This window comes from Mesorhizobium sp. P2_B11, assembly GCF_056404855.1.
Map to the genome: position 1 here is coordinate 619,834 of NZ_JBFUDF010000003.1, position 54,813 is coordinate 674,646.

Consider the following 54,813-nt stretch of genomic DNA (forward strand, 5'->3'; position numbering starts at 1 on the left):
TTGCGCGCGGGGGCGTCGAGAATTGCCAAGGTGATTCCGGAAAAATACACAAGCGCCTGGTTTTCAAGACTTTTTGCCAGGGCGAGCGGGTCCGAGGCAAGCCGCCTGGCCGCCGCATCGCTGCGCCAATAGGTGAAAGCGCGTTCGGCGCCGGTCAAGGTAATGGCGTAAAGGCCGGGCCGCGCGCCGGGAATGACCGGGCTGGCGCCGATGCCGATGCCGCTTTCGGCGAAAAAGGAAATCTGGTTCTGCGAGAACGGATCGTCGCCGAAGGCCGAGACGTATGTGGCGGGCCTCTCGCCGCTCAGTGCGTGCAGTGCCCACAGCGTGTTGAACGTGTCGCCGGCAAAGCCCATGCGCCAGTTCGGCCCGGCCTGGCCGGACAGTTCGAGCATGCATTCACCGATCGAAGCGACGCCGTCTGCTGCCATAACTCTCCCTCGGGGTTTGGTTTCGGTCCTGTAGCTTTTTGCGGCCGGCAGCGCCATGCTTGGCGCGAGCCGTTTTTTGCGCCAGAAGCGTTTTCCCACAGAAGCGGCGGGACGCGAATTGCCCGCTGGGACGTTAGCGAAGGTAGAGGAACCGGTTTGGCATCACTATGGCGTTATCTTCTTGCGGGCCTTGGTCTGGCCGCCTTGCTGGCCGGCATATTGGCGATCGTCTATCTGACCGCGCCGCAGTCGGGGCAACCGCTCGGCCCGGACGTCTCGCAGACGAAGAAAACCGACAATGGGCTGTATGTGGCAAGCTTCGTGCCGGAACGGGGCGTGGTTCGGCAGGGCGAACTGGAATCCTGGCTGCTGACGCTGAAGACAAAGACCGGAGCTTCGGTGGAGCGGGCCGCGATCGCCATCTCGGGCGGCATGCCGCAACACAGTCATGGCCTGCCGACCAGCCCGCAGGTGACCGACTATCTGGGCGAGGGCCGTTACCGCATCGAGGGGCTGAAATTCACCATGAGTGGCTGGTGGCAATTTCGTTTCGCCATCTCGTCCGGCGCCGGTTCAGACACGGTTCTTTTCAACGTGGTGCTGTGAGCGGCCGATGAGACGGGTTGTGCGCTTTCTGGCACTGGCGGCCATTCTGCTCATCGCCGGTTGCGGCAAGCCGCAATTCTCCGACGCCGAGAAGAAAACCATCGCGTCGCTGGCGCTGAACGCCTTGCCGGCGCTGAAGCCCGATACCACCAACCGCTTTGCTGACGTGCCGGCCGCCGCGGCCTTGGGCTCCACTTTGTTCTTCGACCAGGGCATGAGCCATGACGGCAACGTGTCCTGTTCGACCTGCCACAAGATCGACCGGCAATTCCAGGACGACCTGCCGCAAGCGGTCGGCGTCGGCCGCACCAACCGGCGCTCGATGCCGCTGGCTGGCGTCGCGCGCAATCCGTGGTTCTTCTGGGATGGACGGCGCGACAGCCTGTGGGCGCAGGCGCTTACGCCGCTGGAAAACCCGCTCGAGCAGGCGGGAAACCGCGCCGCTTTCGCGCATTACATCCAAAAGCGTTTCGGCGCCCGCTACGAGCGCATCTTCGGACCGCTGCCAGACCTTTCCACTGTACCGGCCAATGCCAGCCCGCTTGGCAACGAGGCCGAGCAGGCGGCGTGGAAGGCGATAACTGCGGCCCAGATGGATGACGTCAACCGCGTCTTTGCCAACATCGGCAAGGCGATCGCCGCCTTCGAACGGTCGATCGAACCGGCGCAGACGCGCTTCGACCGGTTTGCCATCGACCTCGCGTCCGGCGCCAAGCCGAAAGCCGACGATGCCTTTTCGCCGGAGGAAATGCTCGGGCTGAAACTGTTCATCGGCAAGGCCAATTGCGTGACCTGCCATAACGGTCCGCGCTTCACCGACAACTCTTTTCACAACACCGGCGTGCCGCCGGTGAAGGATTTGCCGCTGGATCGCGGCCGTTTCGATGCGGTGGCCCAGGTTCAGGCCGATCCGTTCAACTGCTTCGGCGCCTTTCGCGATGGCGATACCAGCGCCTGCGGCGAACTGCGCTTCATGGTCAAGGACGCGCCCGAACTGATGCGCGCCTACAAGACGCCGTCGCTGCGCGGCGCGGCGACCCGGCCGCCCTACATGCACGCCGGCCAGTTCTCCTCGCTGGAGGAGGTGGTGGCGCACTACGCGAAGGCGGAAGCGGCCGTCGAGGGCACCTCCGAGGTCCACCCGCTGCAACTGTCCGATCGCGAACGCGCTGCGCTGGTGGCGTTTTTGAAGACGCTGTCGGACTGAGCTACCGGTCCTTCACCGTCTCCATCGCCACGAAGGTGGAGGTCTGGGCGACGTGGGGCAGGGCCGAGATGCGTTCGCCGAGCACGCGGCGGTAGGCGGCGATGTCGGTGGTGCGGACCTTCAGCAGATAGTCGAAGCTCGATGCCATCATGTGGCACTGCTCGATCTCCGGCACCGCCTGCACCGCGCGGTTGAACGCGTCGAGCGCGGCCGAGCGCGTGTCCGACAGCTTGACCTGGACGAAGGCGACATGGCCTTCGCCCATGCGCTCGCGGTCGATGATGGCCTGATAGCCCCTGATATAGCCGTCTTTCTCCAGGCGCTTCACCCGCGCCTGCACCGGCGTCTTCGACAGGCCGACCTTGCCGGCCAGTTCCGACATGGACAACCGCCCGTCGCGCGCCAGTGCCGACAGGATGTTTTTGTCGATGCGGTCCAATTGGTCTTCGGTCACGGATACTGCAGTCCATTCGATACGAAATTAACCGCAATCATAGATCAATTGGCCTGCCATGTCGATTTCTTTGGACCGGCTGAAAATACGGCTCTGTGCTAGCTTGCGCCATTCGGTTCGGCGACCGCCGGACCGCCCCCTGATGCTCGCTTCGCAGGACCGCCATGCCGCTCGACACCATCCGCCAGCAGATCCGCGCCAACTACTTGCCCGACGAAGACGCGGCGGTGAAGAGGCTTGCCGAAGCAACCGGACTTTCCACCGAAGACCGCGATGCGATCTCGGCTCGTGCCGCCGATCTGGTGCGGGCGGTGCGCGGCTCGTCCGACCCCAGGCTGATGGAGGTGTTTCTCTCGGCCTACGGCCTTTCCACCAAGGAAGGCGTGGCGCTGATGTGCCTGGCCGAGGCGCTGCTGCGCGTGCCCGACACCGAGACCATGGACGACCTGATCGCCGACAAGATCGCGCCGCATGACTGGTCTGCGCATTCGGGCGGTTCGAGCTCGATCTTCGTCAATGCCTCGACCTGGGCGCTGATGCTGACCGGCCGCGTGCTCGACGAGGGCGAGGGCGGCATCGAAGGCACGCTGCGCTCGATGGTGCGCCGTCTCGGCGAACCGGTCATCCGCAAGGCGGTCGCGGCCGCCATGCGCGAAATGGGCGAGCAGTTCGTGCTCGGCCGAACCATTGCCGAGGCGGTCAAGCGCGGCAAGGCGATGATCCAGAAAGGCTATCTCTATTCCTTCGACATGCTGGGCGAGGCGGCCCGCACCGAGGCTGATGCGCTGCGCTATCTCAAAGCCTATGCCGACGCGATTTCCTCGCTCGATTCCGGCTCCAACGGTCCCGATATCCGCCAGAACCACGGCATCTCGGTCAAGCTGTCGGCGCTGCATCCGCGCTACGAAGAGGCGCAGAAGGAAAAGATGCTGCCGGTCATGGCCGAGCGGCTGCTGTCGCTGGCGCTGGCCGCGCGGCATTCGCGCATGGGCCTCAACATCGACGCCGAGGAAGCCGACCGGCTCGACCTGTCGCTGGATGTCATCGAGCGCGTGCTGTCGGAGCCGGAGCTTGCCGGCTGGAACGGCTTTGGCGTTGTGGTGCAAGCGTATGGGCCACGCGCGGCCTTCACCATCGACTGGCTCTATGCGCTGGCGAAAAAGTACAACCGCAACATCATGGTGCGGCTGGTCAAGGGCGCCTATTGGGACACCGAGATCAAGCGGGCGCAGACGCTCGGGCTTTCCGGCTATCCCGTCTTCACCCGCAAGGCCAACACCGACGTTTCCTATATGGCCTGCGCGAAAAAGCTGCTGTCGATGACCGACCGCATCTATCCGCAATTCGCCACCCACAACGCCCATACCGTCGCCGCCATCCTGTCGATGGCCGATAATCGCGACGCCTTCGAGTTCCAGCGCCTGCATGGTATGGGCGAGGCGCTGCATGAGACAGTGCGCCAGAGCGAAGGCACACGCTGCCGCATCTATGCGCCAGTCGGCGCGCATTCCGATCTTTTGGCCTATCTGGTCCGCCGCTTGCTGGAGAACGGTGCCAACTCCTCCTTCGTCCATCAGCTGACCGACGAGGACGTCGAGCCGGAGGATATTGCGCGGGATCCGTTGGAGACGGTCGAGAGCCAGGGGCCGGCGGCCAATCCGGCAATCGCGCGTCCGGCGACAATTTTCGGCGCCGGCCGCCGTAACTCGAAGGGGTTCGACATCACCGATCCGGTGACGCTGGCGGCGATCGACAAAGCCAAGGCAGCCTTTGCCGGGCCCGAGCGCTGGCACGCCAAGCCGATCACGCGTGCGGCCGGCTACGGCAAGCAGCGGCCGGTGGTCAATCCGGCGAAGCCTGCCGAGATCGTCGGCACGGTCAGCGAAGCCGCCGCCAAGCAGGTCGCGACGGCCGTGCGCTTTGCGGTGGAGGCGCAGCCGGCCTGGGCGAAGCGCCCCGTCGCCGAGCGCGCCGCCATCCTCAACCGCGCCGCCGACCTCTATGAGGCCAATGCTGTCGAGTTCTTTGCGCTGGCCACCCGTGAGGCCGGCAAGTCGCTGGCCGACGGCGTCGCCGAAGTGCGCGAAGCTGTCGACTTCCTGCGCTATTACGCGGCCGAAGCTGCCAACAACGAAGCGGGCACCGAGGCGCGCGGCGCCATTGTCTGCATCTCGCCGTGGAATTTCCCTCTCGCCATCTTCACCGGCCAGATCGCGGCAGCGCTCGTCACCGGCAATTCGGTCATCGCCAAACCGGCCGAGCAGACGCCGCTGATCGCTTTCCGCGCCGTCGAACTGCTGCGTGAGGCCGGCGTGCCGGAAGATGTCATCCAGCTTCTGCCCGGCGACGGCCCTTCAGTCGGAGGGCCGCTTACCGCCGACCCGCGCATCGCCGGCGTCTGCTTCACCGGCTCGACCGAGGTCGCCAAGCTGATCGAGAAGCAGTTGGCCGAGACAGCCGCGCCCGATGCCATGCTGATCGCCGAGACCGGCGGCCTCAACGCCATGATCGTCGATTCCACGGCACTGCCCGAACAGGCGGTGCGCGATATCCTGGCGTCCGCCTTCCAGAGTGCCGGCCAGCGCTGCTCGGCGCTGCGTGTGCTCTACGTGCAGAAGGACGTCGAGAAGAAGATGCTGGAGATGCTGAAGGGCGCTATGGAAGCGCTCAACATCGGCGATCCCTGGGCTATCTCGACCGATGTCGGTCCGGTCATCGACGACGAGGCGCAAAGCTCGATCCGTGACTACTGCACGACGATGGGTCTGCAGGGCCGGCTGATCGCCAAGCTCGAGGCGCCTGGGGATGGCCGCTTCGTCGCACCGCATGTGTTCCGGGTCAAAGGCATCGAGGAGATGGAGCGCGAGGTGTTCGGCCCGGTGCTGCATGTCGCCAGCTTCGATGCCGACGGCATCGACGCGGTCATCGCTGCCATCAACCGCAAGGGCTATGGCCTGACCTTCGGCTTGCACACCCGCATCGAGGGCCGCGTCCAGCATTTCGTCGACGGCATCCATGCCGGCAACATCTACGTCAACCGCAACCAGATCGGCGCCGTCGTCGGTTCGCAGCCCTTTGGCGGCGAGGGGCTTTCGGGCACCGGGCCAAAGGCCGGCGGTCCGCACTATCTCAGGCGCTTCCGCAAGGGGGCGGAAGCCGGCACGGAAGTCGGCGAAGGCCACAAGGTGACGGCGACCGAACTCGCCGACAATCTGCCCGATCCAACTCTGGGGGGCTGGTCGACGCGGCCGGACCGCATCGCCATTTTGAGAAAACATCTGCGTGGCAAGGGTGCGGCGGCGATCGGCGCCGCTGCCGGTATCGATTTCGGCCAGGTCGACCTGCCGGGACCGACCGGCGAGGCCAACACGCTGTCGCTGTCGCCGCGCGGCCGGGTGCTGTGCCTCGGGCCGGACGCCGAGACGCTGCTCGCCCAGACGATCCAGGCGCTGGCCGCCGGCAATGCAGTGCTGGCGGTGGCGCCGGGCGCGCCGGCAGCCCTGTCGGCGCTGACCGGCAAGGGGCTGCCGCTGGCCGCCATTGATGGCCGGCCCGACCCGGTCGAGGCGCGTTCGCTGCGCGTCGACGTCGTCGCCTTCTCAGGCAAGCCCGAAGCAGCCCGCATCGTGCGCAAGGTGATCGCCAACCGGACCGGCCCGATCGTGCCGCTGGTCAGCGAAGTGCTCAACCCGGCCGCCTATGCGCATGAGCGCGCCGTCTGCGTCGACACCACGGCTGCCGGCGGCAATGCCAGCCTGCTGGCCGCGGCGTAGGGGACTTTTCGCGGCTCGCTTGCCTGCGTCGGATTGTGGGGGTATGCGCTAGTGCTGCAGGCAGCAACTTGAGCAGGCGCAGCCGAACAGATGGAAGACATTTTCCGACCGTTTGAGCTGCCGCGCGTGTCGGTGGTTATCACCAGCTATAATTACCGCCCCTATGTCGAGGACGCCATCCGTTCGGTCCTGGCGCAAACCTATCGGAAATGGGACTGCGTCATCGTCGACGATGGTTCGACCGATGGCTCGGCCGAACATATCCGGCACCTGCTCCAGACAATAGACGATCCGCGCTTTCGTCTGCTGGCGCGCGCGGAGAATGGCGGGCAAATCGCGGGATTTCGCGACGGCTTCGCCGCGACCGATGCGCCGTTCGTGGCGTTTCTCGATTCCGACGATGTATGGCTGCCGGACTTTCTCAAGGCGCATCTGTCGGCCCATTTGAACGCGACACGCACGGCGGCCTTGTCGAGTTGCGATCTTTTTCTGATCGACCGCGATCGCCAGCTTTTGAGCGGCACCCATCCTCTGCTGCGCAAGCCGCGTTTCAACCCTGACGCACGAGGCTTCGCCGTCACGCCCGGCAAGCAGCTTGGCGAGCTTGCGCCTGACATCGCCTATTCGTCGGAGTGTCCGATCACCTATTTTGGCCCCGATGCCTATGGCTGGATATGGGCGCCGACGTCATCGATGGTTTTCCGGCGTGGCGCGCTGGAACCGGTTCTGGGCTTTCCATTCAAGGCCGAGATGGGGACTGATTATCTCGCAGCGACATGTGCGCATCTGGCGGCAGGCAGCCTGATCCTGTCCGAATGCCTCGGCCTCTATCGCCTGCATGGGGCCAATGAATCAACCAGTGCTTCTTTTGCCGGCGGCCACGTGCAACTGTCGCCGGGTTATCAGGCGCGCGAGATCGTCAGGGCTTCGGGTGTCCTTGACTACGTCCTGGCCAACGCGGCTTCGCTGAGCGCCGCCAATGGCAAGGCATTCCTGCCTGAATTCCTGTCGCAGCATGTCAGACGTTTTGGCGTTTTGGCAGATGATCCGCGCCTGTTGCCTTTCCTGGATCGGCGCGGCCGGATCCGGCTGCGGCGCAAGCGCTTCGTCCGGTCGCTGCGGCGGCTGTTCGGCATGGAAACCGCTTGAGGATCGGCAGGCCGCAAAGGCATTTCCTTTGGGGCGAGGCTAGAATCGGGATGGTGCGGACCCGGACCGTCATCAGGCGAAGCCGTCTCAGGCGCCTTCGACGACAGAAAAGCCTTCGAACTGCGGATGGCCGAGATAGTGCACTTTGGAGGTGCCGGCGTTGCGGTGGGCGGCGCGGAAATTCTCGGATTTGGTCCAGGCGACAAAATCCTCGTGGCTTGCCCACACCGTGTGCGAGGCAAACAGCGTGTAGCCCTCGGTCTCGTTGACCGGGCCGCGCAGCAAGTGGAATTCCCTGAAACCTTTCATCTCCGAGAGGCTGGAATCACGGTTCTTCCAGACATCCTCGAAGGCGGTCTCCGAGCCGTTCTGGACCTTGAAGCGGTTCATGGCGATGTACATTGGCGGTTCCTTTCCAGTGGAATGTAACGTTTGGCGATGGTTTTTAAACGCAAAAGCGAGGGCGCTAAAACAGACCGATCCGCGCCCTGAACACCCATCTTGACCTGCCTGTCTCGGGTGGAATGGGCGGGAACGGCGCCTGCTGGCGCACCAGATTCAGCGCGAACTGGTCAAGCTCGGCCGATCCTGAACTTTCGGCGAGCTGCAAGTCGCCGATGCTGCCATCGGCCAAGACGACGAAAAAGACCCTGGCATTGTTGCGAGCCTTGGCCTGAATCTCTTTCGAAACACGGCCGTTGGCACGGGTAAGCTTGTCCTGAACTTCAGCGCTGTAGCCGGATTCCATCGCATTGCCGGCCGCGTCCTGTTTTTCACCCTTGCTGGCCGCCGTTGGCGCGTCACGTTCCTCGCCATCTGTCGCGCCAGCGTCTACCGATTCTGATGGGCTAGGCCTCGGGCTTGGGACCGGGGCCTTGGCATCAGGCGAGTCAACAGGAGGCTCGTCGGCGGGCGGCGCCTCTGAACTTTGGGGTTGAACCGCTGACGGTGTCGGCGTCTCAGCCGCAGGGGCGACAGTTTGATCATTCGGAATGGCGGCCGTCGGTGTGTCCGGAGTAGCCTCTTCGGTGACTTCCGAGGGAGGCTCGGGCGTTGCCTCCTGCCTTGCGGGTTGGGCCGCCTCGGTTGACGGCGCGGGTTGAGGGGCCTCGGGCTTGGCCGGCTGCGGATCGGCCACCAAGGTAACATCGATCGCGTCAGGCACATTTTTCAAAGCGGTGCCGACGACGTCGGCGCCCGATTGTTGGGAGCCTTCGGCTTGTATCGCATCCCCGGTCTCAAATGTCCCGGCGGGCGCGATCAGGAACGCCGCCGCGGCGGCCGCGTGCAGCAGGCAGGAGGCAACGATCGCCACCGTCCATTTGCGATCGACCGCCGGCCGCGCAAGCGGCTCGGGCGGCGCAATCGCCGGTTCGTTGACGGCGTCGTCGGGGAGGGGGCTGATGTCCTGCATGTGTCGCGGCGAGACCTGCCGCGAGCGCGGCGGGATTGTCAAATCAAGATCGGTTGCCGGCGATGACGGCGGACCGGAGACGGGCCAAGCCGCGCTGTCTTGCTTGAAGGCGGGATGCAGGCCCACCTCAGACGCCGAAGGCGATACCGGTCTTGGTCTCGGTCTTCAGGCCGCGCATGCAGGCACCCGGCTCGACACCGGCGCCGACGCATTCGGTGGCGCTGTTGATCAGCACGCGGCTGAGTTTGGTGCAGTCGGTGCCGGCGAGATCGAAGCGGGTCACCTTGGTCTTGCCGGCCGGCAGATCCTTGAAGTCGAGCACGCTCAGACGGTCGACGACACCGGCCTCGTTGAACAGCGCGATCTCGAAGGCTGCCTTGGACAGATCGGCGCCGAGGCCATTGTTGACGACGAAGGTCAGGCGGCAGCCCTTGTCGGATGGCTGCGCGGCATTGAGCTCGAGGCTGAGTTGTGGCGCCGGCGCGGACTGAGCCCACGCCGGCACCAGGCCAAGCGACATCGCCAGCATCGAGGTCAACAGACGAAGCGATGTCGTCAAGCTTGTCATTGATATCAGCCTCCAAAGCGCATGGTTGCGGCCAGCTTCAGCGTGATGCCGGGTTCATAGATGACGGCGGTGGTGCCGCCGTTCAGCGGGTTGGTGTAGTTGACATCGAACAAATTGTCGGCGCGGAAGTCCACCTTCAAATTGTCGGTCGCCTGGTAGCTGGCGAAGGCGTTGACCAGCGTATAGTCCTTGGCCACGGGATTGCCCTTCGGCTTGCCGTTGTACTGCACCTCGCCGCCGACGGTCAGCTTGTCCTCAAGGAAGCGGAAGCCGAGTTGCCCGGTGACCTGCGAGGACGGGATGGTGGCGAGATCGGCCCGCACGCCCTTGTAGGAGATGGTGTGGCCGTTGATGATCGAGGCCGATAGCCCGGCATAGCCCCAGGCGGCATCGTAGACGCTTTCCAGTTCAAAGCCGTTGATCTTGGCCTGGGCGAAGTTCTGGTACTGGAAGCAGATCGGAATGCCGGGGCCGAACGGACAGCCGCTGGTCGGGTCGAACGGCGACAGCGTCACGCCCTCGATGTAGTCGTCGACATCGTTGTGGAAGTAGGCGGCCTTCAGCCGGAACGCGTCGCCGGCCTCGATGATATCGTTCAGCTTGTAGTTGACGCCGAATTCGGTGGTCTTGCCGGTCTCAGGCCGCAGATTGGGGTTGGGCAGGAACGGGAAGGTGACGCCGGCCGGATGGTTGCCGCTGATCAGCGTTTCGGTGAGCGAAGGCGAGCGGTAGCCTTCCGCGTAGGTGCCATAGAATTGCAGGCCAGCCAGGCTGGCGCTTTCGAAGGGCGAGACGCCAACGGTGATGCGCGGCGACAGCCTGTCGCCTGAGGTTTCGTTCTCCGAATCCTTCAGGCTGTAATTGTCGTAGCGCAGGCCGGTGATGACTTCGAGCCAGTTCCAGCTCAGCTTGTCCTGGATGTAGGCGCCCGAGACGTTGCGTTTGCCGGACGGCGTATAAAAACTGTCGCCGCCCGACGTGCCGCCGGTCTCGACATCGTCGCCGACCCAGTCACCGCCATAGGTCAGCTCGTGCGCGATGCCTGATGTCTCGAAGCGCGACGTGTTCCAGATGTCGATGCCGGTGGTGCCGACATCGAAGGTCGATGTCGAGCCCGCCGGCAGCACGACGGGGAGGCCGGTGACCGGATCGAACCGGTTTTGCGGCACGAGCGTGGTCAGGTCGAGATTGGTCTTGTTGTAGGAGGCGTTGATGTGGAGATCGAGCCAGCTCCTGGCGTCATCGGTGATGTTGTAACGAGCGGTAAAAGTGTTCGACTTCAGGTCTACGTCGTTGGCCGGCACGCCACCGCTGGTTTCCGTCCAGCCATCGCTCGAACCGACCCAGCCGAGCTTCAATTCGCTGTTTTCGCTCGGGCGGATGGTGGTCTTGAGCAGGCCGCTCAGCACGTCGAAGCCGGTGCCGGCGACGGTGTCGCCGCTGCCATTCTTGTAGTCGTCGTAGTCGCGGTAGACGATGTTGCCCAGGACGTCCCAGTTCTCGTTGAATTTGTAGGCGCCGCTGGCGCTGGTGGTCCAGCCCTTGCCGTTGCTTTCATAGCGCCCGGTGACGGAGCCGGCCCAGGTCTCTCCGGGCTTCAAGAAGTCCTCGGCATCCTTGGTGTCGAAGAAGACGACGCCGCCAATGGCGCCGGAGCCATAGGTGTTGGCTGTGGGACCGCGAATGACGTCGATGGATTTGATGAGCTCCGGGTCGACGTAGAACGTCGACTGCGTGCCGTGGTCGGAGCGCTGGAAATTCTGCCTGGCACCGTCGACGATCACCGCGACGCGGCCGAAATCCTGCAGGCCGCGGATGTTGATGCTGGAACTGACGCGCCGTGCGTCGGCCTGCACGGTGACGCCCGGCACGCCGAGCAGCATTTCGTTGGGTGTCGTCGCCATGCGGCGGTCGAGCTGTTCCTGGTCGACATGGCTGGCAGAGGCCAGCGACTCGATTGCCGTTTCGCCGGTGCGGCTGATGACGAGGATCTTGTCGAGCAGCGTCACGCCGACGGGCGCAGGCTTGGTGTCGTCGGTTTTCTTGCTCGGATCAGTCTGCTGTTGGTCGGTAGTTTGTTGCGCGCTGGCCGGCTGCGCCAACAATGCGATCGCTGCTGCCCCCGCAAGCAAGGCTGCCATTGTCTTTGCCATAGGCCGATGCGCCGGATCGGCGTTTGCCAGATCCAGTCGTCCACGAATTGCCAACCCCATTGCCCCAACTCCAAATCCAGGTTCGATGCTGGCTGGCGGCGGCGCTCGCTGGCATTTTTCATTTCGTCCGGCGTCTTAAATGTTGACTCATTTGGTCCGGTAATGCACTGACTAATAAACATGACTATTCGAGTCAAGAAATGAATCGGCATTTTTGCAACGTCTAGCCAGACGCCCGGCACAGGAAAGGGATAGACAGAAATGAACACCCACAATCCCAACGACTTCCGTTACCGCGTCCGCCGCACCGAGGAGACGCCGACCCGCTTCGACCGTGTGCCGTTGGCGGTGAGGACCTTGTCGTCCAACACGCTGTTCCAGGGCGAGCACGAGATCGGCATCGAGCACCATGGCGCGCTCTACCGGCTCAAGATCACCCGCCAGGGCAAGCTCATCCTCAACAAGTAAATAACCGGACAGGGCAGACAGGTAAGCAGGACATGGACCAGCGCGTAAAACCCGCCCCGCATGAAATCCGGCGGGCGCGGGCAGACAATCCGAAAGCGCGCGAGCGCGATCTCGCGGCCGAACTCGGCATTTCGGAGGCCGAACTGGTCGCCGCGCATTGCGGTGACGGCGTCGTGCGCGTCGAGCCGCGGGTCAACGATCTGCTGACCGGCCTCGACGCCGTCGGCGAAGTGATGGCGCTGACCCGCAACGAAAGCGCGGTGCACGAGAAGATCGGTGTCTACGACAAGGTCGTGCCCGGCGCGCACAACGCCATGGTTCTGGGCGAAAACATCGACCTGCGCATCTTCCCGAAAGTCTGGGCGCATGGCTTTGCCGTGGAAAAGCGCCACGGCGGCGACATCCGCCACAGCCTGCAATTCTTCGACGCGGCGGGCGATGCCGTGCACAAGGTGCATCTGCGTCCGGCGTCCAATCTCTACGCCTACCAGAAGCTGGTGGCGGCACTCGAATCATCGAACCAGGAGCCGACCGTGTCTATCGCAGGCCTTGCCGACGATGACGCGGAGACGCCCGGTGCTAACGCCAACATCGACGATCTGCGCGACCGCTGGAGTCGGCTGACCGACGTGCATCAGTTCTTCGGCATGCTGAAGGCGCTGAAACTCAGCCGCCGCCAGGCCGTGCGCATGGTCGGCCAGGACTATGCCTGGCTGCTCGACAATGACGCCGTTAGCGCCATGTTCCACCTTGCCGCAGCCGATGGCATGCCGATCATGTGCTTCGTGGGAAATCGCGGCTGCATCCAGATCCATTCCGGCCCGGTCAAGTCGATCAAACCGATGGGGCCTTGGATCAACGTCATGGACGAGACCTTCCACCTGCATTTGCGCACCGATCACATCCAGGAGGTCTGGGCCGTGCGCAAGCCGACCAAGGACGGTCACGTCACCTCGCTCGAGGCCTATGGCGCCGACGGCAAGATGATCATCCAGTTCTTCGGCAAGCGCTATGAAGGCGAGGGCGAGCGCGACGACTGGCGGTTCCTGGCCGAGAATCTGCCGCGTATTCCAAGCCCGACCGCAGCCTGAAAGCCACGACGATGATTTCACTGTTTCCGCGCCCAACGCTTGCCGTGGCGATGGGCCTATCACTGCTTCTTGCGGCACCCGCTCCGGCCACCGAAAACCTCGCCGTATTTGCCGACGCGTCGCGGGTCGCCGCGATCGGCGGCTCGATCACCGAGATCGTCTATGCGCTTGGCGAAGAGGGCCATCTTGTCGCCCGCGATTCGACCAGCCGCTATCCCGCCGCCGCCATGGCGCTGCCCGACGTCGGCTATATGCGCCAGCTGTCAGCGGAAGGTGTCTTGTCGGTCAATCCGTCCGGCATTCTGGCGCTGCATGGCAGCGGCCCGAAGGAAGCGGTCGATGTGCTGAAAAAGTCGAGCGTTCCGTTTATCGACGTGCCCGAGCACTACAGCCATGACGGCATTCTGGAAAAGATCCGCATTGTCGGCAAGGCGCTCGGCGTCGACGCCAAGGCAGAGGCGCTGGTGGCCGAGACCGACGCCAAGCTGAAGTCGGCCGAAAAACAGACGGCGTCGATCAAGGATCGCAAGCGCATCCTGTTCGTGCTGTCGATCCAGGGCGGCAAGATCCTCGCCGCCGGCAGCGACACCGCCGGCGACGGGATCATCAAGCTCGCCGGCGCGGTCAACGCGGTCGAAGGCTTTTCCGGCTACAAGCCGATGTCCGACGAGGCCATCGTGACTGCCAGGCCGGACGTGATCCTGGCCATGAAGAATGCCGGACCGCCGGTTAATGAAGACGAGCTGTTCGCCATCCCGTCGGTCACCTCGACGCCGGCCGGCGAAGGCCGCAAACTGATCTTGATGGATGGCAGTTATCTGCTTGGCTTCGGGCCGCGCACGGCGGCCGCCATCCACGATCTCGCCGTCTCGCTCTATGGCAGTCAGGTCACGGACTGAGCGAATGGTGGATCAGTCGATCGCCGGCGCAGCGGGCAAGGTGGCGGCAGAGGGCGATCGTTCGGGGCGGGCGCGCCTTGTCATCGTGCTTTTGTGCCTGGTGCTTGCGCTTTCCATGTTCCTGTCGCTGACATCGGGCGCCTCCGATGCGTCGGCCGTCGGCGTCATCCGCGACTGGCTGACCGGCACCGTGCCGGCCGATGCCGCGCTCGGCGCCCGCGACCGGCTGATCGTCTACGACATTCGCATGCCGCGCGTGCTGCTCGGCGTGCTGATCGGCGCGGCACTCGCCGTATCGGGCGCGGTCATGCAGGGCCTGTTTCGCAATCCGCTCGCCGATCCCGGCCTGATCGGGGTGTCCGCCGGATCGAGCCTCGGCGCGGTCGCCGTCATTGTGCTCGGCACGAGCTGGCTGGCGCCGCTCACTTTGGCACTCGGTAGTTTGGCCTTGCCGCTCGCCGCCTTTTGCGGCGGCCTCGCGGTGACGCTGGTGCTCTACCGTGTCGCCACGCGGCAGGGGCGCACCTCGGTCGCCACCATGCTGCTTGCCGGCATTGCGCTGGCCGCCCTTGCCATGGCGCTGACCGGCATCCTGATCTTCATGGCCGACGACCGGCAATTGCGCGACCTGACCTTCTGGCAGCTGGGTTCGCTCGGCGGCGCCACCTGGCCGAAGATCGCTTCCGTCGGCCCGATCATCGTTCTGGCGCTGGCGGCGATGCCGTTCATGGCCCGCGGCCTCAATGCGCTGGCGCTCGGCGAGGCGACGGCCGGGCATCTCGGCATTCCGGTGCAGCGGCTGAAATACACCGCGATTGTCAGCGTCTCGGCGGCGGTCGGCGCTTCGGTCGCGGTCAGCGGTGGCATCGGCTTCGTCGGCATCGTCGTGCCGCATCTGCTGCGGCTGCTGATCGGCCCTGACAATCGCTATCTCTTGCCGGCATCGGCACTGCTCGGCGCCTCGATGCTGCTTCTGGCCGATGCCGTCGCGCGCGTCATCGTGGCGCCGGCCGAACTGCCGATCGGCATCGTCACGGCGATCGCCGGCGCGCCGTTCTTCCTCTGGATCCTGCTGCGCAAGCGCGGCGTAATCGACTTGTGAGACTTGAAACCTGTGAGGCCAGCATGATCGAAGCACGCGATGTCTCGGTGGCGATCGGCGGCAAGCGCATCGTCGCCAATGTCGATTTTGCCGCGCGGCCGGGTGAGATCGCGGCAATCGTCGGGCCCAACGGCTCGGGCAAGACGACTTTTCTGAAGGCCTTGTCGGGCGATCTGGCGTTTACGGGCACAGTGACCGTCAACGGTCGCGACCTCGCGGCGATGAAGCCGGTGGAGGCCGCGACAGCGCGCGCTGTGCTGCCGCAAGCGACCACGCTGTCCTTTCCGTTCACGGTGCGCGAAGTGGTCAGGCTCGGTCTTGTCGGCGGCCGCTCTGGCGTGCTGCCGGGCGAAAATGAAAGGCTGCCGGAGCGGGCGCTGGCGCGGGTCGACCTCGACGGGTTTGCCGGCCGGTTCTACCAGGAGCTTTCAGGCGGCGAACAGCAGCGCGTGCAGCTGGCGCGCGTGCTGTGCCAGGTCTGGGCGCCGGTGCTCGACGGCAAGCCGCGCTATCTCTATCTCGACGAGCCGGTGTCCAGCCTCGACATCAAGCACCAGCTGATCATCATGAACATCGCCCGCGACTTTGCCCGGCGCGGCGGCGGCGTGATCGCCATCCTGCACGACCTCAATCTGACGGCTATGTATGCGGACCGGATCTTCGTCATGCATCGCGGCCGGCTCGCGGCCAATGGCTCGCCGCAAGAGGTGCTGAGCGACGATCTGATCGAAAAAGTGTTCGATTGCCGGCTCAAGGTCGGCGTACTGCCAACCGGAAACGTGCCGTTCGTATTGCCGCAGTCGGCCGCCTAGAAACTCAGGCGGCCGGGGCTCGCTGAACGAGCATGTCGATGCCGAGCAAATGGCGCACATTCGGACGCGCTGCCACCATATCGGCGATCGTGTAGCGCGAGAGTACGGCAAAGAAGGCGTTGAGCGCCTCACGCAGCGCGGAGTTCAGCGCACAGCTGTCGACCAGCGGGCATTCGGCCGCGTCGTTCTCGAAGCACTCGGCCATGGCGAAGCTCTCTTCGGTCACCCGCACGACGTCGAACAGGTTGATCTGCTCGGCGGGACGGCCAAGCCTGACACCGCCATTCCTGCCGCGCACCGTCTCGACCAGACCATGCTCGACCAGCGGCTGCAGGATCTTGAACAGGAAAAGCTCCGACACCGAATAAGCGGCCGCGATTTCCGGAATGCGGCTCAGCCGTTCTGTGTTTGCGGCGCAATACATCAGGATGCGCATGGCGTAATTGGTCTGGCGCGTTAACCGCATTTCATTCCTCACCCACGTGCTGGCGCTTTGGAACTGCACCAGATTTGAGATTTTTGCTGGTGCGGCTTTCTCACCCGGAGTTTCGGATTCGCCCACACTGGCCTCGTCGGAATATGGCCTATACCTTGGAACAATTCCAGACTGGGATTGCACGATAGATGAATATTCGTGTCAACTTTGTGTGCTTAATCGGCATGTCTTGAGGCGAATCGGCCCGTCCGGTCATGTCGCCGGCCGAAACAGTCCCTAAATACCCCTGAGATCGACGAGGAGCGGCCCACCATGTCTCAATCGGCTCCGTCCCTGGCGTCCGGCGGTTTCGACACCGAGGCGGGCGCCAAGCTTTCCGCGCTGCGGTGGACAAAGTTCCTCGCGACAGCTGCGCTGGCGCTTTGCGTCGTGGTCTTTGCCGTGGCCAAATCGTTCGAGGGCACCTATCCGTGGCTCGGCTTCGTGGCGGCCTTCGCCGAGGCGGCGACCATTGGCGGCCTGGCCGACTGGTATGCGGTGGTGGCGCTGTTCAAGCGGCCGCTTGGCCTGCCGATCCCGCACACCGCCATCATCCCGGAGAACCAGAGCCGCATCGCCGACAATCTCGGCCGCTTCATCGAGGTCAATTTCCTGGCGCCGGACCCGGTGCGCGAAAAGCTCGCCGAAGTCGATTTTGCAGCACTCGTCGCCGACTGGCTGACCGACGCCGAACGCTCTGCCGGCCTGTCGCGCTTTGTCGTGCGGCTGGTGCCGCAGACGCTTGCGGCAATTGAGCAATCCGGCCTGCGCGGCTTCGTCACCAGCCGCATGCTGGAGCAGATCGACAAGGTGCCGCTGGCGCCTCTGGCCGCCGACCTTCTGTCGGCGCTGACCGACGACCGCCGCCACCAGAAACTGTTCGACGAGTTCACCCGGGTGATCGGCCGGTTCCTGAACGACGAAGAGGCGCTGGCGACCATGCGCGAAAAAATCCGCGAGGAACTGCCGTCGCTGTTCAACCTGTTCCGCGCCGACGCGTATCTGTTGAAGAAGATCGTCGCGTCCGCCGGTTCGCTGCTCGACGAGGTACGGGCCGATCCTGATCACCCGATGCGCGCTGAATTCGACCGTTTCGCACATAGCTTCATCGAGCGGCTCAGGACCTCGAAGCAATATGCCAAGCGGGCCGAGAAACTGAAGCGCGATTTCCTGGCACGGCCCGAGGTCAAGGCGCTGGCCGGTGACATGTGGGAAAGTCTGCGCCTGTTCATCGAACAGGACGCCAAGGCGGAGAATTCGATTGTTCGCGCACATCTCGCCAACATGTTCGTCGAGGTCGGCCGCCATCTCGCCGGCGATCCGCAGATCAGAGCCGACATGAACCAGGGCTTTGTCGTGGCGCTGGCCTCGTTCGTGGAGAGCCAGAAGAGCGGTGTGTCGACATTCATCGCCGACCAGGTCAAGCGTTGGGACCTTGCCCAACTGACCCGGCTGATCGAGATGAACATCGGCAGGGACCTGCAATATATCCGCTTCAACGGCATGATCATCGGGGGCCTTGCCGGCGTCGCGCTCTATCTAGGCGAACGGCTGTTGCTTGCCGGCTGACGTGCTCTTTGTTGGAGCATGATCTCTGGACAAAACGGTTTCCGTTTTGTCCGAGAAAACCGGTTCCCACTTTTCGGGATCATGCTCGCCGCCAAATTGCATTGCGCGGGCGAATGGACACGCGGCGCGCGAGTGCTATTGTTTGGGTTAGGGTTCAGCATTTGCGCAAACTGGGGAGCAAACGAGCAATGGCCAAACAACCCGACTCCGATTCGTTCCTGGACATGTTCAGTCGCTTCGGCCGCGACCTGAAGGTGCCGAATGTCGAGGCGATCCTCGAGCACCACCGCAAGAACCTCGAGGCGCTGGAGAAATCGGCGCGGGCGGGCGCTGCCGGCGCGACGTCGCTTCTGTCCAGGCAGCGCGAGATGCTGCAGGACACGCTGCGCGAAGTCAGCGACATGGCGCATAACTACAAGGCGCCAGGCAATCCGCAGGAGCTGATGTCCAAGCAGGCGGAGTTCGCCAAGAAATCCTTCGAAGCGGCGCTTAAAAATGCCAGCGAAGTGGCCGAACTGGTCAAGAAATCCGGCACCGAATCCGTCGAGATCCTGCGCGAGCGCATCAAGGAAGCGATGGAGGAGATCCGCTCCGGCTACGAGAAGAGGAAGTGATGTCAGGCACGGCATGACCGCTGCCTGCCGCCTCTGTACAGACCGGCCGTGTGCGGCGCATGGCCATGGACGAGCCCTGCCGTTTGGCGGAAAATGACGGAACGGAATCGCAACAGGCGAATTGACAGGGGCTGTCGGTTCGTGGTCCGAGGCAGTTGGAGCCATCGGGAAAGCAGGAATGACGGAACTACGGCCGAAAACGCCGCCGACCTTTGAGCAGCTAAGGGCGATGGCCGGGCAGGAGCTCGGCGTGTCGGAATGGACGACGATCGACCAGAGCCGCATCAACCAGTTCGCCGAATGTACCGGCGACCATCAGTGGATTCACGTCGATCCGGAGCGGGCGAAGCGGCAAAGCCCGTTTCGCACCACGATCGCGCATGGCTATCTGACGCTGTCGATCATCGGCGCATTGGCGCTCGATATGGGCATCGTGCCCGAAAACACGCAAGCCGCCTTCAATTACGGCTTCGACAAGGTGCGTTTCCTGGCGCCGGTCAGGGTTGGCGCACGAATCAGACTGCGCGCCACGCTGTTGTCTGTGGAGGACAGGGGGCCGGGCCAGTATCTGATGAAGGCCGCCAACACGGTCGAGATCGAAGGTGAGCACAGGCCGGCACTGACCGCCGAAACGCTTGTCATGCTGTATGAGCGCCGCAAGCGGGCCGGAGCCTAGGCCGACCTGCCGGCGGCGCGGGCAGAAAACAGCGCCAGCAACAGTGCAGCCACTGCCAGCGCCGTCGCCGTCTGAAAGGTGACCTGCATGCCGTGGGCGGCTGCCGCTGAGGTCAACGGACTTTCTCCGGCCGAGGCGACCGCAAAGATGGCGCCCATCAGCGATGCGCCGGTGATCAGGCCGAGATTGCGTGACAGATTGAGCAGGCCGGACACGACGCCACGTTCGCCGGCGGCGACACCGCTCATCACGGCTGCATTGTTGGAGGTCTGGAACAGCGCGTAGCCGAAGCAGGTGACGGCGATCGGCACGACATAACTGGCAATGCCGAGTGCTGTCATCGCCAGAGACAGCAATGAGGTGCCGATGGTGAGGCTGAACAGCCCGGCGACCATCATCCTGTGCGCGCCGAAGCGATCGGTGAGGCGGCCGGCAATCAGCGCCGAGAGCGCCGAGACCAGTGGACCTGTCGACAACACCACACCGACCATCGCGGCATCAAGCCCGAGCCCGCGCGACAGATAGAACGGAGCGACCACCAGGGTCGCCATCATCACCGTGGCGACGACGAGGTTCATGGCGAGGCTGGCGGTGAGCCGGATGTCGTACAACCGGGCAAGCCGGATCAAGGGATTCTTCGCCCGCGTCTGCACAATGCCGAACAGAACGACGCCGATGCCGGCCGCGATCAGCAGGCCGATGTTGAGTGTGCCGAAATGGCCGCGGCCGAGCGTCATCGCCAGCGCATAGGCGGCGAGCGTCAACGCGAGCAGGGCCGTGCCTACCGCATCGAAGCTGCCGCGATCGGCTTCGGCAGCCTTGCCGCGGGCGGGCAGCGCCAGCCAGGCGAGAGCGAAGGCCGCGACGCCCAGCGGGACATTGACGAGGAAGATTGCCCGCCAGCCGAAGCCGGCAATCAGCAGGCCGCCGAGCGAAGGGCCGAGCGTCGTGCCGATCGCCGACATGGCGCCGAGCAGGCCCATGGCGCTGCCGGTTCTCTCCTTGGTCACGGTCTCCGCAACAAAGGCCAGCGTCAGCGCCATCATCAGCGCCGCGCCAAGCCCTTGCACGGCACGCGCCGCGATCAGCAGCGAGAGCGTCGGCGCCAGGCCGCAGAGCACCGAGGCCAGCGTGAACAGCGCGATGCCGCCGAGCAGCAAGGGCCGGCGGCCGACCATGTCGGCCAGTCGGCCGGCGCTGACGATCAAAGCGGTGATGGCGAGCAGATAGGCGAGAACCACCCATTGCACCGACTGGAAGGACGCGTCGAAAGCCTGCATCAGGGAGGGCAAGCCTACGCTGGCAATGCTGGTGCCGAGCGACGACAGCAGCGTGGCGAGCGAGAGGCTGGCCAATGCCAGGATGGCAGACCAGGTCTGCCATGGCGTCGAAGCGCGGTCTCCATTCTGCTCAGCAATTGCCACGACGATCTCCTTTTTTGGTCCGGAAGCGGGCCTGTCGGAGATCTAGTCGCTACCTTGGTGTGGCGAAAGGCGCAGCATTTGCATCTTATTCGTGCGCTAAACGCCATGTCATGTGTTACAATCCGCGGATGACATCGCCCGATCTCAATCTGCTGTTCGCGCTCGACGTCCTGCTCGCCGAAGGCAGCGTGGCGCGCGCGGCAAGCCGGCTGCGGCTCAGCCCTTCGGCGATGAGCCGCACGCTGGCGCGGCTGCGGGAAGCGACCGGCGATCCGCTTTTGGTCCGCGCCGGCCGCGGCCTGGTGCCGACACCGCGTGCGGAGGAGTTGCGGCAGCAGGCTGGCCGCGTCGTTGCGGATGCCGAGGCGCTGCTGCGCCCGGCAACACTGCTCGATCTCGCGACGCTGGACCGGATTTTTACGCTGCGCACCAATGAAGGGTTCGTGGAGGAGTTCGGGCCGCGTCTTGTCGCCCGCGTCGAGGCTGAGGCGCCCGGTGTGCGGCTGCGCTTTGCGCCCAAAGCCGACAAGGATGTCGCCTCGCTGCGCGACGCGGCGATCGATCTGGAAATCGGCGTTGCTGGTGACTCCGGCCCGGAGGTACGGATACAGGCGCTGTTTCGCGACCGCTTCGTCGGCGCGGTGCGAGCGGGCCATCCGTTGAGCGAAGGCGGGGTGACGCCCGAGCGTTACGCGGCCGGCCGGCACATCAGCGTCTCCAGACGCGGCCGCGAAAGAGGACCAATCGACGAGGCCCTGGCACAGCTTGGCCTGCAGCGAACCGTGGTGTGCATGGTCTCCGGCTTCTCGGCCGCACTCGCCATGGCGCGCGCTTCCGACCTGATTGCCAGTGTGCCCGAGCGGCACACGCAAGGCGCGCGCGCCGGCATGGTCAGCTTTCCGCTACCGGTCACCACGGTCGAAGTCACCATCTCGATGCTGTGGCACCCGCGGCTCGATGCCGATCCGGCGCAGCGCTGGCTGCGCGACTGTGTGCGCGAGGTTTGTGCGGCTCGATAGTCTGCGACGTCAACGCGCCATTGCCGCCTCAAGCACCTTGAAAATCCGCTCGTCTCCGCACTGTGCAACGTTGAAGCGCAGGAAGCGGCTGGCTGACCCCGACAGGCTGAACGCGTTGCCGGGCGCCAGAACGACATTCTCGGCAAGTGCGCGGCGAGCGATTTCGGCGGCATCCACGCCGTCGGGCAGGCTGCACCACAGGAACAGGCCGGCCGGCTGGTCGATCCAGGGCGTGATGCCGATCGCTTTCAGGCGCGCCCCCGTTTCGCTCATGGCGCGGGCAAGCCGGGCGCGCAGCAGGTCCATGTGCTTGCGGTAGCTGCCGTCCTTGAGCAGCGCCAGCACCAGTTCGGCTGCCAGCCGCCCGCCGCCGAAAGTGGTGGCGATCTTGAGGTCGGTGAGCTGCTCGATCCAGTCGCGCGGCGCTGCGATGAAGCCGCAGCGCACCGAGGCCGACAGCGTCTTGGAAAAACTGCCGATGTGGACGACGCGGTTGAGGCCATCGAATGCCGCCAGCCTTGGCGCGGGGCTGTGCTCGAAATCGGCGAAAATGTCGTCCTCGACGATGGTCAGGTCCGACTGGTCGGCGAGTTTCAGCAGCCGATGCGCGGTGACCGGCGACAGGATGGCGCCGGTCGGGTTGTGGATGGCCGAGTTAGTGATGTAGAGGCGCGGCCGGTGCTCGGCCAGCGCCTGCGCGAACAGTTCGATATCAGGCCCCGTTTGGGTATAGGGCACGCTGACCACCTTGGCGCGGTGGGCGCGCAGCAGCGCGTGAAAATTGAAATAACAGGGGTCGTCGACCAGAACGGTATCGCCGGGTTCGATGAGGAAGCGGCACAAGAGATCGATCGCCTGCGTGCCGGATTCCGTTAGCATGATCTGGTCGGGCGAAACATCGATGCCGTGCCCTTCCATGCGCCGCGCCAGCAATTGCCTGAGCGCCGGCAGGCCGAGCGGCGTGCCGTAATCGGCAAGCGCTGTATCGTCGGCGCGTGCCACGGTGCGCAGCGCCCGGCGCAGGGCGGACTGCGGCATCCACGAGGCCGGCATCCAGCCGCAGCCGGGTTTCAGCATCTCGCCGCCGGCTTCCAGCGACTGGCGCGAGACCCACAACGGGTCGACTTCGCGGTCGAGTCGCGGGCCGATCTCGGCCAAGGACAGTGGCGCCAGCGACCCGGCGGCAAAAAAGCCCGAACCCGGCCGGGAGCGGATCGCGCCTTCGGCGGCAAGCCGCTCATAGGCTTCGACCACGGTGGATTTCGACACCTGCATGGCTTTGGCGAAAGCGCGGATCGAGGGCAGCCGCGCGCCCGGCGTCAGGCTGCGTGCGGCAATCCGCTGGCGAATGGTTGCCATGACAGTTTCAACAAGCGTGGTCGCGGCAAAGGCGTCGGCAGGATCAGTTTTGAAAGCGAGTTCGGTCATCTGTATTGCTCAATCGGCCATTACAGTTTCGTAAAATTGTACTGCATTGTCTCTGGCTTTGCCATAGCCGTCAGCGCGATACAGGGCGAAAGCATTGGAGTCAGAAAGTGGACAAGAGCGCGAGCGGTTGGGTGAACGGATTCGTCGGCGTGCTGATTTTCAGCGGCTCGCTGCCGGCGACGCGCGTGGCGGTGGCGGATTTCGATCCGACCTTTCTCACCTCGGCCCGCGCGGCGATTGCCGGGCTGCTCGGGCTGGCGATGCTCATCCTGTTCCGGCAGAAGCGGCCGGAGCGCAGCGATTTTCTGTCGCTGGTGGTCGTGGCGCTTGGCGTGGTTGTCGGCTTTCCCTTGCTGACGGCGCTCGCGCTGAAGCATGTCACCTCCGCCCATTCCATCATCTTCGTCGGCCTGCTGCCGCTGGCCACCGCAATCTTCGGCGTGCTGCGCGGCGGCGAGCGTCCTCGCGCTGCCTTCTGGCTGTTCTCCTGCATCGGCAGCGCGCTGGTCGCCGGTTTTGCCCTGATGCAAGGCGTGACGGCGTCACCGATCGGCGACGGCCTGATGCTGGCCGCCATCATCGTCTGCGGGTTGGGCTATGCCGAGGGCGCCGCACTATCGCGCAGGCTGGGCGGCTGGCAGGTGATCTGCTGGGCGCTGGCGATCTCGTTGCCAATCATGCTGGTGCTGACATTCGTGACGCTGCCGCCATCCTTTGCCGGTATCGGCTCCGGCGCGTGGGCCGGTCTCGCCTATGTCTCGCTGTTCAGCATGCTGATCGGCTTCGTGTTCTGGTACCGCGGCCTTGCCCAAGGGGGTATCGCCGCCGTCGGGCAATTGCAATTGCTGCAGCCTTTCTTCGGCCTCGCTTTGGCGGCGACGCTGCTGCACGAGCAGGTCAGCCCGCTGATGGTGGTCGTCACGCTCGGCGTGGTGGCCTGTGTGTTCGGGGCGAAGAAGTTTGCGCGGTAGGATTGGCTGACTCGGCCGCGAACTCACTAATGTGAAATGACAGAAACTTGGTGGAAGCAGTCACGCCGCGATCAGGTTGGGCCACGAGTCGGAAAGCGGAGCGGGGTTGCCGGATCAAGGCCAACCTCGAAAACCCGAAGCGGTACAACTGTATCGTGTGGATGAACGCGGCCGGGCCAATTTCCCCATACCACCTCAGCCATAAACCTGCGGCCGCGACATTCGACCTCAATCAAGTCACCAACCACCGGAGCCGTTCCAGCAAATCGGTTTTCGTCTGCGCGAAGCTCACGTTCCGTGACTACTTCGCCATCCTTCAGTGCAATACGCTTTACCCAATAGGCCATAGCGACAGTATAGTTCCTGCGTGTGGCCGGTCCAGCCAGGTTCAAACCGATGATCGCTTGGGGTCGATTCTGACGGACTAGCGCAGCCTTGTCGAGCGGTTCTACTGGCGTCTTGGTTGCATGGACTGTTCTGCAATTTCTACCGAATCGCTGTCAGAATTTCGTCACCACCCCGATGCCGATCCCCTCAAAGCCGCCCATCGCCATCAAGGCCGCGGGCGCTTCATCAAGGCTGATCTTCTTGCCGACCAGCAGTTCGGGCTTGAGCTTGCCGGTGCGGATCATCTCCATCATGGCGGGGTAGCGGTAGGCCTGCATGCCGTGGCTGCCGAGGATTTCGAGTTCGAAAGCGATCACCTTGTCCATCGGCACTTGCGGGCGGGCGTGTTCGCCCAGCATCAGGCCGACCTGCACATGTCGGCCGCGCCGGCGCAGATTGGAAATCGAGTTGAACGATGTCGTGGGGTGGCCGAGCGCGTCCATCGACATGTGCGCGCCGCCATTGGTGATCTGCTTGACCGCCTTGACCACATTCGGGGTCGTCGAAGCGTTGATGGTGGCCACCGCGCCGATCTTTTTGGCGAACTCCAGTTTCTCGTCGGTGAGGTCGATGGCGATGACATTGGCGCCCATGGAACTGGCAATCATGATCGCCGACAGGCCGACGCCGCCGCAACCATGCACCGCTACCCATTCGCCCGGCGTCACCCGGCCCTGGTCGACAATGGCGCGAAACGAGGTAACGAAGCGGCAGCCGAGGCTGGCGGCGGTGGCGAACTCCATCTCCTCGGGCAGGCGCACGAGGTTGGTGTCGGCATGCTCGATGGCGACATATTCGGCAAATGAACCCCAGGCGGTGAAGCCCGGCTGTGTTTGATGCTCGCAGACCTGGTGATTGCCTGAGGTGCATTCGAAACAGCGGCCGCAGCCGACGCAGAACGGCACGGTGACGCGCTCGCCGGCCTTCCAGCGAGTGACCTGCTTGCCGACGGCAACGACGATGCCGGCGAGTTCATGGCCGGGAACATGCGGCAGCGTGATGCCGTCGTCATGACCCATCCAGCCATGCCAGTCGCTGCGGCAGAGCCCGGTCGCCTCGACCTTGATGACGACGCCGTCGGCCGCCGGTTTCGGATCGGGCACAGTCTGGATCGTCGGCGCTTGGCCGAACTTTTCGAAGACGACGGCTTTCATCGGCAATTCTCCGTGCTCTGCTCCGGCATTGTGCGCCTATTCCGCATCTATCTGATTCTCGGGCGCTGCCTTCCGAAAGGCCGGCAAAGCCATGCAGGAGGCGTGGATGCGCGAGATCGTGGGGTAGGGCGTCAGGTCGACGCCGAAGCGGGCGTTGCTGGCGATCTGGGCGACCAGGCAGATGTCGGCCAGGCCGGGCGCATCGCCGTGGCAGAAGGTGCCGGTCTCTGGCGACGAAGCCAGAATCTTTTCAAGCGGCTGAAAACCTTCATTCACCCAGTGGCGGAACCAGTTGACGACATCCTGGTCGCCGGCGCCGAACAGAGTGCGCAGCGAGGTCAGCACGCGCAGATTGTTCACCGGATGGATGTCGCAGGCGATCATCTGCGCCAGCATGCGCACGCGGGCCCGGCCAAGCGCGTCCTTCGGCAGCAGCGGCGGTTCGGGATTGGTCTCGTCGAGATATTCGATGATCGCCAGCGACTGCGTCAAAAGCGTGCCATCGCCGAGGATCAGCGCCGGCACCAGCGCTTGCGGATTGACCGCGCGATAGGCCGGCTCCAGATGGTCGCCATGACGCAGGTGATGCGGCACGTATTCGTAGGTCAGCCCCTTCATCTCCAGCGCGATGCGCGCGCGGTAGGAGGTGGAGGAGCGGTAGTAGTTGTGAAGGACGAGGTCGCTCATCGGATCACGACTTGCCGATGGGATCTTGGCCGATGGGATCTTGGCCGACGGCGATCTCGATGGCGCCGATGCCGTCGACGCCGCCGGTCATCGTCTGGCCCGGCGCCACCGCGCCGACGCCGGCCGGCGTGCCGGTGAAGATCAGGTCGCCCGGTTGTAGGGCAACCGCACCACTGCAGATCGAAACGATATCGGCGATTGGCCAGATCAGTTCGGCGAGGTCGCCATCCTGTTTCACCGCGCCATCGACGGCGAGCCAGATGCGGCCCTTTTGCGGGTGGCCAGACTGTGCCGCAGGGACCAGCGGGCCGCAGGGCGCCGAGCGATCAAAAGCTTTCGACCAGTCCCAGGGCCGCGCCGCCTTCTTGGCCTCGTCCTGCAGGTCGCGGCGGGTGAGGTCGATGCCGACGCCGTAGCCCCAGACATGGTCGAGCGCCTCAGCGCGGGGAATGCGGAAGCCGGCCTTGCCGATCGCCGCGACCAGCTCGATCTCGTGATGCAGGTTTTTGGTCAGCGGCGGGTAGGGGATCGTGGTGCCGCTATCGACCACCGCATCGGCCGGCTTGGTGAAGAAGAAGGGCGGATCGCGCTCGTCATTGCCGAGTTCGCGGGCGTGCGCGGCGTAGTTGCGGCCGACGCAGAAGATGCGGCGCACCGCAAAACGTTCGGCCGAGCCGGCGATGGCGACCGAAGGGATTGCGGGCAAGGGAAGGACGAAGTCTGTCATGCCAGGTCTTTCTGCTTCAACTGCCGGCACATTTGACCGATTTGGACGGCCGGGCAAGGCATGAGCGTCCGCAAAAGCGTCGGCGCCGGTTGCCCGATTAAGGTGGCGATAGACTATTTGCCAATAAGCTGGCCATACCAGCGGGAGTATCCTGCCCAGGGAGGACTGAAACGAGCCCCATGACCGCAGTCAACGATCGCGCCCGGTTCCTGATCATCGACGACCATCCGCTGTTTCGCGAGGCGCTGCACAGCGCCGTGCAGATGGCGTATCCGGAAGTCGACACTGTGGAGGCGCGCTCGATCGCCGAGGCACTCGATCTTCTGGGTGGGATAAAACCGTTCGATCTGGCGCTGCTCGATCTCAACATGCCCGATGTCCACGGTTTTGACGGGCTGCTGCAGCTCAGGACCCGCCATCCGCGCCTGCCGGTGGTCGTCGTCTCGGGCTATGAGGAGCCGAGGATCATCTCCGAGGCGCTGTCCTATGGTGCTGCCGGCTTCATCCCGAAGTCAGCGCGCAAAAGCGATCTCGCAGCCGCCATTCGCTCGGTGATGGAGGGCGCGATCTATGTGCCGGAAACCTATGAGGGCCAGCCGCCCGACGCCGACAGCGCCGACCGCGCCGACATGGTGCAGCGCCTGGCGAAACTGACGCCGCAGCAGCTGCGCGTGCTGCAGATGCTGCGCCAGGGCCTGCTCAACAAGCAGATCGCCTACGAGTTGCAGGTCGGCGAGACCACGGTGAAGGCGCATGTCTCGGAGATCCTGCGCAAGCTCAACGTCTACAGCCGCACGCAAGCGGTAATCGAAGTGTCGAAGCTCGATAATGCGGAGCTGTTCAGGGATCAGGCGGGGTTTTGAGCTTTCTTACCCTCCCCCTAAGGGGGAGGGTCGATCCGCGAAGCGGGCGGTAGGCGCCTCACTAGTTCAACCCGGCAAAAAGCGCACTGTCACCGCAACTCCTGTCCAGGGATGTCGTATTGAAATGCACCAGTCCCGCAATTTCCAAGGCGCACCACCAACTAAGGAATAGGTACCTCCCTCGTCAGGTCAAAGTCGCGTGGCGACTGCTCGGCGGCAGTTAGCCGCTTCCCGGCATCTAATAAAATAGCCGACCCAGGTCCAACGTAGAACGCTCTAACCTTACTGAATTGCTTTTTGAATACTCTGCTAAAAACCCTCATTAGGTCCTGTGCGAGCGGAGCGCCGGAGGCTGTTGCTACGCGACCATTTAAGATCACATCTTGACCCCATCGCCCGCCGGGAGAAAGCGTTACCGTGTCCGGATTGCTGAGTTGATCTAACAAATACCGAATGCCTAAGGTTGTCCTTACGAGCCTCATCTCGATCGGAACAGCTTGACCAGTGACGAGAAATGATCGCCCGCTGGAGGCCGATTCTGTGGTTGACTGCCCAAGATCCGGAATTTGCATCCCATTATTGTAGGTTTGCAATTCCATCTTGGGGAATTGACCCATGAGGATGTACTTTAGCGGTATCTCACGTTCTACAGCGTCCAAAACGGGAAATAGATCATCCCCCGCCGCAAAGAAGTTAATCTGTCTCATACAATTTCCATCTGGGTACGATGACCGAGCACTATTTCATTTTCATCATCTGACGTGCTGACATCCCTGGATGTCGCGGCTGTTGCGAGATGAGGCGTGCTGGACGAGCAGCACGTTAGAGTTCCGTCGCACGCAAAGGTACGATTGCATCGGGGTTGTGGGGTCGACGCCCGGCCCAGTGGCCCCACACGATCTCGACCTTCATGGGCCGCCCGAAAACCGTGGTTTCCACCACGTCACCGACCACCGGAGCCTCCGCGTCCGCCAGAATGCCGCCATCGGGGAGAGTGCGTTCCGTCAGCAACTCGCCGGTTTTTAGAAGGATTCTTTTGATACGGTATGGCATTGGCTAGGGCCTGTATTGGTGTCATTCCTAGTAGGGAAAATTACTCGCGTCTAAAACGGAGGATACCCCTTCCTATTGGATTTCCCAATGCCAACGGATTCGGCATCCAGGCCGTAAAGACCTCGAGCGCGTCTCCATCAAGCTTGTAGAATCGTTCCTGCTCACTGACGTTCCAGGCTTCATTCCAAGATGAGTCAATCTTTGTGATGAACCTGTCGCCTTCTATCCGATACCGTCCGGTATAGGCCATCACAGTGCGGAACAGGGCCACCAGTTTCTCATCTGTATTCCCTGGCTCCCGCGTCTCTGCGGTAACCAGCACCATCATTCGCCCATCAGAGCCGAAGATAAGGTACCCGTTGGGGTCGGCGCCCCACGGTTGACTGCGCTCTTTTGAGTCCTGAAGCTCAGTATCAAAAGAAACCAACCGCCAGGAACCGTGGAGCCCGGTGTCGCGCTCAGACATGTTCGCTCCTGTAGTGGTCTGCCAGCTTGTTCACGGTACCGCACTGGCGCGCATCAGAGTCACCCGCCTTATCCGGTCTGCATGAGCCTGGTATTCGATGTGTATTGAATGATCTGCCTCGTCAAATCGGTCCCAGGGGCCATACTCACCCAAATAAGGATCTGTCCGTGCGACGCCGCTTTTTGAAGGCACGCCAAAACGGCTCAGCACGTCCTTGCGGCTCCATGAAAAGGGAATACCCAAGAGGTCTCGATCCAGATTGTCAGCCTCTATGAATATGGTGTCTATCGCTTCGTCGTCGCCGCAGATGAAGGAAAATTTGTTACGCGCGGAAACGTAATTTATTCGGATTTCCGGAAGATCATCCGTAACAGTTCGTTTGAATTTCCAGGATTCAAATGGCGGTGACGTCAAAAGGTATGACGCCGGCTTCTCCAGGTAATCAAGCATTGCGTTGGTCATTCGATTTGCTCCGGATAACAGCAAGCGCTGCTCGCCAGACGCGGCGGCCTATTCGGGAAAATGCTCAATATCAAACGTCGCTCCAATTTTGGCGAGAAAGGCAATCGTCTCAGCGGAGAAAAACATGGGAATACGCTCGTTTTCCGGGGCGATTGCTATCTTCACGGATATGTCTTTCAGATGCTCGTGATGGCGTAGTCGAGAAAGGTTTTCGATCTTTTCGCCCAGCCGCAGGGACAGCTCGTGAATAGCGATGTTGAGATCGACATACTCGTCGTATCTGCAGCTAATATTCCAACCGTTGCTTGGAGGGTATGGTTTGGGAGGCGTTCTCAGACTGCCTTTCAGCACCTCCCTGTCGGCGTCAATTTCCAGAAGGTCCGCTATCTCCTCGGGAGAGAGCCTGCCCGATCTCACCGATAGAAAGGCCGTAATCCTGGTCATCTTCATTTCCGACGTGACAGTGCGTTTTTCCAGCCACTGAAGGAGGATCGCTGGTGCTGCCCCTCATCCGGCTGCCGCCACCTTCTCCCCGTATAGTGACGGGGAGAAGGAACTAAGCCAGTAAATGCGCCAGCAGCGCCCTTAGCTGCGCCGGCTTCAGCGGTTTGCGCATCAGCTCGATGCCGGCGGCGCGGGCGGCTTTCACTACCGCTTCGGAGCTGTCGGCGGTGACGATCAGCGCCGGTACGGCGCGGCCGAGATAGTCGCGCACTTCGGCGATCGTGGCGGTGCCGAGGTCGCCATCGTCGAGATGCTGGTCGGCAATGACGATGTCGGGCACCCAGTCGGTGTCGCCGAGCAGGCTGAGCGCATCCTCGGTCGAGGTCGCGGCGCGCACCAGGCATTGCCAGCGCTCGAGCAGGGATGTCATCGCCTGCAGGACATCGGCGTCGTTTTCGATCAAAAGCACCTTGGTGCCGAACAAGCCGTAGCCGCGCGGCCGCTCCATCTCGGCAAGGCTGGCGATGGCATCGGCGCTGGCGCCGAGGCCGACCGGCACGTCGATGTGGAAGATGGTGCCGCGTCCGACCTTCGAGGAGAACGTCACGGGATGGCCGAGCGCGGCGGCCATGCGCCGCACGATGGCAAGACCCAACCCCAGCCCGCCGCCGGAGATCCCGGCATCGGCCGGAATGGCGGAGCCGCGATGGAACTCCTCGAACACCGCCTCGCGCTGGTCGTCGGGAATGCCGCAGCCGGTGTCGGCGACGTCGATGCGGATGGTGTCGCCACGATGCCTGGTGCCGACCAGCACGCCGCCCGAACGGGTATAGCGCAATGCGTTGGACAGGATGTTCTGCAGGATGCGGCGCAACAGGGTGCGGTCCGAACGCACCACGGCGCTGACCGGGCGGAATTTTAGCGCCAGCCCCTTCATCTCGGCCACCGGCAGGAAATCCGAGCGCAGCGAGGAGAACAACGTCTCCAGATTGACGTCGCCAACATCGGGCTGGACCACGCCGGCATCGAGCTTGGAAATGTCGAGCAGGGTGCGCAACAGGTCTTCCATGGTCTCCAGCGAGCGCTCGACCTGGCGGACCAGTTTCTTGCCCTCGTCACTGGTCTGCACTTCGGCCAGCGCCGAGACGGAGAGGTGGGCGGCGTTCAGCGGCTGCAGCACGTCATGGCTGGCGGCGGCGAGGAACCGGGTCTTGGACAGGTTCGCCAGTTCGGCGTTTTCCTTGGCGGCGCTGAGGTCGATGTTCGACTGCTCCAGCCGGCGCAAGGTCGAGTGCAGTTCCTCGGTGCGGATGCGCACGCGGTTTTCCAGCGAAATCGCGGTCTGAAACAGCGAGAAGGCGTTGCCCTGCTGGTCCATCGAGCGCTCGACGCGACTGACCAAAGCGGCGTTGATCTTCTTCAGCCGGTCGATGTCGTCGATATCCCTGAGCGGCATGGGGCCTATTCCGCCGCCTGGCGGTCGCCGAAGGCGATGCCGGTGAAGGTCTGGTTGAGGTGCATCGAACGGTACTGTTCGCCATAGGTGCCGAAGCCGATGACGTTGTTGACCCGGTAAAGTTCCGAAATGTCGCGGAACACCTGGCGGTTGCGCGCGTCGAGCCGGCGCAGGACGCAATCGAAACCGAGGATCATGTCGATGCCACCCAGCCGCTCCTCGACGTCGCGCAGGGCGGCACGCGTCGATTCCACCATGTCCTTGGGCTGGGCGATGGAAAGCACGACGCCGTCGTCGATGGCGCAGAAGAACGACAGCGAGCCGTCGGGATGCATCTTCTGGATCGAGCGGCAATAATATTCGCCACCCACCTTCACCACCACCGGATGCGAGGCGAAGCTCATCGGCGTCAGGTTCTGCGCAACGATGCCGACCGAGGCGGCATATTCCTCGGCCGCGTTGGTGGCGTTGAATTCGCGCACAGTGCGGTGGTCGGGATCGGATGCCGTCACCACCAGCTTCTCATCAGTGGGGACGAAATTGTCGGTCTTGAAGACATGGAACGGAATTTCGGTCGATATCAGCACGATGATGGCGCTGTCGGACGCCACCTTGCCGTTCGAGATCAGCCTGGTGGTTTCGAATTTCAGATCGTCGCCGGCCGAACCGCCGATCAGTGGGATGTCGTCCAACCCCCAATGGATGGCCGAGGTCACCGCTTCCTCGGCAAAGGACAGGCCGTCGATGAAGCAGAGCGCAAAGGTGGAGTTGGAATGGCAACTGCCGATGCGCCCGCGCAGCAGCCGCCGCAAAGCCTCGACTTCACCGGTGATCCTGTCCATGCCCGACGAGGAGAGATTGTCGACCATGGTGCTGACCGCGCAGAATGACGCGGAAGGAAGCAGAAGGGCCAGCACATGGCCTTCCTCCAGGCCCTGCGGGGTGATCTCGCCGGCGGTCGAGCAGGCGGCATAGGCCAGCGTCGGCGCATGGGTCTTCAGCGCTTGCGACAGTGCGGTGGCGTCAACCAGGCTCTGCGAGAAGAACAGCAGCGCAAAGCCGGCGTTGATGGCCGCGGCCTCGGCGGCGACCGCCCGGGCGAATGCATCCATGTCAGGCTCGTCTGTGGTGAGCGCCGACAGACCGGATGCATAGCTCGTCCGTGAACTGGCCAGCAGCTTTCTCCGCATTCCTCCGACGCATTTTTGTGCGCGCCTGCCTTTGTTTTTATGTCGTTTGGCGCGCCGGCGTCGATGGCATTGTTGCCTTCAATCCGCACTTTGGCAATGGGGCGGACGGGCCTGTGATTTTCGCTTTGTCCATGACCGAAAGTACAATGAGCACCCGTGTGTTTTTTGCCCGTTGTGCGGTGTACGAATAGCGCATGGCCGAGCGCCAAAGCCGCATCGGCAGCATGATTACCGAGGTAATACCCAGGGAGGATGCATGTCGGACGTTTCGTTTGTCGTGAACGGAAAACGGGTCACTGGCGCTGCCGAGGACCGTACGCTTCTGGTTCATTTCCTGCGCGAAAATCTTGGTCTTACCGGAACGCATGTCGGCTGCGACACCTCGCAATGCGGCGCCTGCGTCGTGCATGTCGACGGCAGGGCGGTGAAGTCCTGTTCGATGCTGGCCGTGCAGGCCTCCGGGTCGACCGTGGTGACGATCGAGGGGCTCGCCAACGGCGCCGAACTGCATCCGGTGCAGGCCGCATTCAAGGAACATCACGGCCTGCAATGCGGCTTCTGCACGCCAGGCATGATCATGACGGCGACCGATATGATCGCGCGCCATCCCGAAGGCCTCGACGAGGCGACGGTTCGCGCCGAGCTCGAAGGCAACATCTGCCGCTGCACCGGCTACCACAACATCGTCAAGGCGATCCTCGCCGCATCGAAGACGATGGCGAAGGCGTCGAAGGGCAAGGCGAAACAGGCGGCTTAGAGAGACAAGGCAATAGGGCAGTAAGGCAGTAGGGCAGTAGGGAACCAAAGCCAAAATTTCCCTACTGCCTTACTGCCCTACTCACCTACTCCCCTAAATTCCGGAGGAATTTCCTATGGGCATTGAAGGCATCGGCGCTCGGGTCGTGCGCAAGGAAGACAAAAGGTTCATCACCGGCGCCGGCCGTTATGTCGACGACATGGTGGTTCCCGGCATGAAGCATGCTGCTTTCGTGCGCAGCCCGCACGCGCATGCGCAGATCAAGAAGATCGACGTCAAAAAGGCGCAAGCCATGCCCGGCGTCATCGGCGTCCTGACCGGCAAGGAACTCAAGGCCGACGGCATCGGCAATCTGATCTGCGGCTGGATGATCCACTCCAAGGACGGCTCGCCGATGAAGATGGGCGCCTGGTCGCCGCTCGCGGTCGACAAGGTGCGCTATGTCGGCGACGCCATCGTCATCGTCGTGGCCGAAACCAAGGGCCAGGCGCGCGATGCGGCCGAGGCCGTCGAGATCACCTACAAGGAACTGAAGGCGGTGGTCGATGCCACCAAGGCGCTGCAAAAAGGCGCGCCGCAGGTCCATGCCGAGGCCGAGGACAATCTGATCTTCGACTGGGAGATCGGCGACGCCAAGGCGACCGACGCGGCGATCAAGGCGGCCGCCCATGTCACCCGGATGAAGATCGTCAACAACCGGTTGGTGCCCAACGCCATGGAGCCGCGCGCGGCGCTTGGCCACTACGACAAGGCCGAAGACCATTTCACCTGCTGGACCACCTCGCAGAACCCGCATGTGGCGCGGCTGGTGATGAGCGCCTTCTACAATGTCGCGCCGGAAAACAAGCTGCGCGTCATTGCGCCCGATGTCGGCGGCGGCTTCGGCTCGAAGATCTACATCTACCCCGAAGAAATCGTCTGCCTGTGGGCATCGAAGAAAACCGGCGTGCCGGTCAAATGGGTTGCCGACCGCACTGAAAGCTTCCTCACCGACGCGCATGGCCGCGACCATGTCTCGACCGTCGAAATGGCGTTCGACAAGAACAACAAGATCACCGGCTTCAAGGTCGACACCATCGCCAATCTCGGCGCCTACATGTCGCTGTTCTCGTCCTGCGTGCCGACCTATCTCTACGCGACGCTGCTGTCGGGCCAGTACAACATCCCGACGATCCACGCCAATGTGCGCACCGTCTACACCAACACCGCACCGGTCGATGCCTATCGCGGGGCAGGGCGGCCGGAGGCGACCTATCTGCTGGAACGCACCATGGAGACGGCGGCGCGCGAACTCGGCGTGTCGCCGGCGGAGCTTCGGCGCACCAATTTCATCACCTCTTTCCCGCATCAGACGCCGGTGATCATGAATTATGACGCCGGCGACTATGGCGCTTCGCTCGATGCGGCGACAAAGGCCTCCGACTATGCCGGCTTTGCCAAGCGCAAGGCGGCCGCCGCGAAGGCCGGCAAACTGCGCGGCATCGGCATGAGCTGCTACATCGAGGCCTGCGGCATCGCACCGTCGGCGGCGGTCGGCTCGCTCGGCGCCGGCGTCGGCCTGTGGGAATCGGCCGAAGTGCGGGTCAACGCCGTCGGCACGATCGAAGTGCTGACCGGCTCGCACAGCCACGGCCAGGGCCATGAGACGACCTTCGCGCAACTGGTCAACCAGCGTTTTGGGGTGCCACTGGACTCGGTCTCGATCGTCCATGGCGACACCGACAAGGTGCAGATGGGCATGGGCACCTATGGCTCGCGCTCGGGGGCCGTCGGCATGTCGGCAATCGCCAAGGCGCTCGACAAGGTCGAGGCCAAGGCCAAGAAGATCGCCGCCCACCTGCTCGAGGCCGACGAGGGCGACATCGTCATCGAGAATGGCGAGGTCAAGGTTGCCGGCACCGACAAGAGCCTGCCCTGGTTCCAGGTGGCGCTTGCCGCCTACACCGCGCACAACCTGCCGGCCGGCATGGAGCCCGGCTTGAAGGAAACCGCCTTCTACGATCCGGCGAACTTCACCTTCCCGGCGGGCTGCTACATCTGCGAGGTCGAGATCGATCCGGAAACCGGCACGACCGAGATCGTCCAGTTCGTCGCCGCGGACGATTTCGGCAACATCATCAACCCCATGATCGTCGAGGGCCAGGTGCATGGCGGCATCGCGCAAGGCATCGGCCAGGCTTTGCTGGAAGGCGCGCACTACGACGCCAGCGGGCAGCTGCTGACGGCGAGCTACATGGACTACACCATGCCCCGCGCGGGCGACCTGCCGTCATTCACGGTCTCGACCTCCAACACGCCGTGCCCGAGCAATCCGCTCGGCATCAAGGGTTGCGGCGAAGCCGGCGCCATCGGCTCGCCGCCGGCTGTCATCAACGCCATCACCGACGCCATCGGGATTGTCGACATCGCCATGCCGGCCTCGCCGTCAACGGTGTGGGCCGCGATCCGCGCGGCGAAGAAGCACTGAGGAGGAACGAAGATGTATTCGGTCAATTACCATCGCGCCGCCTCGGTCGCTGACGCCGCCAAGCTGGTGAAGAGCGGCGACGCCAAGCTTATGTCGGGCGGCATGACGCTGATCCCGGCGATGAAGACGCGGCTTGCCGCCCCTTCCGACCTGGTCGACCTGTCGCGGATCAAGGAGCTGCAGGGCGTCAAGGTGTCGGGCAGGACCGTCACCATCGGTGCTGCCACCACGCACTATGATGTCGCCAATGATGAGAAGCTGAGGAAAGCTTGCCCGGCGCTGGCGCATCTGGCGTCGCTGATCGGCGATCCGGCGGTGCGGCACAAGGGCACCATCGGCGGCTCGGTCGCCAACAACGACCCGGCCGCCGACTATCCGGCGGCGCTGCTGGCGCTTGGCGCAACCATCGTCACCAACAAGCGCGAGATTGCGGCTGCGAAATTCTTCACCGGCCTGTTCGAGACGGCGCTGAAGGAGGGCGAGATCATCACCGCGGTGAGTTTTACCGCGCCGGCCAAGGCGGCCTACGAAAAGTTCCGCAACCCGGCCTCGCGCTATGCGATCGTCGGCGTGTTCGTGGCCAAGGGCAAGGACGGGGTCAGCGTCGCCGTCACCGGCGCCGGCGATGACGGCGTGTTCCGCTCGAAGGAGATCGAGGCGGCACTGGCGAAAAACTTCGCCGCATCGGCGCTCGACGGTGTGAAAGTGCCGGCGAAGAATCTGATGACCGACCTCCACGCTTCGGCCGAATACCGCGCCAATCTGATCGCGGTGATGGCAAAACGCGCTGTGGCGGCGGCCAACGCCTGACACGGCGGTAACTATTGCTGACCACGAAAGGGGCCATCGCGGCCCCTTTTTCGTGGAAGGCTCGCTGTAGCTGTCCAGTTCTAGCGAGTTCGCCGCCGCCCGCGAATCCGTTGCTGCAGGTAATTCCCGTGCAAGAACAGGCGCATACTTCCCAAGGACTGCTCCGGCGCTATTCTCGCACTTGCACAATGCGATATTGCACTGCAATATGCTGACGACCAGCGCGAGCTGGGTTCGTGGCCAAGCGGCCTGCGACCCTTTTCGTAGATTTCAATGCGAAGGGAGCCGGGATGACCGACATCTCCGCGACGCATGTCGTGCCATCCAGATCCGTCACCGACAAGGCAGCCAGAGCAAGACTGGCCTATCTCGACGGCTGGCGCGGCCTTTCGATTGCGCTGGTGCTGATCGGCCATTTTTTCCCCGTTCCCGGGATCAATCTCGGTGTGCTCGGCGTCGAGTTCTTCTTCGTGCTCTCAGGCCGGCTGATGGGCGAGATCCTGTTCATCGAACGCTTTCCGCTGAAGAAATTCTTCAAACGCCGCTTCTCGCGCATCTACCCGGCGCTGCTGGTGTTCGTGGTCGCCGCCATGATCGGGCTTTCCGGAACCTTCATCGCCTTCAAATGGAAGGCGGCGCTGACGGCGCTGACCTTCACGTACAACTATGCCGGCATTCTGATTACCCGCGCCGGCGCGCTCGACCATATCTGGTCGCTCTGCGTCGAAGAGCACGCCTATATCATCCTGGCGCTGATCAGCGTGGTGGTCACCGGGCGGGCCAATGTCGTGCGGCTGCTGGTGACGCTGTCGCTGCTGGCGATGGCCAATGGCGCGATTTCCTACTGGCTGCTCGGCATGGACTATGAGCACAGCTACTGGCGCACCGACGTGCACATCGCCTCGATCCTGCTGTCGGCGTCGATCTGCCTGCTCAAGCATGACGGCCGGCTGCCGTCCCTGCTGAAAGGACCCTATGTCAGCCTGGTGTCGGGGGCCGCCGCCATCCTGCTGTTCCTCGATCCGGTGCCGACGCCGGTCCATTATCTCCTGGCGGTGCCGTTGCTGGCGCTGGCCGTCAACACGCTGGACACCAGCAGCTGGCACCTGAGCGGCCTGTTGTCGTCGAGGCCGATGGTGATGATCGGGCTGTGGTCGTACTCGCTCTATCTCTGGCAACAGCCCTTCTACAAATTCGTCGCCGAGCAGGGCAGTGCGCCGATCCCGATGCTGGCGGCAGTCTTTGCCTGTGCGCTGTGCAGCTACTATCTGGTCGAGAAGCCGGCACGCGCCTGGCTGAACCGCAATTGGTGAGTTCTGCGGCGCCGGCTTTCTCGTGTTTGGTATGCTTCCTGGTCGGCATTCCGGTGGTATGGGGCTCAGCAGCGCCATGGCGCTGTTCGAGCAATCACGGGCAGCATCAGGCCGTTGCGCCCTTCTTCTGTGCCGCGAGATAGCGGCGCAGGCCGGCTTCACCGCGCGGCGTGGTCCAGCGATGGTTCCAGGCAAAGGCTGGCCTGAGCAGCGGCGCCAGCAATTTGAGGATCGGCCGCTCGACCGTCACCTGCCAGACGAGAGCGACATGGGTGCCGGTGCCCGAAGGCGACAATTCCGCCCGCCACAGCCCGTCGAAATCGCCAAAGGTTTTGACCACCACCAGCCGGCCGGGCTCGAGCTCGGCCGCCTCGACGATGAAGTTCAATTCATAGGGCAGGGCGCCGCGCGCCCGTGCTTTGGCTCGCGCGCCGACGACGCCCTTGCCCTTGCGGTCGAGCGGCACGACCTCCTTGTAGACATCGCCCACCACAGTGGCAGCAGTTCGGCGTCGGAGAGCACGTCCCAGACCCGCTGCGGGGTCGCCTCGGGAATGTCCCAGCTTTCGTCGAAGCGGAAGACGTTGCTTGGCATTGGTGTTTCGCCCCCGGGCTGGCGGAAGCGGCTACATTAGCCTTGGCTTGTTTGTGGCGCCAGAGCCGCTCGCCGACGCTGGACTCATGGCGATGGACAAGGCTTAATCGTCGCGGCGATGGGGGATGCCGACCATGAGATCACCGGCAATGAATGATAGTGCCGATGTTCTCGACGCTGTGGTTGTCGGGGCCGGTTGGGCGGGGCTCGGTGTAAGCTATTGGCTGGCACGAAAAGGCCTGCGCCATACCGTGCTGGAGCGGGGTTGCATAGGAGAGACCTGGCGCACGCAGCGGTGGGCTTCCTTTCATATGAATAGCCCCAACGTGCAGACCGTCATGCCGGGCGACCGCTACGAGGGTCCGGATCCGTATGGGGTCCTCACGCGCGACCAGTTCGTCGCTCTCCTTGAGGATTTCGCCGGGAGAAATGGGCTGCCTATCCAAGCCGATACTGCCGTGAGCGAACTCACGCGGGACGATGGCGTCTATCGGCTGACCACCTCGAACGGAACGCTTAGGGCGCGCAGCGTGGTTGTCGCAAGCGGCAACCTGAATTGCGCCGTGCGCCCAATCTCATCAGATGGGTTGCCAGCTTACATCCACCAGATCGATGCGTCCGGCTACCGCAGCCCTGCCGATCTACCCGGTGGAGCGGTGTTGGTGGTCGGAAGCGGTCAATCAGGCGCTCAGATCGCGGAGGAACTGGCGCAAGCGGGGCGGAGCGTCTTCCTTGCGACCAGTCGCGCCGGGCGGCTCCCACGACGCTATCGTGGACGCGATATCATGATCTGGCTTGAGGAAAGCGGATTTCTCGACGTACGGCGAGAGGAGGTCATTCGGCTTGCGGGGCGCATACCCGCGCGTGGTGTGCTCGGGTCGGAGCACACGATAAGCCTTCAGTCGCTCGGCGCCCAGGGTGTTGTGCTTCTCGGGCGGTTGACCGGCGCCGAGAATGGCGGCCGTCTTACGCTCGCCGACGATCTCGAAGCAAATGTCCGCTTTGGGGACCAAGCCTCCGACAACGTCAAACGTCATATCGATGATTACATAAGCCAGGCCCGGATAGACGCACCGGTATCGGATCCCGACCCCGCGGAGACGGTCGCGTGGCGTAGGCTGGATTCCTTCATCGGTTCGCTCGATCTTTCCGGGTCCGGCATCACGAGCGTGGTGTGGTGCACAGGCTTCAAGGGCGATTTCAGCTATGTGAGACTTGCTGATGCGCTCGACGCTGCGGGACAGCCCGTTCACACGGATGGCGTGGGTGTCCTGCCGGGCCTCTACTTCGCCGGCCTGGATTTCGCCTCCACGCGCAAGTCCGGGATCATATTGGCCATTGCCGAGGAAGCACCTCGCCTTGTCGAACACATCGCAAGGCATTCGTGACCGCCTTGGCCCAGGCAAGAAGCACTTCGCCGTCCGGGAAACCGCTTACGCTTTTCCTGAATTGCTCTGGATCTGCCTGAGATAGTAGCGCACTGCCTTCTTGCCGCCATGGATCACCGCGTCGCCGACCTCGGCAAAGCCGAGCGTGGCGTGGAAGGCGTCGGACGCCGGATTGGGCGGATCGGCATTGACCTCGCAGGTGACGATAGTCTGGCCCGCGCGCGCGGCCTCCGCAAACAGTTCGTCATAAAGGCGGCGGGCATGGCCGCGGCCGCGCGCCTGACTGGCAACGACGACTCGGTCGACATAGACGAAGCGTGGATAGCGCTCACGGAACCAGAGGAAATTCGGGCTGTCGTAGCGCGCATCCTGGTCGAAGGTCATGATGAAGGCTTCCAGGGAACCGATGCGCCTGATATAAAACGCTTCGCCGAGCAGGAAGGACAGCCGCTCGGGTTCGAGCCATGACAGTTCGGCTGCATGCTCGTTGTTGAGCGCCAGGATGGCAGCTTCGTCCGCTGCCGAGACGCGGCTGATCGGGGAGGGCGTCGCGGCCGTCATGCCCTGGCCGCCGCAATCGTCGCCGCCACCAGCGCGCCGTCAGTCACCGTGGTGCGGTATTCGCGGTCGAGATCGGTGCCGCCCATGCCGACTTGCGGGTTGCGGTAGGTCATAGTGCTCGGCACGTCCTTGAGCGCCGCGAAATGCATTTCCGTCAGCGCGGTTTTCGCAAGCACCTCCGCGATGTTGTCAGGAGCCAGCGCGCCGCAGCCGAGGATGATGATGCGGCTGCCGGCCTGGCGGACGAGATCCGCCAACAGGCCGGCGCCCTCCACCGCGGTGTCCCTCTGGCCGCTGGTCAGCACGCGGCCCACCTTGCAGCGGATCAGCGCTTCCAGCGCCTCGGCCGGGTCGCGCGTCATGTCGAAGGCGCGGTGGCAGGTGACGTTGAGCGAACCGGCCGCCTCGACCAGTGCAGACATGCGGGTTTCGTCAATGGTGCCGTCGGCGTTGAGGCAGCCGACGACGACACCGGCGACGCCGAGATCGCGCAGTACTGCGACATCGGCGAGCATCGAGCGATATTCGGCCTCGCTGTAGAGGAAATCGCCGCCGCGCGGGCGCACGATGACATGGAAGGGAATGGTCGCGCTCTCCAACGCTGAGCGCACCGTGCCAAGGCTTGGCGTGATGCCGCCTTCGACCAGGCTGGCGCAGAGTTCGACCCGGTCGGCGCCGGCGACCTGGGCTGCCAGCAGGCCGTCGATGCCTTCGACGCAGATTTCGATCAGGGGGCGAGCATTTCCGGCCAAGGGGCGATCCTTCATGACTTAAAGACGGCCAGCCCTAGCATCGGCCCGGTTGCCGGGGAAGCGGAACAACCAATCGCTGCTTGGGCCAGCCGGCAACCCGGCTGCAGCTATTGCTGCAGGATCGTGTTCTTGGCGCCTTGCTCGACCTGGTCGATGACCAGCAGCTTGACCGGGCCGTCGCCGATGTTGGTGGCCTGGTGCCACTGGCCGATCATCTCGACGATGAAATCGCCTGTCTTGTAGGTGTTGCTGTTGCCGGTCTCGACATTCGTCACCTTGAGCGTTCCGGCCTCGACATAGGCGTAGCGGGCAAACGGGTGCTTGTGCACCGGCAAGGTGGCGCCGACCGCGATGTCGTAAGTCGAAACCAGCACCTGGACATTTTTCTGCGGCAGCACGATCGGCTGTCCGGACGCCGTCTGGGTGCGATCGGCAAGTGGGGTCACGACGACCGGCGGACTGGAACTGTCCAGCGCCGCCGCGGGGTTTGCAGATAGCGCTGCTGCGAGCAGCAGTGCCGATGTCAGAATCTTTCGCATGGTTCCTCCAATTTCTACGGTCACGCCGCGGCGTCAACGTTCTACCTGTCGTCAGTTACCGGTCGATGGAGATATAAATTCATCCACCCGTGCCATCGTCCATCATCGTATTCGTGAGCGCCTCATAGAGGCTGCTGCAAGCCTGAGATCGCGGACAGTGTTTGAGGATAAGTACTGGCACGACAGTCAGTGCGACGGCCACCGTCATTTGCAGGAAAAGCGAAGCAGGCGCGAACCGTTTGCCGAAAAAGGCCCGGCAAGCGAAGTAGAGGCTTTGCGCCAGGCATGCCCAGACGAGGACATGCAGCAGCGTGCTCGTCGCTCGCGCATAGGGCGTTGTGTACCCGTCGGGAAAGCCGACCATACCTAGATCCACAAGCCATTGCAGAGCCAGCAGGCCGGACAGGCACGCCCACAGGACAAGCGTTGCGCGGATGCCCAGGGATTTGCTGCGAACACTCATCGAAGCAATCGAAGCACAAAAGGCCTGCGGCCTACTAGTGCAGGATCCGAGCGGCAGCAGACCGTCGGGAATGGCGTGTTGGCGGAGTGCGTGCGGCCGCTCTTCAAAAGCTTTGGCAGCAGATGCGTGTGCGGTCCCGGCGGTTTTCTGCTTTTCAATTTGGTGTGGTATTCTTGGCTCGGGGACTACAGAAGAGCTTGTTGCTCGGCACGTTGCTCGTAGGAGTGGGGTATGTGGATCGTTCGCATCGCGAAGGCCATGGGCAAGACTGTAGTGGCATTGGGGATAGGGTCGATCATTCTGAGCGGCGTCCAGGATGTGGCCAAGCAGTACGTGCCCGAGATTATCAAGAATCTGATCCCTTCGCTGAGCGAGATCTCATGCATGGTGGGGCAGGCACGCAATCCGCAACCCAAGGCGGAAAAGTTCTCGGTGTATCTGGCAAAGCTAGACGACGATCCCGGTGGCGATGCGACCAGAGAGCTTGCGGACGTGCTGATCGCCGATCAGAGTTTCGATCTTCGCCGCGGCTGCCGGTCTTATTCAAGCCCCGATCGCGCTCTGGAGGCAGCTTCGGATCAAATCGCCCGACAAAGGGTCGAACTGTTCATTTGGGGCCGCTATTCGAAACGGAATGCGGGTGTCGAAATAAGAATAGTCGACAATTTATCGTTCGTCCGGGATCTCAAGTTGGCGCATTACCCCATGGTCATGCAGAGCGACAATTCCGAAGATTTCTCGCTCTATCACTTGTCGTCCAATGATGAGGTGGCAAAGCTTGGCCGTCGCGTGCGTTCGACGTTACGAAAGTACGCGGTCAACATGGCCCAGGGCAGTGCCGGCATCTATTGGTTTGGCTTGAGCGGCGACGCGGCGGAAAAAAACCTTCGGTCGGTCGGTCCGCTATTCAAGCATGCCAGGGCGGACAATGACGATCCTGACATTATCGCTGACCTGGCGTTCTCTTATGGGGCCATACTCGCACATGTGAGAGACGCTCCACCAGGCACATATGAGGAGGCGATAGACAATCTGGAACAAGCCTCCAGCAACTATGCCGGTCGGCAGGACAAGACCCCCTACGTCACAGCACAAGTTTTCATCGCAGAGGCGCTACGCCGCAAAGCGGATGCCACCGGCGAACAACAGACCCTGCGTCGCGCCCTGGAGACGCTCAGGACTGTCACCCAAGTCGATCGATCGCGCGCGCCTGGTGCAGACTGGTATCTGGCGTTTATGGAACTCGGCGAAGAAGCGCTCAAATTGGGCTCGGACACGTCGGAAACAGCGTTGCTGCAGGAGGCGGCAAACGCCTATCAGAAAGCCCGCGACGAAAAGGATACTGAGCCAGATTCCTACGAATGGTCGCTGGCCGATGAACGCATCCAAAAGGCAAAACGGGCGCAAACGAGTTTGTTCGGTGGGCCGGACGACGTCGACGCCGACATCGCAGAACTCCGCCAGGAATGGCACGATGCGAAAGATGAAACCAAGAAATCTCGCAGCCTTACGGCGCTCATGGTGCGTCTGGTTGAGGAAGGGACGGACAAGAAGAACGTGGCACTGCTGAGGGAAGCTGCAGACCATTTACGCAACGAGCGTGCGAAAGACGATACATCCTTCGCTACCTCGATCCTGCTGGCATCCGCCCTCATCAAGATATATGAATTGGATTCGGCTGCAACCGAAGCTCTAACTGAGGCGACGCGTGTCAACCAGGCTGCGCTTGGAGCAAGTAGTCCGGGCAAGAATCCGCTAGTTTGGGTCATATTGCTAAGTCAGCTTCCGCACCTGTATCCCGATGACCCATGCTTTCCGCCCTCGTTTGACTCCCAGGCGGCGTACTACCAGGGACAGCTCAACTCCACCACGCTCGACCAGGCTTTAGCCGCTGGCGATCTCGCAATGATGCTCGACAAATACGGGCGCTGCGCCAAGAATGTGACGCGACTGGGGGAGGCGGCATTTCTCTATAGGGATGCCCTCACCACAATCCGCAAACATCCGCCAGCGGCGGATGGACCGGATGGCCAATACGCCGAACTCCGCCGTTCCGATTACCGGTCCGCTCTCGCGACCTTAGTGAAGGATTACGAGCTTAGCTTGCCGCCTGCCGACTGACCTACTCCCGCTCGAATGCCGAGAAATAGGCTCCAGCGTGTTGTTCACATGGTATCCCTTCTCTGCAGTAGGCTGGTTCGAAAATTCAAACTGACCCACTATCCCCTGCCAGCCTGGGAAGCAGCCGAGCCACCCCATCGGCAGACCTTCATACTGCGCCGCGAAGCAGCCGCTCAATTGAATAGGGACGGGGAGCGACCTATCCTATAAACTGGTTGTGCTCGACCATGGCGACCGGTACCAAAGGTAGTTGTCGTGGTGTTTCGAGGCGGGTTAGTCTTCCTTCTTTGCCGGTTGTGCTGGGTCGGCTAGGCTGTCTCCGGGTTTAGATTCGTCGAAATGGGGGTGAGCGGCATGGGCATTCTGGACTTCATTTCCAAGCAATTTATCGACGTCATCCAGTGGACTGCCGACGAGCCGGGGGTGCTGGCTTCTCGTTTCCCGATGTCCGGCATGGAAATTCAGAACGGCGCCCAGCTTGTGGTGCGCGAGACGCAGAAGGCCGCCTTCTTCAATGAGGGCAAGATCGCCGACATTTTCGGGCCCGGCACGTACACGCTCACGACGCAGACGCTGCCGGTGCTGACCTATTTGAAGAACTGGGACAAGTTCTTCGAGTCGCCCTTCAAGTCGGACGTGTATTTCTTCGACACCAAGGACCAGATCGACCGCAAATGGGGCACAACCCAGCCCCTGACCATTCGCGACAAGGAATATGGGCCGATCCGCATCCGCGCCTTCGGCAATTATTCCTATGCCATAGGCGATGTCGAAATCTTCTGGTCGCGCCTTGTGGGCACCGCCGAGCGCTCGACCTCCGAGATGATCGAAGGGCAGCTGCGCGGCATCATCCTCACGACCATTGCCACCGCGCTCGGCCAGAGCAGCGTCGCCTTCATCGACATGGCGGCCAACCAGGAAGCCTTCTCGAAGCAACTGGCGGCGGCGATCGGCCCGGCGCTGAAGGCCTATGGCATCGACGTTACCAGCTTCTACGTGCAGAGCCTGTCGCTGCCCGAAGAGCTGCAGCGCATTCTCGACAAGGTCGGTTCGATGAACATGCTGGGCGACCTCAATCGCTATGCACAGTTCCAGACTGCTGAAGCGATCCAGAGCGCCGCCGAGAACCCTGGCGGCGTGGCAGGCGCAGGCGCGGGCCTCGGAGCAGGGCTGGCGATCGGCCAGGCGATGGCGCAGGGGTTCGGCAATGCCGCAGGCCAGGCACCGCAAGCAGCGCCGGCCCAACCGGCCGAGGATCCGATCCAACTGCTCGAAAAGCTCGGCGGCTTGCTTGCCAAGGGAATCCTGACGCAGCAGGAATTCGACGCCAAGAAGGCCGAGCTGCTGTCGCGAATAAAGTAAGCCCTCGGGGAGGGTTTCATTTCCGTTCTTGCCGGCGCCGGCAGACCCGGCGCAGCCAACCACCAACTCCAAGGTTTTCATGCGCAAGTTCGCCTGCCCATCCTGCGGCGCGGATGTCACCTTTCAGTCGGCGCAATCGGTCTATGCCGTCTGCGCCTACTGCCAGTCCATGGTGGTGCGCACCGATGTCGACGTGAAGTCGATCGGCGTGATGGCCGCCCTGCCGGACGACATGAGCCCGTTGCAACTGGGCAGCGGCGGCGAGTTCGATGGGCAGCCCTTCACCCTCATCGGCCGGCTGAAGATCGGCTGGCGCGACGGGCTGTGGAACGAATGGCACTTGCTGATGGCGGATGGCCGGCGCGGTTGGATCGGCGAGGCACAAGGATCCTTCTCCATCAGCTTTGAGCTGGAGGGATCCTTGCCCCGTGACGTCGAAGCGACGCTAGTCCACTGTCAGGCGTTGCTGACAAGCGGCAAGGCCGCCGACGAGGCAAGGCCCGGCTTTACGGTGGAACTCGGCGGCACCACGCTGCGCGCGGTCGACATCAAGCTGGCGACCTGCCTGGGATCGGAGGGCGAATTGCCCTTTGCCGCGCCCAAGGGCCGCCGGACGGTCGCGATCGACTGCATCGGCAGGCAGGGCGAGTTCGCCACGCTCGACCATGATGGCCGCGAGGCCCATGCCTATGTCGGCCGCTATGTCGAGTGGGACGCCTTCCGCTTTAGCAATCTTCGGCCGCTGGAGGGATGGTGATGGGCGACCAGCCTTCGATCCTGCCGTCCGCCGAGCCGACGCCGCCGCCGCGCACGCCCGGCAGGCCGCGCACTTTCGCCTGCCCGAACTGCGGCGGACCGGTCACGCTGCGCGCGGTCGGCCAGTCGATCACCGCCACCTGCAGCCAGTGCTCGTCCCTGATCGATGTCGCCGACGAAAATCTGACCATCATTCAGACGGCGCGATCGGCGATGCAGGACGCCGAGATTCCGATCGGCGCGCGCGCCCGGCTTGGGGATGTCGAATGGGAAGTCGTCGGCTATATGCGGCGCAGCGACGGTCCCGGCGACTTCCGGTGGACCGAATACCTGCTGTTCAACCCCTATCAGGGCTACCGCTTCCTGGCCGAGGAATACGGCCACTGGACGCTGGTGAAGATGCTGAACCGCGACGTGCCAGGCGCAGGCAGCCAGGGTTGGATCGATGCGAATGGACGCAGCTACCAGTTCTTCGGCAAAGGCATTGCCCGCACCACCTATGTCGCCGGCGAATTCTTCTGGCGGGCATCGACCTCCGACGTCACCGCCGTGACCGACTATATCGCGCCGCCCTACCGGCTGATGGTGGAGAAAAACGACGAGGAGATCATCGTCTCCGAGGGCGAGTATCTCGATGCGCGCGTCGTCGCCGACGCCTTCAAGCTGCCGCTGCCCGTACCTTCGTCCTTCTCCGCCGGCGTCAGCCAGGTCAACCCGCACAAGCAGTCGCTCGCCATGATCGCCGCGGCAGTCGCTGTGGCCACGCTGGTGCAAATCGTCTCGCTGACGATGTCGGAAAATGCGCTCGTCAGTTTGCAAACCTACGATCTGACCGCTGCCAACAAGGGCAAGACCCTGGCCTCCAAGGCGTTCCGGCTGGACAAGGAAGGCAATATCGAGATCGAGACCATCTCGTACCTCACCAATGATTGGCTTGAGCTCGACATGGAACTGGTCAACACCGACACCAACCGGGCCTATCCCGTGTCCCAGGCACTGGAGCATTACAGTGGCACTGATTCCGACGGCTCCTGGGAGGAGGGCAGCAACAGCACGAGTTCGCTGCTGCCGCCGGTTCCGCCAGGCACATATCAATTGCTGCTCGAGCCCGATGCCGGCGTGTTCTCCAAGCCGTCGTCACCGGCGCAGCGTGTCATCATCTCTGTCCGACATGGCGTGCCGGTCTGGTCGAACTACCTGATCGCCATGGTGCTGCTGCTGGTCGTGCCGGCCTTCGGCCTCTTCAGGCGGTCGATGTTCGAGAAGTCGCGCTGGGAAAAGGGTGGAGTTGCCGAGTGACAAGAGAGGGGAAGACATGAGCAAGGTACAGATGATCTATGCGGCGTTGGTCGTTCTCGGCATGTCGACGGCCAACTTCAACGGCTATGCCGTGACCGCAATGTTCAACGGCAAGCAGGCCGCCAACCGCGACGTCAACTCATACCACAAATAGGAGGCTTCAATGGATGCTAACGGCCTGATTGACCTGAAATTCGTCGTTGCCTCTTTGGTGTATTCCGGCCTGGGCCTCGTCGTCTTCGTCGTCGCCTTCGTGCTGCTTGACCTGCTGACTCCGAAGGTGCAGGTCTGGAAAGAAATCTGCGAGAAGCAGAACATGGCGCTGGCGGTCTTCCTGGGGTCGGTGGCGATCGGCATCGCCATCATCATCGCCTCGGCCATTCATGGCTGACGGGCTACTCTCCGCCAAGTTGGCGTAAGGCGCGTTCGTGGAAATCCTGCTGCTCTTTTCGGCCTTCGTCATCGCGACCTGCGGGCTGGTCTACGAACTGATCGCCGGCACGCTGGCGAGCTACCTGCTCGGCGATTCCGTCACGCAGTTCTCCACCATCATCGGCGCCTATCTCTTCGCCATGGGCGTGGGGTCGTGGCTCTCGCGTTACATCGAACGCAATTTGCTGGCCTATTTCGTCCGCATCGAAATCCTGATCGGGGCGATTGGCGGTTCCTCGGCCGCGGCGCTTTTCATCCTGTTCGACCAGGTCGCCTCCTTCCGCTTCTGGCTCTATTTCCTGGTCGGCGTGATCGGCATCCTGGTCGGGGTCGAAATTCCCCTTCTGCTGCGCATCCTGGAGGGACGGCTCACCTTCAAGGATCTGGTCTCCAAGGTCTTTACCTTCGACTATATCGGCGCGCTCTTTGCCTCATTGCTCTTCCCGCTTGTGCTGGTGCCGCATCTCGGCCTGATCCGCTCCGGCTTCCTGTTCGGCATCCTCAACACCATGGTGGCGATCTGGATGCTCTACGCCAACAGGGCCGAGGTGATACCAAGGCGGGGCGCGCACAAGGCCGCGGCCTTCGCGGTGCTGGCGCTGCTTTCGGCCGGTTTCGTCTGGTCGGAACGCATCCAGTCGATCTCGGAGGCGAGCATTTATCCGGGTACGGTGATCTTCGCGGAATCGACGCCCTACCAGCGCATCGTGGTCACCCGCCAGCAGCGCGACATCCGCCTTTTCCTCAATTCGAACCTGCAATTCTCGTCGCTGGACGAGTATCGCTACCATGAGGCGCTGGTGCATCCGGCGATGAGTGCGCTGAAGGCGCCGCGCAAGGTGCTGATCATCGGCGGCGGCGACGGGCTGGCGCTGCGGGAGGTCTTGAAATATCCGGCCGTCGAGGCCGTGACCATGGTCGATCTCGACCCTGCCATGACGCGCCTGTTCTCCAGCAACGAGATGATGACGGCGCTCAATGGCGGCGCGCTGTCCTCGCCCAAGCTGACACTCATCAACGCCGACGCCTTTTTATGGCTGCGGGAACGCAAGCCAGCCGATCAGCGCTTCGATGCAGTGATCATCGACCTGCCGGACCCTTCCAACTTCTCGATCGGCAAGCTGTACTCGCTCACCTTCTACCGCCAGCTGAAATCGGCGCTGAACGATGACGGCATCGTGGTGATCCAGAGCACGTCGCCGCTGATCGCGCGCAAATCCTTCTGGTGTGTCGACAACACGCTGGCAGCTGCCGGTTACCAGACCGCCGCCTATCATCTCTTCGTGCCGTCCTTCGGCGAGTGGGGCTTCATCATCGGATCCTTCGCGCCCTATCAGGTGCCCGAGCACTTGCCCGAAGGACTGCGCTTCCTCGACCTGCCGACCATGAAGGCGATGTTCCAGTTTCCGCCCGACATGGCGCATGTCGCCACCGCGATCCAGCGGCTCGATGACCAGCCGCTGGTCCGCTATTTCGACGAGGAGTGGGGCGATTACCTCATTTACTGAAAGCCGGCACGCGGGGTTGGCCTTGCCATGAGCCGGATGACCCGCAAGCAGTTCCTGGCCCTTGGAGCCGCCTCGCTCGGGCTTGCCGGTTCCGGGCTTGTCGGGGCTGGGCTGGCCGGCCGCGGATTGCTGACCGGGAACGTGCTGTCCGCCGGCGGGGAGGGCGGTGCGGTGCCTGGTGACCTTGTCGGCGCCTCCTCCTCCATCGGCCACAGGCTGCGCGGCGGCAGCTTCGCCGCGCCGGGCGAGATCCGCCGCACCGATGTCGTCATCGTCGGCGGTGGCGTGGCGGGCCTGGGCGCCGGCTACCGCCTCGCCAAAGCCGGCTACGACGATTTCCTGCTGCTCGATCTCGAGGCCGGTCCCGGCGGCAATGCCGCCAGCGGGCGCAACGAGGTCAGCGGCTATCCCTGGGGCGCCCATTACGTGCCGTTGCTCACCCAGGAAGCCAAGGCGGTGCGGGCACTGTTCGAGGATTTCGGCATCATCACCGGTTACGGCCCGACGGGCGCACCGGTCTACGACGAGTATGCGCTGTGCGCCGACCCGACCGAGCGCCTCTACCGCTACGGGCGCTGGCAGGACGGCCTGGTGCCGGCAATAGGCCTTAGTGCAGAGGAGGAGGCTGAGACCGGGCGCTTCTTCGCCACGATGCGCGATTTTCGCCGGCGCATCGGCAGCGACGGCCGGCGCGCCTTCGCCATTCCGCTCGATCTGAGCTCGCAGGACGCCGAGCTGATGGCACTCGACACCATTCCCATGACGGTATGGATGGAGCGTGAAGGCTATCGCTCGTCGGGGCTCGCCTGGTATGTCGATTATTGCTGCCGCGATGATTACGGCACGCGCTCGAAGGATGTCTCGGCCTGGGCCGGCATCCATTATTTCGCCTCCCGCAACGGCAGGGCGGCCGATGCCGACGAGCAGGGCCTGGTCACCTGGCCGGAAGGCAATGGCTATCTCACGCGCCGCCTCGCCGAGGTCCTCGGCGCGCGCGTGCGGCCGCGGGCGCTGGCCTTTGCCGTCGAAACGGTTGGTGCCGGCGTGGCGGTCGACGTCTGGGATGCGGCTGAGGACAAGACCTTCCGCGTCGAGGCGAAGGCGGTGGTGCTGGCGACGCCGCATTTCGTTACCGCGCGGCTGATGAAAAATGCAGCCCTTGCCGCCGGCTTTTCCTACGCGCCCTGGGTGGTGGCCAACATCACGCTCGACAGTTTGCCGGGCGGTACGGGGGCGGGCCTCAGTTGGGATAATGTCGTCTTCGACAGCCCCTTGCTCGGCTACGTCGTGGCCACCCACCAGATCACTGAGATGCGCCCCACCAAGACGGTGTTGACCTATTACTGGCCGCTCAGCCACCTGCCGCCGGAGCAGGCCCGCCGTGAGGCGCTGGCGCGGCCGCTGCAGGCCTGGCAGGACATCTTCCTCAGGGAGCTTCTGGCCGTCCATCCCGAGCTCGAAGGCCATGTCGTGCGAGCCGACGTCTGGATCTGGGGGCATGCGATGATACGACCGGTGCCGGGCTTCATCTGGGGCGCGCAGCGGCGCGCCGGTCTCGCCCAGAAGCCGCCTGTCTTCACCGCCCATTCCGACATGAGCGGCGTCTCGATCTTCGAGGAAGCCTATACGCACGGGGTTCGTGCGGCCGAGAATGCCATGGTCCATCTGGGCCATCCTTTCGAGACGGTGCTGTGATGGCGCATTCGACCCTCAAGGCTCAACCCTGGATATTCTCCGCCCGCTTCGACCTCGGCTTCATCCTGGCGCCGGCGCTGGTGGTGACGCTGGCCGCCCTGGCCTGGTCGCTGTTCGGCGGCGTGGCAAGCGAGACGTCGCCCTTGATATGGCTGATGCTGGTCGTCGGTGTCGACGTGGCGCATGTCTATTCGACCCTGTTTCGCACCTATCTCGACCGTGCCGAGTTGAGCGCGCGGCCATGGCTCTATAGCTTGACGCCGCTGCTGGCGTGGCTCGGCGGCTGCCTGCTTTACTGGTGCGGCAGCATGGTGTTCTGGCGCGTGCTCGCCTATGCCGCCGTGTTCCACTTCGTGCGCCAGCAATACGGGTTCATGATGATCTATGCCCGCCGGGAACGCGGCCTGCCGCCACTCTTCCGCCGCATCGACATAGCGGCGATCTACGGCGCAACGCTCTATCCGCTGATCTACTGGCATTGCCACCAGCGGCAATTCTCCTGGTTTATCGAAGGCGATTTCGTCCGCCTCGACCTGCCGTTGTTCGCCACCGTCGCCGGCCTCGCCTATGGCGCCATCCTGGTCGCCTACGTCGTCAAGGAGGCCGCGCTGCTGCGCCGCGGAATCGGCTTCAACCTGCCGCGCAATCTGCTGCTCGTCGGCACCGCGACGTCCTGGTTCATCGGCATCGTGCTGTTCGACAACGACCTCGTCTTCACCGGCACCAACATCATCGCCCACGGCATTCCCTATATCGCGCTGATCTGGGGCTATGGCCGCAACCAGGCGCGGCTGCAGGGCAGGCACAGTTCCTTCCTGGCGCCATGGATCGCCCATCTGTTCACCTGGCGGGCGGTGCCTGTCTACATCGCCGTTCTTTTCGGCCTCGCCTATCTGGAGGAGGGGTTTTGGGATGGCTTCGTCTGGCGCGAGCATGGCGGCCTGTTCGGCGTCTTCGCGACCTTGCCGTCGCTCGGTTCTTCAGATGCACTGATCTGGCCTGCGCCGCTGCTTGCCATGCCCCAGGCCACCCACTACATCCTCGATGCCTTCATCTGGCGCATGCAGACAAGGGACACCAATTGGAAGCGGGTGCTGTTCGCGCAAGAACCGGGGCGGTCCTGATGGATATCCCCGTGACCGATCAGAACCAGACCGGCCAGAACCCGACCGATCAGGATCGACCGTTCGCGCCGGGTCTGCATCTTCTCGTCGATTTCTGGCAGTGCCGCGGCCTGCTTGATGCCGAGGGCATCGAACGCACGCTGCGCGCGGCGGCTTCCGCCTGCGGCGCCACGGTGCTCAACGTCATGCTGCACAATTTCGGCGACGGCGGCGGCATCACCGGCGTCGCCTTGCTCGCCGAATCCCATATCAGCATCCATACCTGGCCCGAGACCGACTATGCGGCCCTCGACATCTTCATGTGCGGCCGCTGCGACCCCCGAGCAGCCTTGCCGGTGCTGGAGGCGTGGTTCGCGCCAGGCAGTACGAGGATAACGGAGCACCGGCGGGGGTGAGCATGGCCGCCAACATGGATCGACCCGCGAGATTGGGCCTCCCTTAGAGGTCGAGACCAATCAAGTCTTGAGTTCATTTTAGTTATCTCTAAACTGATGTCATCAGAGGGGAGCCGTTGGGGAACGGCTGCAAGGGGTTTGGGGCAATGTATTTCCGCAGCGCGCAGCTTCGCCGCCTCAAGGGCGTGCTTGACGATTTCAGAGAGCAATTCGGTGGCGCACTATTCGCCGTCGTTGCCGACAAAAATGGTGTTGACGTGACGTCAACCAGGCACAATCATTCCGGATTGTTCAGCGTGAGGGCGTTTCAATGAAACTCGTTGTCTTTGGCGTAGCAATGGTATTGGCCGCCACCGGAGCAGCCGTTGCGAAAGAGAAGAAAAAGGTGGCCACCGCTCAGGCTACAACCTCGTGTTCCGCAGCTCAGATGAAGGCTGGCAGCAAGCCGAGCTCGAAAGCGGGGTGCAAATCGACCCGCACCGCCGTTGCGCGACCGTCAAATAACGCAGCAAACTTCCTCGATCATTATAATCCGCGCTTAGGGTATGACACCGATCCGTGGTTTACGAACTGGCAGTAATTGGCGGCGGCTTCGGCTTCCGGACCTTTCACTATCAAGCGACGGCGAGGCCAATGCCGACACCGAATGCCACCCAGGCGGCCAAGCAAAGCCAGGTCCGGTTACGCAGGAAAACCGGCCTTTCTGAAGCCTGACGTGAAAAGCTCGAGGGCGACTTGGTCGGCGAACGGCAGACCTGAAACCAGCCGGACAGTCAGGTCGTGTTTCCTCGTCAGTGCTGCCTCGACTTCAGTGCGCGCCTTCTGCGTCTCGCCCAAATGGGCGTACGCGGCCGCGAGGAAGGCGTGAATGAAGAATTGGTCGCCGGCCTTTTGATACGAACCGACGGCCTCCGCATACCTCCCAAGCAGGAAGAGGGAACTGCCCTTCACTTCCCAGAACCATACCGGAGGCAACGGGTCGCGCAGGAGCGCGGTTTCGAGCACGTTCAGCGCCGTCTCGGCCCTGCCGCCGTAGTTGAGCCAGCTTGCGTAGTCCCCCGCTATGTTCACGTCCAGCGAGTTCAACGAGCGCGCCTGCTCGAAATGCACTCCCGCGTCGCCGTGCTGGCGCATGTGGATAAGCACCAGCCCCATGCTCTGGTGACAGACGCCATCGCTCCTGTCGAGAGCGAGCGCGGTTCGTGCCGAGTCCCAGGCCTTCTGTAGCGTGCGCGGATCGTTGTCGTACCAAAATCTGCCGACGAGGGCCTGCGCGAGAAAGGCG

General features: G+C 63.2%; 58 protein-coding genes (2 of these 58 cut by a window edge). 32 read left to right on the forward strand and 26 right to left on the reverse strand.

The window, feature by feature from the left end; genetic code table 11:
* Positions 1-431: the 5' portion of a sugar kinase gene (locus tag AC1DYJ_RS11535; RefSeq protein ID WP_477280855.1), read on the reverse strand. The gene continues 490 nt to the left of window position 1, outside the view; the window shows 431 of its 921 coding nt (coding positions 1-431); its start codon is at positions 429-431; its stop codon lies off the left edge, out of view.
* 156 nt (positions 432-587) lie between these two features.
* Here AC1DYJ_RS11535 and AC1DYJ_RS11540 point away from each other — a divergent pair, with 156 nt between their 5' ends.
* Positions 588-1,037 (forward strand): FixH family protein, encoded by a 450-nt coding sequence (locus AC1DYJ_RS11540; RefSeq protein ID WP_477280857.1) that lies wholly within the window; start codon positions 588-590, stop codon positions 1,035-1,037.
* 7 nt (positions 1,038-1,044) lie between these two features.
* Entirely contained in the window at positions 1,045-2,244 is a 1,200-nt protein-coding gene (locus tag AC1DYJ_RS11545; protein WP_477280859.1) for a cytochrome-c peroxidase, read from the forward strand.
* Between the two features lies 1 nt (position 2,245).
* Here the strand turns inward: AC1DYJ_RS11545 and AC1DYJ_RS11550 are convergent, their stop codons facing one another.
* On the reverse strand, positions 2,246-2,698 hold the full coding sequence (locus tag AC1DYJ_RS11550; RefSeq protein ID WP_023739069.1) for an Lrp/AsnC family transcriptional regulator: 453 nt from the start codon (positions 2,696-2,698) through the stop codon (positions 2,246-2,248).
* Between the two features lie 164 nt (positions 2,699-2,862).
* On the opposite strand from AC1DYJ_RS11550, the gene putA reads away from it, so the two are divergent.
* A complete protein-coding gene (putA, locus tag AC1DYJ_RS11555; RefSeq protein WP_477426071.1) occupies positions 2,863-6,471 on the forward strand; it encodes a bifunctional proline dehydrogenase/L-glutamate gamma-semialdehyde dehydrogenase PutA in 3,609 nt (1,202 codons plus the stop codon).
* 90 nt (positions 6,472-6,561) lie between these two features.
* Positions 6,562-7,620 carry a glycosyltransferase gene (locus tag AC1DYJ_RS11560; RefSeq protein WP_477280863.1) on the forward strand — a complete coding sequence of 353 codons (1,059 nt, stop codon included), beginning with the start codon at positions 6,562-6,564 and terminating at the stop codon, positions 7,618-7,620.
* Between the two features lie 87 nt (positions 7,621-7,707).
* Here AC1DYJ_RS11560 and hmuQ read toward each other — a convergent pair whose 3' ends face one another.
* The 4 genes from hmuQ to AC1DYJ_RS11580 all read right to left on the reverse strand — a co-directional run bounded on the left by hmuQ (position 7,708) and on the right by AC1DYJ_RS11580 (position 11,743).
* Complete coding sequence (gene hmuQ, locus AC1DYJ_RS11565) at positions 7,708-8,022, reverse strand: heme-degrading protein HmuQ (RefSeq protein ID WP_112565354.1); 315 nt, start codon at positions 8,020-8,022, stop codon at positions 7,708-7,710.
* Between the two features lie 64 nt (positions 8,023-8,086).
* Positions 8,087-9,160, reverse strand: coding sequence for an energy transducer TonB family protein (locus AC1DYJ_RS11570; RefSeq protein WP_477280866.1), 1,074 nt, complete (start codon positions 9,158-9,160; stop codon positions 8,087-8,089).
* A gap of 1 nt (position 9,161) precedes the next feature.
* On the reverse strand, positions 9,162-9,602 hold the full coding sequence (locus AC1DYJ_RS11575) for a hypothetical protein (protein WP_477280868.1): 441 nt from the start codon (positions 9,600-9,602) through the stop codon (positions 9,162-9,164).
* Between the two features lie 5 nt (positions 9,603-9,607).
* Positions 9,608-11,743 (reverse strand): TonB-dependent hemoglobin/transferrin/lactoferrin family receptor, encoded by a 2,136-nt coding sequence (locus AC1DYJ_RS11580; protein WP_477280870.1) that lies wholly within the window; start codon positions 11,741-11,743, stop codon positions 9,608-9,610.
* Between the two features lie 273 nt (positions 11,744-12,016).
* Here AC1DYJ_RS11580 and hemP point away from each other — a divergent pair, with 273 nt between their 5' ends.
* Genes hemP through AC1DYJ_RS11605 form a run of 5 tightly spaced genes read left to right on the forward strand, consistent with a single transcriptional unit; the run spans position 12,017 to position 16,127 of the window.
* On the forward strand, positions 12,017-12,223 hold the full coding sequence (gene hemP, locus AC1DYJ_RS11585; protein WP_112394840.1) for a hemin uptake protein HemP: 207 nt from the start codon (positions 12,017-12,019) through the stop codon (positions 12,221-12,223).
* Between the two features lie 32 nt (positions 12,224-12,255).
* Entirely contained in the window at positions 12,256-13,314 is a 1,059-nt protein-coding gene (locus AC1DYJ_RS11590; RefSeq protein ID WP_477280872.1) for a hemin-degrading factor, read from the forward strand.
* 11 nt (positions 13,315-13,325) lie between these two features.
* Entirely contained in the window at positions 13,326-14,213 is an 888-nt protein-coding gene (locus tag AC1DYJ_RS11595; RefSeq protein ID WP_477280874.1) for a heme/hemin ABC transporter substrate-binding protein, read from the forward strand.
* Between the two features lie 4 nt (positions 14,214-14,217).
* Positions 14,218-15,315 carry a FecCD family ABC transporter permease gene (locus AC1DYJ_RS11600; protein WP_477280876.1) on the forward strand — a complete coding sequence of 366 codons (1,098 nt, stop codon included), beginning with the start codon at positions 14,218-14,220 and terminating at the stop codon, positions 15,313-15,315.
* 23 nt (positions 15,316-15,338) lie between these two features.
* On the forward strand, positions 15,339-16,127 hold the full coding sequence (locus AC1DYJ_RS11605) for a heme ABC transporter ATP-binding protein (protein WP_477280878.1): 789 nt from the start codon (positions 15,339-15,341) through the stop codon (positions 16,125-16,127).
* Positions 16,128-16,131: 4 nt separating this feature from the next.
* On the opposite strand, the gene rirA is transcribed toward AC1DYJ_RS11605, so the two are convergent.
* Positions 16,132-16,593 (reverse strand): iron-responsive transcriptional regulator RirA, encoded by a 462-nt coding sequence (gene rirA, locus AC1DYJ_RS11610; protein ID WP_112565484.1) that lies wholly within the window; start codon positions 16,591-16,593, stop codon positions 16,132-16,134.
* Between the two features lie 282 nt (positions 16,594-16,875).
* On the opposite strand from rirA, the gene AC1DYJ_RS11615 reads away from it, so the two are divergent.
* The 3 genes from AC1DYJ_RS11615 (at position 16,876) to AC1DYJ_RS11625 (ending at position 19,461) form a co-directional block, all read left to right on the forward strand.
* Positions 16,876-18,171, forward strand: coding sequence for a DUF445 domain-containing protein (locus AC1DYJ_RS11615; protein WP_477280880.1), 1,296 nt, complete (start codon positions 16,876-16,878; stop codon positions 18,169-18,171).
* A gap of 188 nt (positions 18,172-18,359) precedes the next feature.
* Positions 18,360-18,785, forward strand: a complete 426-nt coding sequence (locus AC1DYJ_RS11620; protein ID WP_477280882.1) for a phasin family protein — start codon at positions 18,360-18,362, stop codon at positions 18,783-18,785.
* Between the two features lie 178 nt (positions 18,786-18,963).
* Positions 18,964-19,461 carry a MaoC family dehydratase gene (locus tag AC1DYJ_RS11625; protein WP_477280884.1) on the forward strand — a complete coding sequence of 166 codons (498 nt, stop codon included), beginning with the start codon at positions 18,964-18,966 and terminating at the stop codon, positions 19,459-19,461.
* Here AC1DYJ_RS11625 and AC1DYJ_RS11630 read toward each other — a convergent pair.
* Positions 19,458-20,885 (reverse strand): MFS transporter, encoded by a 1,428-nt coding sequence (locus tag AC1DYJ_RS11630; protein ID WP_477280886.1) that lies wholly within the window; start codon positions 20,883-20,885, stop codon positions 19,458-19,460. The two genes, AC1DYJ_RS11625 and AC1DYJ_RS11630, sit on opposite strands and share 4 nt — an antisense overlap.
* Before the next feature lie 128 nt (positions 20,886-21,013).
* On the opposite strand from AC1DYJ_RS11630, the gene AC1DYJ_RS11635 reads away from it, so the two are divergent.
* Entirely contained in the window at positions 21,014-21,904 is an 891-nt protein-coding gene (locus AC1DYJ_RS11635) for a LysR family transcriptional regulator (RefSeq protein WP_477280888.1), read from the forward strand.
* Positions 21,905-21,913: 9 nt separating this feature from the next.
* Here AC1DYJ_RS11635 and AC1DYJ_RS11640 read toward each other — a convergent pair whose 3' ends face one another.
* Positions 21,914-23,332 (reverse strand): aminotransferase-like domain-containing protein, encoded by a 1,419-nt coding sequence (locus AC1DYJ_RS11640; protein WP_477280889.1) that lies wholly within the window; start codon positions 23,330-23,332, stop codon positions 21,914-21,916.
* A 107-nt stretch (positions 23,333-23,439) separates the two neighbouring features.
* Between AC1DYJ_RS11640 and AC1DYJ_RS11645 the strand changes: the two genes are divergently transcribed.
* Positions 23,440-24,303, forward strand: coding sequence for a DMT family transporter (locus AC1DYJ_RS11645; protein ID WP_477280891.1), 864 nt, complete (start codon positions 23,440-23,442; stop codon positions 24,301-24,303).
* A gap of 500 nt (positions 24,304-24,803) precedes the next feature.
* Here AC1DYJ_RS11645 and AC1DYJ_RS11650 read toward each other — a convergent pair whose 3' ends face one another.
* The 3 genes from AC1DYJ_RS11650 to AC1DYJ_RS11660 are packed head-to-tail and all read right to left on the reverse strand — an operon-like array spanning position 24,804 to position 27,258.
* Complete coding sequence (locus AC1DYJ_RS11650; protein WP_477426073.1) at positions 24,804-25,844, reverse strand: zinc-dependent alcohol dehydrogenase family protein; 1,041 nt, start codon at positions 25,842-25,844, stop codon at positions 24,804-24,806.
* A gap of 36 nt (positions 25,845-25,880) precedes the next feature.
* The gene (gene maiA / locus AC1DYJ_RS11655; protein ID WP_477280895.1) at positions 25,881-26,531 is read right to left on the reverse strand and encodes a maleylacetoacetate isomerase; all 651 of its coding nucleotides are present in this window, start codon (positions 26,529-26,531) and stop codon (positions 25,881-25,883) included.
* A gap of 4 nt (positions 26,532-26,535) precedes the next feature.
* Complete coding sequence (locus AC1DYJ_RS11660) at positions 26,536-27,258, reverse strand: fumarylacetoacetate hydrolase family protein (protein ID WP_477280897.1); 723 nt, start codon at positions 27,256-27,258, stop codon at positions 26,536-26,538.
* A gap of 179 nt (positions 27,259-27,437) precedes the next feature.
* On the opposite strand from AC1DYJ_RS11660, the gene AC1DYJ_RS11665 reads away from it, so the two are divergent.
* Complete coding sequence (locus AC1DYJ_RS11665; RefSeq protein WP_477280899.1) at positions 27,438-28,121, forward strand: response regulator; 684 nt, start codon at positions 27,438-27,440, stop codon at positions 28,119-28,121.
* Positions 28,122-28,282: 161 nt separating this feature from the next.
* Here AC1DYJ_RS11665 and AC1DYJ_RS11670 read toward each other — a convergent pair whose 3' ends face one another.
* The 7 genes from AC1DYJ_RS11670 to AC1DYJ_RS11700 all read right to left on the reverse strand — a co-directional run bounded on the left by AC1DYJ_RS11670 (position 28,283) and on the right by AC1DYJ_RS11700 (position 33,114).
* Positions 28,283-28,828, reverse strand: a complete 546-nt coding sequence (locus AC1DYJ_RS11670; RefSeq protein ID WP_477280901.1) for a hypothetical protein — start codon at positions 28,826-28,828, stop codon at positions 28,283-28,285.
* Between the two features lie 115 nt (positions 28,829-28,943).
* Positions 28,944-29,174 carry a hypothetical protein gene (locus AC1DYJ_RS11675; protein WP_477280903.1) on the reverse strand — a complete coding sequence of 77 codons (231 nt, stop codon included), beginning with the start codon at positions 29,172-29,174 and terminating at the stop codon, positions 28,944-28,946.
* 40 nt (positions 29,175-29,214) lie between these two features.
* A complete protein-coding gene (locus AC1DYJ_RS11680) occupies positions 29,215-29,640 on the reverse strand; it encodes a lipocalin-like domain-containing protein (protein WP_477280905.1) in 426 nt (141 codons plus the stop codon).
* Between the two features lie 30 nt (positions 29,641-29,670).
* On the reverse strand, positions 29,671-30,102 hold the full coding sequence (locus tag AC1DYJ_RS11685; RefSeq protein ID WP_477280907.1) for a hypothetical protein: 432 nt from the start codon (positions 30,100-30,102) through the stop codon (positions 29,671-29,673).
* Positions 30,103-30,150: 48 nt separating this feature from the next.
* The gene (locus AC1DYJ_RS11690) at positions 30,151-30,546 is read right to left on the reverse strand and encodes a DUF4279 domain-containing protein (protein ID WP_477280909.1); all 396 of its coding nucleotides are present in this window, start codon (positions 30,544-30,546) and stop codon (positions 30,151-30,153) included.
* Between the two features lie 112 nt (positions 30,547-30,658).
* Positions 30,659-32,002 carry an ATP-binding response regulator gene (locus tag AC1DYJ_RS11695; protein ID WP_477280911.1) on the reverse strand — a complete coding sequence of 448 codons (1,344 nt, stop codon included), beginning with the start codon at positions 32,000-32,002 and terminating at the stop codon, positions 30,659-30,661.
* A 5-nt stretch (positions 32,003-32,007) separates the two neighbouring features.
* Entirely contained in the window at positions 32,008-33,114 is a 1,107-nt protein-coding gene (locus AC1DYJ_RS11700; RefSeq protein WP_477280913.1) for an FIST N-terminal domain-containing protein, read from the reverse strand.
* A 334-nt stretch (positions 33,115-33,448) separates the two neighbouring features.
* Here AC1DYJ_RS11700 and AC1DYJ_RS11705 point away from each other — a divergent pair, with 334 nt between their 5' ends.
* The 4 genes from AC1DYJ_RS11705 (at position 33,449) to AC1DYJ_RS11720 (ending at position 38,539) form a co-directional block, all read left to right on the forward strand.
* Positions 33,449-33,949 carry a (2Fe-2S)-binding protein gene (locus AC1DYJ_RS11705; RefSeq protein ID WP_477280914.1) on the forward strand — a complete coding sequence of 167 codons (501 nt, stop codon included), beginning with the start codon at positions 33,449-33,451 and terminating at the stop codon, positions 33,947-33,949.
* A gap of 115 nt (positions 33,950-34,064) precedes the next feature.
* Complete coding sequence (locus AC1DYJ_RS11710) at positions 34,065-36,416, forward strand: xanthine dehydrogenase family protein molybdopterin-binding subunit (RefSeq protein WP_477280916.1); 2,352 nt, start codon at positions 34,065-34,067, stop codon at positions 36,414-36,416.
* A 12-nt stretch (positions 36,417-36,428) separates the two neighbouring features.
* Positions 36,429-37,226 (forward strand): FAD binding domain-containing protein, encoded by a 798-nt coding sequence (locus tag AC1DYJ_RS11715; RefSeq protein WP_477280918.1) that lies wholly within the window; start codon positions 36,429-36,431, stop codon positions 37,224-37,226.
* 290 nt (positions 37,227-37,516) lie between these two features.
* The gene (locus AC1DYJ_RS11720; protein WP_477280920.1) at positions 37,517-38,539 is read left to right on the forward strand and encodes an acyltransferase family protein; all 1,023 of its coding nucleotides are present in this window, start codon (positions 37,517-37,519) and stop codon (positions 38,537-38,539) included.
* A 106-nt stretch (positions 38,540-38,645) separates the two neighbouring features.
* Here AC1DYJ_RS11720 and AC1DYJ_RS11725 read toward each other — a convergent pair whose 3' ends face one another.
* Positions 38,646-39,029: an SRPBCC family protein gene (locus tag AC1DYJ_RS11725; protein ID WP_477280922.1), complete on the reverse strand. Its 384-nt coding sequence runs from the start codon at positions 39,027-39,029 to the stop codon at positions 38,646-38,648.
* A gap of 238 nt (positions 39,030-39,267) precedes the next feature.
* On the opposite strand from AC1DYJ_RS11725, the gene AC1DYJ_RS11730 reads away from it, so the two are divergent.
* Positions 39,268-40,521, forward strand: coding sequence for a flavin-containing monooxygenase (locus AC1DYJ_RS11730; RefSeq protein WP_477280924.1), 1,254 nt, complete (start codon positions 39,268-39,270; stop codon positions 40,519-40,521).
* 45 nt (positions 40,522-40,566) lie between these two features.
* Here the strand turns inward: AC1DYJ_RS11730 and AC1DYJ_RS11735 are convergent, their stop codons facing one another.
* From AC1DYJ_RS11735 to AC1DYJ_RS11755, 5 genes are all read right to left on the reverse strand, one after another.
* Positions 40,567-41,082: a GNAT family N-acetyltransferase gene (locus AC1DYJ_RS11735; RefSeq protein WP_477280926.1), complete on the reverse strand. Its 516-nt coding sequence runs from the start codon at positions 41,080-41,082 to the stop codon at positions 40,567-40,569.
* Positions 41,079-41,849, reverse strand: a complete 771-nt coding sequence (locus AC1DYJ_RS11740; RefSeq protein ID WP_477280928.1) for a copper homeostasis protein CutC — start codon at positions 41,847-41,849, stop codon at positions 41,079-41,081. The genes AC1DYJ_RS11735 and AC1DYJ_RS11740 overlap by 4 nt, the downstream gene beginning before the upstream one ends.
* A gap of 92 nt (positions 41,850-41,941) precedes the next feature.
* Entirely contained in the window at positions 41,942-42,373 is a 432-nt protein-coding gene (locus AC1DYJ_RS11745) for a cupin domain-containing protein (RefSeq protein ID WP_477280930.1), read from the reverse strand.
* A 79-nt stretch (positions 42,374-42,452) separates the two neighbouring features.
* Entirely contained in the window at positions 42,453-42,836 is a 384-nt protein-coding gene (locus tag AC1DYJ_RS11750) for a hypothetical protein (protein WP_477280932.1), read from the reverse strand.
* Positions 42,833-42,994: a DUF6925 family protein gene (locus tag AC1DYJ_RS11755; protein ID WP_477280934.1), complete on the reverse strand. Its 162-nt coding sequence runs from the start codon at positions 42,992-42,994 to the stop codon at positions 42,833-42,835. The genes AC1DYJ_RS11750 and AC1DYJ_RS11755 overlap by 4 nt, the downstream gene beginning before the upstream one ends.
* Positions 42,995-43,067: 73 nt before the next feature.
* Here AC1DYJ_RS11755 and AC1DYJ_RS11760 point away from each other — a divergent pair, with 73 nt between their 5' ends.
* The 12 genes from AC1DYJ_RS11760 to AC1DYJ_RS11815 all read left to right on the forward strand — a co-directional run bounded on the left by AC1DYJ_RS11760 (position 43,068) and on the right by AC1DYJ_RS11815 (position 54,108).
* Positions 43,068-44,957, forward strand: coding sequence for a hypothetical protein (locus AC1DYJ_RS11760; protein WP_477280936.1), 1,890 nt, complete (start codon positions 43,068-43,070; stop codon positions 44,955-44,957).
* 354 nt (positions 44,958-45,311) lie between these two features.
* On the forward strand, positions 45,312-46,319 hold the full coding sequence (locus AC1DYJ_RS11765) for an SPFH domain-containing protein (protein ID WP_477280938.1): 1,008 nt from the start codon (positions 45,312-45,314) through the stop codon (positions 46,317-46,319).
* 79 nt (positions 46,320-46,398) lie between these two features.
* Entirely contained in the window at positions 46,399-47,076 is a 678-nt protein-coding gene (locus AC1DYJ_RS11770; protein ID WP_477280940.1) for a DUF4178 domain-containing protein, read from the forward strand.
* Positions 47,076-48,374 carry a DUF4178 domain-containing protein gene (locus tag AC1DYJ_RS11775; RefSeq protein ID WP_477280942.1) on the forward strand — a complete coding sequence of 433 codons (1,299 nt, stop codon included), beginning with the start codon at positions 47,076-47,078 and terminating at the stop codon, positions 48,372-48,374. Before AC1DYJ_RS11770 ends, AC1DYJ_RS11775 begins: the two co-directional genes overlap by 1 nt.
* A gap of 16 nt (positions 48,375-48,390) precedes the next feature.
* Positions 48,391-48,528, forward strand: coding sequence for a hypothetical protein (locus AC1DYJ_RS11780; RefSeq protein ID WP_477280944.1), 138 nt, complete (start codon positions 48,391-48,393; stop codon positions 48,526-48,528).
* Between the two features lie 9 nt (positions 48,529-48,537).
* Positions 48,538-48,765, forward strand: coding sequence for a DUF350 domain-containing protein (locus AC1DYJ_RS11785; protein WP_477280946.1), 228 nt, complete (start codon positions 48,538-48,540; stop codon positions 48,763-48,765).
* Between the two features lie 37 nt (positions 48,766-48,802).
* A complete protein-coding gene (locus AC1DYJ_RS11790) occupies positions 48,803-50,314 on the forward strand; it encodes a polyamine aminopropyltransferase (RefSeq protein ID WP_477280948.1) in 1,512 nt (503 codons plus the stop codon).
* Between the two features lie 27 nt (positions 50,315-50,341).
* Entirely contained in the window at positions 50,342-52,009 is a 1,668-nt protein-coding gene (locus tag AC1DYJ_RS11795) for an FAD-dependent oxidoreductase (RefSeq protein WP_477280950.1), read from the forward strand.
* Entirely contained in the window at positions 52,009-53,133 is a 1,125-nt protein-coding gene (locus tag AC1DYJ_RS11800; RefSeq protein ID WP_477280952.1) for a hypothetical protein, read from the forward strand. Before AC1DYJ_RS11795 ends, AC1DYJ_RS11800 begins: the two co-directional genes overlap by 1 nt.
* Positions 53,134-53,144: 11 nt before the next feature.
* A complete protein-coding gene (gene speD, locus AC1DYJ_RS11805; protein ID WP_477280954.1) occupies positions 53,145-53,528 on the forward strand; it encodes an adenosylmethionine decarboxylase in 384 nt (127 codons plus the stop codon).
* 146 nt (positions 53,529-53,674) lie between these two features.
* Positions 53,675-53,842, forward strand: coding sequence for a hypothetical protein (locus AC1DYJ_RS11810; RefSeq protein ID WP_477280956.1), 168 nt, complete (start codon positions 53,675-53,677; stop codon positions 53,840-53,842).
* Positions 53,839-54,108, forward strand: coding sequence for a hypothetical protein (locus tag AC1DYJ_RS11815; RefSeq protein WP_477280958.1), 270 nt, complete (start codon positions 53,839-53,841; stop codon positions 54,106-54,108). The genes AC1DYJ_RS11810 and AC1DYJ_RS11815 overlap by 4 nt, the downstream gene beginning before the upstream one ends.
* Positions 54,109-54,209: 101 nt before the next feature.
* Here the strand turns inward: AC1DYJ_RS11815 and AC1DYJ_RS11820 are convergent, their stop codons facing one another.
* Positions 54,210-54,813, reverse strand: partial view of a winged helix-turn-helix domain-containing tetratricopeptide repeat protein gene (locus tag AC1DYJ_RS11820; RefSeq protein ID WP_477280960.1) — the 3' end only. The gene runs 899 nt beyond the window's last position; only the last 604 of its 1,503 coding nucleotides appear in the window; its start codon lies off the right edge, out of view; it ends in the stop codon at positions 54,210-54,212.

Coding starts and splice junctions, on each gene's coding strand:
- AC1DYJ_RS11545 (WP_477280859.1), top strand. CDS start 1,045: ATGAGACGGGTTGTGCGCTTTCTGGCACTGGCGGCCATTCTGCTCATC.
- putA (WP_477426071.1), top strand. CDS start 2,863: ATGCCGCTCGACACCATCCGCCAGCAGATCCGCGCCAACTACTTGCCC.
- AC1DYJ_RS11560 (WP_477280863.1), top strand. CDS start 6,562: ATGGAAGACATTTTCCGACCGTTTGAGCTGCCGCGCGTGTCGGTGGTT.
- hmuQ (WP_112565354.1), bottom strand. CDS start 8,022: ATGTACATCGCCATGAACCGCTTCAAGGTCCAGAACGGCTCGGAGACC.
- AC1DYJ_RS11575 (WP_477280868.1), bottom strand. CDS start 9,602: ATGACAAGCTTGACGACATCGCTTCGTCTGTTGACCTCGATGCTGGCG.
- AC1DYJ_RS11580 (WP_477280870.1), bottom strand. CDS start 11,743: ATGGCAGCCTTGCTTGCGGGGGCAGCAGCGATCGCATTGTTGGCGCAG.
- hemP (WP_112394840.1), top strand. CDS start 12,017: ATGAACACCCACAATCCCAACGACTTCCGTTACCGCGTCCGCCGCACC.
- AC1DYJ_RS11590 (WP_477280872.1), top strand. CDS start 12,256: ATGGACCAGCGCGTAAAACCCGCCCCGCATGAAATCCGGCGGGCGCGG.
- AC1DYJ_RS11595 (WP_477280874.1), top strand. CDS start 13,326: ATGATTTCACTGTTTCCGCGCCCAACGCTTGCCGTGGCGATGGGCCTA.
- AC1DYJ_RS11600 (WP_477280876.1), top strand. CDS start 14,218: ATGGTGGATCAGTCGATCGCCGGCGCAGCGGGCAAGGTGGCGGCAGAG.
- AC1DYJ_RS11605 (WP_477280878.1), top strand. CDS start 15,339: ATGATCGAAGCACGCGATGTCTCGGTGGCGATCGGCGGCAAGCGCATC.
- rirA (WP_112565484.1), bottom strand. CDS start 16,593: ATGCGGTTAACGCGCCAGACCAATTACGCCATGCGCATCCTGATGTAT.
- AC1DYJ_RS11615 (WP_477280880.1), top strand. CDS start 16,876: ATGTCTCAATCGGCTCCGTCCCTGGCGTCCGGCGGTTTCGACACCGAG.
- AC1DYJ_RS11620 (WP_477280882.1), top strand. CDS start 18,360: ATGGCCAAACAACCCGACTCCGATTCGTTCCTGGACATGTTCAGTCGC.
- AC1DYJ_RS11625 (WP_477280884.1), top strand. CDS start 18,964: ATGACGGAACTACGGCCGAAAACGCCGCCGACCTTTGAGCAGCTAAGG.
- AC1DYJ_RS11635 (WP_477280888.1), top strand. CDS start 21,014: ATGACATCGCCCGATCTCAATCTGCTGTTCGCGCTCGACGTCCTGCTC.
- AC1DYJ_RS11640 (WP_477280889.1), bottom strand. CDS start 23,332: ATGACCGAACTCGCTTTCAAAACTGATCCTGCCGACGCCTTTGCCGCG.
- AC1DYJ_RS11650 (WP_477426073.1), bottom strand. CDS start 25,844: ATGAAAGCCGTCGTCTTCGAAAAGTTCGGCCAAGCGCCGACGATCCAG.
- maiA (WP_477280895.1), bottom strand. CDS start 26,531: ATGAGCGACCTCGTCCTTCACAACTACTACCGCTCCTCCACCTCCTAC.
- AC1DYJ_RS11660 (WP_477280897.1), bottom strand. CDS start 27,258: ATGACAGACTTCGTCCTTCCCTTGCCCGCAATCCCTTCGGTCGCCATC.
- AC1DYJ_RS11665 (WP_477280899.1), top strand. CDS start 27,438: ATGACCGCAGTCAACGATCGCGCCCGGTTCCTGATCATCGACGACCAT.
- AC1DYJ_RS11670 (WP_477280901.1), bottom strand. CDS start 28,828: ATGAGACAGATTAACTTCTTTGCGGCGGGGGATGATCTATTTCCCGTT.
- AC1DYJ_RS11675 (WP_477280903.1), bottom strand. CDS start 29,174: ATGCCATACCGTATCAAAAGAATCCTTCTAAAAACCGGCGAGTTGCTG.
- AC1DYJ_RS11680 (WP_477280905.1), bottom strand. CDS start 29,640: ATGTCTGAGCGCGACACCGGGCTCCACGGTTCCTGGCGGTTGGTTTCT.
- AC1DYJ_RS11685 (WP_477280907.1), bottom strand. CDS start 30,102: ATGACCAACGCAATGCTTGATTACCTGGAGAAGCCGGCGTCATACCTT.
- AC1DYJ_RS11690 (WP_477280909.1), bottom strand. CDS start 30,546: ATGACCAGGATTACGGCCTTTCTATCGGTGAGATCGGGCAGGCTCTCT.
- AC1DYJ_RS11695 (WP_477280911.1), bottom strand. CDS start 32,002: ATGCCGCTCAGGGATATCGACGACATCGACCGGCTGAAGAAGATCAAC.
- AC1DYJ_RS11700 (WP_477280913.1), bottom strand. CDS start 33,114: ATGGATGCATTCGCCCGGGCGGTCGCCGCCGAGGCCGCGGCCATCAAC.
- AC1DYJ_RS11705 (WP_477280914.1), top strand. CDS start 33,449: ATGTCGGACGTTTCGTTTGTCGTGAACGGAAAACGGGTCACTGGCGCT.
- AC1DYJ_RS11710 (WP_477280916.1), top strand. CDS start 34,065: ATGGGCATTGAAGGCATCGGCGCTCGGGTCGTGCGCAAGGAAGACAAA.
- AC1DYJ_RS11715 (WP_477280918.1), top strand. CDS start 36,429: ATGTATTCGGTCAATTACCATCGCGCCGCCTCGGTCGCTGACGCCGCC.
- AC1DYJ_RS11720 (WP_477280920.1), top strand. CDS start 37,517: ATGACCGACATCTCCGCGACGCATGTCGTGCCATCCAGATCCGTCACC.
- AC1DYJ_RS11730 (WP_477280924.1), top strand. CDS start 39,268: ATGAGATCACCGGCAATGAATGATAGTGCCGATGTTCTCGACGCTGTG.
- AC1DYJ_RS11735 (WP_477280926.1), bottom strand. CDS start 41,082: ATGACGGCCGCGACGCCCTCCCCGATCAGCCGCGTCTCGGCAGCGGAC.
- AC1DYJ_RS11740 (WP_477280928.1), bottom strand. CDS start 41,849: ATGAAGGATCGCCCCTTGGCCGGAAATGCTCGCCCCCTGATCGAAATC.
- AC1DYJ_RS11745 (WP_477280930.1), bottom strand. CDS start 42,373: ATGCGAAAGATTCTGACATCGGCACTGCTGCTCGCAGCAGCGCTATCT.
- AC1DYJ_RS11750 (WP_477280932.1), bottom strand. CDS start 42,836: ATGAGTGTTCGCAGCAAATCCCTGGGCATCCGCGCAACGCTTGTCCTG.
- AC1DYJ_RS11760 (WP_477280936.1), top strand. CDS start 43,068: ATGTGGATCGTTCGCATCGCGAAGGCCATGGGCAAGACTGTAGTGGCA.
- AC1DYJ_RS11765 (WP_477280938.1), top strand. CDS start 45,312: ATGGGCATTCTGGACTTCATTTCCAAGCAATTTATCGACGTCATCCAG.
- AC1DYJ_RS11770 (WP_477280940.1), top strand. CDS start 46,399: ATGCGCAAGTTCGCCTGCCCATCCTGCGGCGCGGATGTCACCTTTCAG.
- AC1DYJ_RS11775 (WP_477280942.1), top strand. CDS start 47,076: ATGGGCGACCAGCCTTCGATCCTGCCGTCCGCCGAGCCGACGCCGCCG.
- AC1DYJ_RS11780 (WP_477280944.1), top strand. CDS start 48,391: ATGAGCAAGGTACAGATGATCTATGCGGCGTTGGTCGTTCTCGGCATG.
- AC1DYJ_RS11785 (WP_477280946.1), top strand. CDS start 48,538: ATGGATGCTAACGGCCTGATTGACCTGAAATTCGTCGTTGCCTCTTTG.
- AC1DYJ_RS11795 (WP_477280950.1), top strand. CDS start 50,342: ATGAGCCGGATGACCCGCAAGCAGTTCCTGGCCCTTGGAGCCGCCTCG.
- AC1DYJ_RS11800 (WP_477280952.1), top strand. CDS start 52,009: ATGGCGCATTCGACCCTCAAGGCTCAACCCTGGATATTCTCCGCCCGC.
- AC1DYJ_RS11810 (WP_477280956.1), top strand. CDS start 53,675: ATGTATTTCCGCAGCGCGCAGCTTCGCCGCCTCAAGGGCGTGCTTGAC.
- AC1DYJ_RS11815 (WP_477280958.1), top strand. CDS start 53,839: ATGAAACTCGTTGTCTTTGGCGTAGCAATGGTATTGGCCGCCACCGGA.